At 42.3% G+C, this 56,851-nt stretch carries 66 protein-coding genes, 2 tRNA genes and 1 other annotated feature (2 of these 69 only partly in view); of the genes, 40 read left to right on the top strand and 28 right to left on the bottom strand.

Annotation, left to right across the window (positions count from 1 at the left end; genetic code table 11):
- Together LF817_RS12985 and acsA are read right to left on the bottom strand one after the other, a co-directional pair.
- On the bottom strand, positions 1-793 hold the 5' portion of the coding sequence (locus LF817_RS12985) for a lysine N(6)-hydroxylase/L-ornithine N(5)-oxygenase family protein (RefSeq protein WP_253936246.1). 524 nt of this gene lie to the left of the window's left edge; only the first 793 of its 1,317 coding nucleotides appear in the window; the start codon lies at positions 791-793; its stop codon lies beyond the left edge, outside the window.
- Positions 794-1,621: 828 nt separating this feature from the next.
- Positions 1,622-3,331, bottom strand: a complete 1,710-nt coding sequence (gene acsA, locus LF817_RS12980) for an acetate--CoA ligase (RefSeq protein WP_253936245.1) — start codon at positions 3,329-3,331, stop codon at positions 1,622-1,624.
- Between the two features lie 339 nt (positions 3,332-3,670).
- On the opposite strand from acsA, the gene queF reads away from it, so the two are divergent.
- Positions 3,671-4,168 (top strand): preQ(1) synthase, encoded by a 498-nt coding sequence (queF, locus tag LF817_RS12975; RefSeq protein ID WP_253936244.1) that lies wholly within the window; start codon positions 3,671-3,673, stop codon positions 4,166-4,168.
- 42 nt (positions 4,169-4,210) lie between these two features.
- Here queF and aldA read toward each other — a convergent pair whose 3' ends face one another.
- Complete coding sequence (gene aldA / locus LF817_RS12970; protein ID WP_253936243.1) at positions 4,211-5,662, bottom strand: aldehyde dehydrogenase; 1,452 nt, start codon at positions 5,660-5,662, stop codon at positions 4,211-4,213.
- 132 nt (positions 5,663-5,794) lie between these two features.
- Between aldA and LF817_RS12965 the strand changes: the two genes are divergently transcribed.
- Positions 5,795-5,986: a hypothetical protein gene (locus tag LF817_RS12965; protein ID WP_253936242.1), complete on the top strand. Its 192-nt coding sequence runs from the start codon at positions 5,795-5,797 to the stop codon at positions 5,984-5,986.
- 20 nt (positions 5,987-6,006) lie between these two features.
- On the opposite strand, the gene LF817_RS12960 is transcribed toward LF817_RS12965, so the two are convergent.
- From LF817_RS12960 to LF817_RS12950, 3 genes are all read right to left on the bottom strand, one after another.
- Positions 6,007-6,258, bottom strand: coding sequence for a hypothetical protein (locus LF817_RS12960; protein WP_253936241.1), 252 nt, complete (start codon positions 6,256-6,258; stop codon positions 6,007-6,009).
- Positions 6,259-6,589: 331 nt separating this feature from the next.
- Complete coding sequence (locus LF817_RS12955; RefSeq protein WP_253936240.1) at positions 6,590-6,691, bottom strand: YjcZ family sporulation protein; 102 nt, start codon at positions 6,689-6,691, stop codon at positions 6,590-6,592.
- Between the two features lie 126 nt (positions 6,692-6,817).
- Positions 6,818-7,477 carry a M50 family metallopeptidase gene (locus tag LF817_RS12950; protein ID WP_253936239.1) on the bottom strand — a complete coding sequence of 220 codons (660 nt, stop codon included), beginning with the start codon at positions 7,475-7,477 and terminating at the stop codon, positions 6,818-6,820.
- A gap of 103 nt (positions 7,478-7,580) precedes the next feature.
- Between LF817_RS12950 and modA the strand changes: the two genes are divergently transcribed.
- From modA to LF817_RS12930, 4 genes are all read left to right on the top strand, one after another.
- A complete protein-coding gene (gene modA / locus LF817_RS12945) occupies positions 7,581-8,345 on the top strand; it encodes a molybdate ABC transporter substrate-binding protein (RefSeq protein ID WP_253936238.1) in 765 nt (254 codons plus the stop codon).
- 18 nt (positions 8,346-8,363) lie between these two features.
- Entirely contained in the window at positions 8,364-9,041 is a 678-nt protein-coding gene (modB, locus tag LF817_RS12940) for a molybdate ABC transporter permease subunit (RefSeq protein ID WP_253936237.1), read from the top strand.
- An 11-nt stretch (positions 9,042-9,052) separates the two neighbouring features.
- Complete coding sequence (locus tag LF817_RS12935) at positions 9,053-9,688, top strand: ATP-binding cassette domain-containing protein (protein WP_253936236.1); 636 nt, start codon at positions 9,053-9,055, stop codon at positions 9,686-9,688.
- Between the two features lie 75 nt (positions 9,689-9,763).
- Complete coding sequence (locus LF817_RS12930; RefSeq protein WP_253936235.1) at positions 9,764-9,970, top strand: hypothetical protein; 207 nt, start codon at positions 9,764-9,766, stop codon at positions 9,968-9,970.
- A 33-nt stretch (positions 9,971-10,003) separates the two neighbouring features.
- On the opposite strand, the gene LF817_RS12925 is transcribed toward LF817_RS12930, so the two are convergent.
- A complete protein-coding gene (locus tag LF817_RS12925) occupies positions 10,004-10,840 on the bottom strand; it encodes an N-acetylmuramoyl-L-alanine amidase family protein (RefSeq protein ID WP_253936234.1) in 837 nt (278 codons plus the stop codon).
- A gap of 166 nt (positions 10,841-11,006) precedes the next feature.
- On the opposite strand from LF817_RS12925, the gene LF817_RS12920 reads away from it, so the two are divergent.
- Positions 11,007-11,354 (top strand): helix-turn-helix domain-containing protein, encoded by a 348-nt coding sequence (locus tag LF817_RS12920; protein ID WP_253936233.1) that lies wholly within the window; start codon positions 11,007-11,009, stop codon positions 11,352-11,354.
- Between the two features lie 84 nt (positions 11,355-11,438).
- Here the strand turns inward: LF817_RS12920 and LF817_RS12915 are convergent, their stop codons facing one another.
- The gene (locus LF817_RS12915; protein WP_253936232.1) at positions 11,439-11,747 is read right to left on the bottom strand and encodes a holin; all 309 of its coding nucleotides are present in this window, start codon (positions 11,745-11,747) and stop codon (positions 11,439-11,441) included.
- 168 nt (positions 11,748-11,915) lie between these two features.
- Here LF817_RS12915 and LF817_RS12910 point away from each other — a divergent pair, with 168 nt between their 5' ends.
- A complete protein-coding gene (locus LF817_RS12910) occupies positions 11,916-12,650 on the top strand; it encodes a potassium channel family protein (RefSeq protein WP_253936231.1) in 735 nt (244 codons plus the stop codon).
- A 127-nt stretch (positions 12,651-12,777) separates the two neighbouring features.
- Here LF817_RS12910 and LF817_RS12905 read toward each other — a convergent pair.
- Positions 12,778-12,850, bottom strand: a tRNA-Arg gene (locus LF817_RS12905).
- A 159-nt stretch (positions 12,851-13,009) separates the two neighbouring features.
- Here LF817_RS12905 and LF817_RS12900 point away from each other — a divergent pair.
- Both LF817_RS12900 and LF817_RS12895 read left to right on the top strand, forming a co-directional pair.
- Positions 13,010-13,660 (top strand): deoxynucleoside kinase, encoded by a 651-nt coding sequence (locus LF817_RS12900; RefSeq protein WP_253936230.1) that lies wholly within the window; start codon positions 13,010-13,012, stop codon positions 13,658-13,660.
- The gene (locus LF817_RS12895) at positions 13,647-14,330 is read left to right on the top strand and encodes a deoxynucleoside kinase (protein ID WP_253936229.1); all 684 of its coding nucleotides are present in this window, start codon (positions 13,647-13,649) and stop codon (positions 14,328-14,330) included. The genes LF817_RS12900 and LF817_RS12895 overlap by 14 nt, the downstream gene beginning before the upstream one ends.
- Before the next feature lie 162 nt (positions 14,331-14,492).
- On the opposite strand, the gene LF817_RS12890 is transcribed toward LF817_RS12895, so the two are convergent.
- The 6 genes from LF817_RS12890 to guaB form a co-directional block, all read right to left on the bottom strand.
- Positions 14,493-14,585 (bottom strand) — tRNA-Ser (locus tag LF817_RS12890).
- Between the two features lie 240 nt (positions 14,586-14,825).
- Complete coding sequence (gene serS / locus LF817_RS12885; protein WP_253936260.1) at positions 14,826-16,100, bottom strand: serine--tRNA ligase; 1,275 nt, start codon at positions 16,098-16,100, stop codon at positions 14,826-14,828.
- Positions 16,101-16,221: 121 nt separating this feature from the next.
- Positions 16,222-16,443: a binding site (T-box leader), on the bottom strand.
- 62 nt (positions 16,444-16,505) lie between these two features.
- The gene (gene pdxT / locus LF817_RS12880) at positions 16,506-17,096 is read right to left on the bottom strand and encodes a pyridoxal 5'-phosphate synthase glutaminase subunit PdxT (RefSeq protein WP_253936228.1); all 591 of its coding nucleotides are present in this window, start codon (positions 17,094-17,096) and stop codon (positions 16,506-16,508) included.
- A 64-nt stretch (positions 17,097-17,160) separates the two neighbouring features.
- Entirely contained in the window at positions 17,161-18,045 is an 885-nt protein-coding gene (gene pdxS, locus LF817_RS12875; protein ID WP_253936227.1) for a pyridoxal 5'-phosphate synthase lyase subunit PdxS, read from the bottom strand.
- Positions 18,046-18,167: 122 nt separating this feature from the next.
- Positions 18,168-19,505: a serine hydrolase gene (locus LF817_RS12870; protein WP_371925053.1), complete on the bottom strand. Its 1,338-nt coding sequence runs from the start codon at positions 19,503-19,505 to the stop codon at positions 18,168-18,170.
- Between the two features lie 105 nt (positions 19,506-19,610).
- The gene (gene guaB / locus LF817_RS12865; protein ID WP_253936226.1) at positions 19,611-21,080 is read right to left on the bottom strand and encodes an IMP dehydrogenase; all 1,470 of its coding nucleotides are present in this window, start codon (positions 21,078-21,080) and stop codon (positions 19,611-19,613) included.
- Between the two features lie 162 nt (positions 21,081-21,242).
- Here guaB and LF817_RS12860 point away from each other — a divergent pair, with 162 nt between their 5' ends.
- Positions 21,243-21,950: a YaaC family protein gene (locus LF817_RS12860; protein ID WP_253936225.1), complete on the top strand. Its 708-nt coding sequence runs from the start codon at positions 21,243-21,245 to the stop codon at positions 21,948-21,950.
- A 12-nt stretch (positions 21,951-21,962) separates the two neighbouring features.
- On the opposite strand, the gene LF817_RS12855 is transcribed toward LF817_RS12860, so the two are convergent.
- The 8 genes from LF817_RS12855 to dnaA form a co-directional block, all read right to left on the bottom strand.
- A complete protein-coding gene (locus LF817_RS12855; RefSeq protein WP_253936224.1) occupies positions 21,963-23,066 on the bottom strand; it encodes an HD-GYP domain-containing protein in 1,104 nt (367 codons plus the stop codon).
- Positions 23,067-23,153: 87 nt separating this feature from the next.
- A complete protein-coding gene (gene gyrA, locus LF817_RS12850) occupies positions 23,154-25,700 on the bottom strand; it encodes a DNA gyrase subunit A (protein WP_253936223.1) in 2,547 nt (848 codons plus the stop codon).
- Between the two features lie 55 nt (positions 25,701-25,755).
- A complete protein-coding gene (gyrB, locus tag LF817_RS12845; protein WP_253936222.1) occupies positions 25,756-27,678 on the bottom strand; it encodes a DNA topoisomerase (ATP-hydrolyzing) subunit B in 1,923 nt (640 codons plus the stop codon).
- Between the two features lie 34 nt (positions 27,679-27,712).
- Positions 27,713-27,997, bottom strand: a complete 285-nt coding sequence (gene remB, locus LF817_RS12840; protein WP_253936221.1) for an extracellular matrix regulator RemB — start codon at positions 27,995-27,997, stop codon at positions 27,713-27,715.
- 9 nt (positions 27,998-28,006) lie between these two features.
- On the bottom strand, positions 28,007-29,125 hold the full coding sequence (gene recF, locus LF817_RS12835; protein ID WP_253936220.1) for a DNA replication/repair protein RecF: 1,119 nt from the start codon (positions 29,123-29,125) through the stop codon (positions 28,007-28,009).
- Between the two features lie 21 nt (positions 29,126-29,146).
- A complete protein-coding gene (gene yaaA / locus LF817_RS12830; RefSeq protein WP_253936219.1) occupies positions 29,147-29,368 on the bottom strand; it encodes a S4 domain-containing protein YaaA in 222 nt (73 codons plus the stop codon).
- An 865-nt stretch (positions 29,369-30,233) separates the two neighbouring features.
- Positions 30,234-31,376 (bottom strand): DNA polymerase III subunit beta, encoded by a 1,143-nt coding sequence (dnaN, locus tag LF817_RS12825; RefSeq protein ID WP_253936218.1) that lies wholly within the window; start codon positions 31,374-31,376, stop codon positions 30,234-30,236.
- Positions 31,377-31,544: 168 nt separating this feature from the next.
- Entirely contained in the window at positions 31,545-32,897 is a 1,353-nt protein-coding gene (gene dnaA / locus LF817_RS12820) for a chromosomal replication initiator protein DnaA (RefSeq protein ID WP_253936217.1), read from the bottom strand.
- 660 nt (positions 32,898-33,557) lie between these two features.
- On the opposite strand from dnaA, the gene rpmH reads away from it, so the two are divergent.
- From rpmH to rsmG, 7 genes are all read left to right on the top strand, one after another.
- Positions 33,558-33,692 carry a 50S ribosomal protein L34 gene (gene rpmH / locus LF817_RS12815; protein WP_253936216.1) on the top strand — a complete coding sequence of 45 codons (135 nt, stop codon included), beginning with the start codon at positions 33,558-33,560 and terminating at the stop codon, positions 33,690-33,692.
- Between the two features lie 84 nt (positions 33,693-33,776).
- Positions 33,777-34,127, top strand: a complete 351-nt coding sequence (gene rnpA / locus LF817_RS12810) for a ribonuclease P protein component (protein ID WP_253936215.1) — start codon at positions 33,777-33,779, stop codon at positions 34,125-34,127.
- A 79-nt stretch (positions 34,128-34,206) separates the two neighbouring features.
- Positions 34,207-34,968, top strand: coding sequence for a YidC family membrane integrase SpoIIIJ (spoIIIJ, locus tag LF817_RS12805; RefSeq protein WP_253936214.1), 762 nt, complete (start codon positions 34,207-34,209; stop codon positions 34,966-34,968).
- Positions 34,965-35,582 carry an RNA-binding cell elongation regulator Jag/EloR gene (gene jag, locus LF817_RS12800; RefSeq protein ID WP_253936213.1) on the top strand — a complete coding sequence of 206 codons (618 nt, stop codon included), beginning with the start codon at positions 34,965-34,967 and terminating at the stop codon, positions 35,580-35,582. The genes spoIIIJ and jag overlap by 4 nt, the downstream gene beginning before the upstream one ends.
- A 763-nt stretch (positions 35,583-36,345) precedes the next feature.
- Positions 36,346-37,722, top strand: coding sequence for a tRNA uridine-5-carboxymethylaminomethyl(34) synthesis GTPase MnmE (gene mnmE / locus LF817_RS12795; RefSeq protein ID WP_253936212.1), 1,377 nt, complete (start codon positions 36,346-36,348; stop codon positions 37,720-37,722).
- A gap of 25 nt (positions 37,723-37,747) precedes the next feature.
- The gene (gene mnmG / locus LF817_RS12790) at positions 37,748-39,637 is read left to right on the top strand and encodes a tRNA uridine-5-carboxymethylaminomethyl(34) synthesis enzyme MnmG (RefSeq protein WP_253936211.1); all 1,890 of its coding nucleotides are present in this window, start codon (positions 37,748-37,750) and stop codon (positions 39,635-39,637) included.
- A 15-nt stretch (positions 39,638-39,652) separates the two neighbouring features.
- A complete protein-coding gene (gene rsmG / locus LF817_RS12785; protein ID WP_253936210.1) occupies positions 39,653-40,369 on the top strand; it encodes a 16S rRNA (guanine(527)-N(7))-methyltransferase RsmG in 717 nt (238 codons plus the stop codon).
- Positions 40,370-40,431: 62 nt separating this feature from the next.
- On the opposite strand, the gene LF817_RS12780 is transcribed toward rsmG, so the two are convergent.
- Positions 40,432-41,241, bottom strand: coding sequence for an alpha/beta fold hydrolase (locus LF817_RS12780; protein ID WP_253936209.1), 810 nt, complete (start codon positions 41,239-41,241; stop codon positions 40,432-40,434).
- A gap of 90 nt (positions 41,242-41,331) precedes the next feature.
- Between LF817_RS12780 and LF817_RS12775 the strand changes: the two genes are divergently transcribed.
- Positions 41,332-41,829 (top strand): metallophosphoesterase family protein, encoded by a 498-nt coding sequence (locus tag LF817_RS12775; RefSeq protein WP_253936208.1) that lies wholly within the window; start codon positions 41,332-41,334, stop codon positions 41,827-41,829.
- Here the strand turns inward: LF817_RS12775 and nei are convergent.
- Positions 41,811-42,638, bottom strand: coding sequence for an endonuclease VIII (gene nei, locus LF817_RS12770; protein ID WP_253936207.1), 828 nt, complete (start codon positions 42,636-42,638; stop codon positions 41,811-41,813). The genes LF817_RS12775 and nei overlap by 19 nt on opposite strands.
- 77 nt (positions 42,639-42,715) lie before the next feature.
- On the opposite strand from nei, the gene LF817_RS12765 reads away from it, so the two are divergent.
- Complete coding sequence (locus LF817_RS12765; protein WP_253936206.1) at positions 42,716-42,922, top strand: hypothetical protein; 207 nt, start codon at positions 42,716-42,718, stop codon at positions 42,920-42,922.
- A 223-nt stretch (positions 42,923-43,145) separates the two neighbouring features.
- Entirely contained in the window at positions 43,146-43,349 is a 204-nt protein-coding gene (locus LF817_RS12760; protein WP_253936205.1) for a hypothetical protein, read from the top strand.
- Between the two features lie 160 nt (positions 43,350-43,509).
- Here LF817_RS12760 and LF817_RS12755 read toward each other — a convergent pair whose 3' ends face one another.
- Positions 43,510-44,379, bottom strand: coding sequence for an SDR family oxidoreductase (locus LF817_RS12755; protein ID WP_253936204.1), 870 nt, complete (start codon positions 44,377-44,379; stop codon positions 43,510-43,512).
- A 324-nt stretch (positions 44,380-44,703) separates the two neighbouring features.
- Here LF817_RS12755 and gvpQ point away from each other — a divergent pair, with 324 nt between their 5' ends.
- The 17 genes from gvpQ (at position 44,704) to LF817_RS12670 (ending at position 53,937) form a co-directional block, all read left to right on the top strand.
- Entirely contained in the window at positions 44,704-45,300 is a 597-nt protein-coding gene (gene gvpQ / locus LF817_RS12750) for a gas vesicle protein GvpQ (protein ID WP_253936203.1), read from the top strand.
- 21 nt (positions 45,301-45,321) lie between these two features.
- Positions 45,322-45,615, top strand: coding sequence for a gas vesicle structural protein GvpA (gvpA, locus tag LF817_RS12745; protein ID WP_253936202.1), 294 nt, complete (start codon positions 45,322-45,324; stop codon positions 45,613-45,615).
- A gap of 70 nt (positions 45,616-45,685) precedes the next feature.
- The gene (gene gvpO / locus LF817_RS12740; RefSeq protein WP_253936201.1) at positions 45,686-45,949 is read left to right on the top strand and encodes a gas vesicle protein GvpO; all 264 of its coding nucleotides are present in this window, start codon (positions 45,686-45,688) and stop codon (positions 45,947-45,949) included.
- A 17-nt stretch (positions 45,950-45,966) separates the two neighbouring features.
- A complete protein-coding gene (gvpN, locus tag LF817_RS12735; protein ID WP_253936200.1) occupies positions 45,967-46,878 on the top strand; it encodes a gas vesicle protein GvpN in 912 nt (303 codons plus the stop codon).
- Positions 46,863-47,654 (top strand): GvpL/GvpF family gas vesicle protein, encoded by a 792-nt coding sequence (locus LF817_RS12730; protein WP_371925051.1) that lies wholly within the window; start codon positions 46,863-46,865, stop codon positions 47,652-47,654. The genes gvpN and LF817_RS12730 overlap by 16 nt, the downstream gene beginning before the upstream one ends.
- Positions 47,651-47,902: a gas vesicle protein GvpG gene (locus LF817_RS12725; RefSeq protein WP_253936198.1), complete on the top strand. Its 252-nt coding sequence runs from the start codon at positions 47,651-47,653 to the stop codon at positions 47,900-47,902. Before LF817_RS12730 ends, LF817_RS12725 begins: the two co-directional genes overlap by 4 nt.
- A gap of 18 nt (positions 47,903-47,920) precedes the next feature.
- Positions 47,921-48,724, top strand: coding sequence for a GvpL/GvpF family gas vesicle protein (locus LF817_RS12720; RefSeq protein ID WP_253936197.1), 804 nt, complete (start codon positions 47,921-47,923; stop codon positions 48,722-48,724).
- A 15-nt stretch (positions 48,725-48,739) separates the two neighbouring features.
- Complete coding sequence (locus tag LF817_RS12715; protein ID WP_253936196.1) at positions 48,740-48,997, top strand: gas vesicle protein; 258 nt, start codon at positions 48,740-48,742, stop codon at positions 48,995-48,997.
- On the top strand, positions 48,978-49,277 hold the full coding sequence (locus LF817_RS12710) for a gas vesicle protein K (protein ID WP_253936195.1): 300 nt from the start codon (positions 48,978-48,980) through the stop codon (positions 49,275-49,277). Before LF817_RS12715 ends, LF817_RS12710 begins: the two co-directional genes overlap by 20 nt.
- Positions 49,278-49,295: 18 nt before the next feature.
- A complete protein-coding gene (locus LF817_RS12705) occupies positions 49,296-49,619 on the top strand; it encodes a gas vesicle protein (RefSeq protein WP_253936194.1) in 324 nt (107 codons plus the stop codon).
- Positions 49,620-49,639: 20 nt separating this feature from the next.
- On the top strand, positions 49,640-50,632 hold the full coding sequence (locus LF817_RS12700) for a hypothetical protein (protein ID WP_253936193.1): 993 nt from the start codon (positions 49,640-49,642) through the stop codon (positions 50,630-50,632).
- A gap of 58 nt (positions 50,633-50,690) precedes the next feature.
- Complete coding sequence (gene gvpU, locus LF817_RS12695) at positions 50,691-51,059, top strand: gas vesicle accessory protein GvpU (protein ID WP_253936192.1); 369 nt, start codon at positions 50,691-50,693, stop codon at positions 51,057-51,059.
- A gap of 138 nt (positions 51,060-51,197) precedes the next feature.
- Complete coding sequence (locus LF817_RS12690) at positions 51,198-52,088, top strand: DMT family transporter (protein WP_256558303.1); 891 nt, start codon at positions 51,198-51,200, stop codon at positions 52,086-52,088.
- Between the two features lie 71 nt (positions 52,089-52,159).
- On the top strand, positions 52,160-52,606 hold the full coding sequence (locus LF817_RS12685; RefSeq protein WP_253936190.1) for a DUF948 domain-containing protein: 447 nt from the start codon (positions 52,160-52,162) through the stop codon (positions 52,604-52,606).
- A gap of 29 nt (positions 52,607-52,635) precedes the next feature.
- Complete coding sequence (locus LF817_RS12680) at positions 52,636-53,085, top strand: DUF948 domain-containing protein (RefSeq protein WP_253936189.1); 450 nt, start codon at positions 52,636-52,638, stop codon at positions 53,083-53,085.
- Entirely contained in the window at positions 53,082-53,354 is a 273-nt protein-coding gene (locus tag LF817_RS12675) for a hypothetical protein (RefSeq protein ID WP_253936188.1), read from the top strand. The genes LF817_RS12680 and LF817_RS12675 overlap by 4 nt, the downstream gene beginning before the upstream one ends.
- A 43-nt stretch (positions 53,355-53,397) precedes the next feature.
- Positions 53,398-53,937 (top strand): YtxH domain-containing protein, encoded by a 540-nt coding sequence (locus LF817_RS12670; RefSeq protein ID WP_253936187.1) that lies wholly within the window; start codon positions 53,398-53,400, stop codon positions 53,935-53,937.
- A 45-nt stretch (positions 53,938-53,982) separates the two neighbouring features.
- Here LF817_RS12670 and splB read toward each other — a convergent pair whose 3' ends face one another.
- Both splB and LF817_RS12660 read right to left on the bottom strand, forming a co-directional pair.
- Positions 53,983-55,011 (bottom strand): spore photoproduct lyase, encoded by a 1,029-nt coding sequence (gene splB, locus LF817_RS12665; RefSeq protein WP_253936186.1) that lies wholly within the window; start codon positions 55,009-55,011, stop codon positions 53,983-53,985.
- Entirely contained in the window at positions 55,005-55,265 is a 261-nt protein-coding gene (locus LF817_RS12660) for a transcriptional regulator SplA domain-containing protein (RefSeq protein WP_253936185.1), read from the bottom strand. Before LF817_RS12660 ends, splB begins: the two co-directional genes overlap by 7 nt.
- Before the next feature lie 144 nt (positions 55,266-55,409).
- Between LF817_RS12660 and LF817_RS12655 the strand changes: the two genes are divergently transcribed.
- Positions 55,410-56,438: an ArsR/SmtB family transcription factor gene (locus LF817_RS12655; RefSeq protein ID WP_253936184.1), complete on the top strand. Its 1,029-nt coding sequence runs from the start codon at positions 55,410-55,412 to the stop codon at positions 56,436-56,438.
- A protein-coding gene (locus LF817_RS12650; RefSeq protein ID WP_253936183.1) for an MFS transporter crosses the window boundary here: on the top strand, positions 56,435-56,851 show its 5' portion. 822 nt of this gene lie beyond the right edge of the window; 417 of the gene's 1,239 nt are visible here — the first part of the coding sequence; it begins with the start codon at positions 56,435-56,437; its stop codon lies beyond the right edge, outside the window. Before LF817_RS12655 ends, LF817_RS12650 begins: the two co-directional genes overlap by 4 nt.

The following is a 56,851-nucleotide window of genomic DNA, read 5'->3' as shown; positions in this document are numbered from 1 at the left end:
TTTGCAGGTTTTTCTGACGTTGGTCAAACGTAAGAGAATGGAAATAGTCTACATATTCTGGTGTAAAAAATTCTTGAGCGAATTTCGCTTGATCGAGTTGGAACAATCCGCCTGTTCGAGAAAGAAGCGTCAATTTCATATCACTTCGTCTCTGCTCTTCCATTAAGTCCAAAAAAATCTCCAGCGCACTTTGGCCGGAGCCGACCACGGTGACATGCTTGGAATCGAGAAGGTTATCTTTTTCATAAGTATACCGGCTTGTGTGCAAGACGTCTTCCGGTGGATGTCCATCCATTCCATCTAAGATAATCGGTTCACTGCCCGTTCCGAGCACGACATTTTTAGCAAAAAAGCTTTCCTTACGACCAGTTTTCTTTTTTAAAGCAATGATTTCATAATGAGGGTCGCCAGCCTCTTTATGATCGATCACGTCAATGATCTGCTGGTCAAAATAAAGGTTGTCAAGCTGACTGACTATCCATTGCAGATAATCATTATATTCCTGACGCGGCACTTTAAAAGACTGATGAAAGAAAAAAGGGAACATGCGATCATTTTCATATAAGTAATTCATAAACGTATAAGGGCTTTTAGGATCTGCAAATGTTGCTGCGTCTGCCAGAAACGGCACCTGCAAGTCCATTTTTTCAATTAACATTCCTGGATGCCATTCAAAATGAGAAGCCCCATCGAAAAAAGCACCGGAAAGTTCGGTTTGATCTAACAAAGCGGCTAACCCTAGATTATAGGGACCTATTCCAATACCTATTACATCATAAACTTGCTTTGACAATTCAACCACTTCCTTCACAATCCATCTATAAATTTTTCGTAACTACTGCATTTGAATCTATTGCGATCCGTATAAGCCATACTCTTTTAAATCTCCGTGTTGATTTATAATAAGTTCCCTTATATCTAAGGCTAAGATACCGAGATGTTTTGGCAGTTTCCGTTCCTACTGATTGGAGCTTGAAGGCCAGGGAAATCACTCGCTTTCCATGGGCGTACGGTGAGCTTCCTCGGGCTGAAGCCCTGTGCGGTCTCACCATGTACTGTATCCCATAGGAGTCTCGCAATTTCCCGGGCCTTCTTGCGAATGGGAGTTTAACGGAAACACCTGATGTGGTGGTTGTGAAAAAACTTCATTGGAATTCGAACCTTATTATAAGTCGCTTTCTTTTGCATAATGAAGGAGAACTTTCCCAATGATGAGGAACTCCTATTACCATGATAAGAGAAACGAAACCAACTTATCATATTAAAGGCTAGAGCTAGGTGAGGCTCAGCGTACTCCCGCTAAAAAGCGAGTCATACCCCAACGTCCCTTCTCACGCACAATGTCTCGCAATCGAATAATCCATTACTATCCAACAGCCTTATGTAAAAATAAAAAAACCCCTTCGCCAGTGGGGAAATACAATTTGTACATAAAGCTTGTAATGTAAGGACTCTCTTGTTAATTCCCCAATTGACCCTTGAATATGCCATAACCGAAAAAACACTTTCGCTTTATACCCATTATTTCACTTTCCCTAACTCCCTATATCCTAATGTTCCACGTGAAACATCTTTAGACAAAGAGAAGCACACAGCTACAAACTGTGCGCTCCAAAAAAGATTATTCTTCCAATGTGGATGTGTCTCCAGTCGGTAATCCCAGTTCCCAGGACTTTAACAGACGACGCATGATTTTACCACTTCGTGTTTTAGGAATCGTATCTTTAATTTCAATTTCACGAGGTGCGGCGTGAGCACTTAATCCTTTTTTCACGAACTGACGAATATCTTCAAGCAATTCATCGGACTCGCTATACCCATCTCTAAGCGTAATGAAAGCTTTAATGATTTCTCCTCTTTCAGGGTCCGGTTTTCCGATAACGCCGGCTTCCGCCACAGCTTCGTGTTCAATCAATTTACTTTCTACCTCAAAAGGACCGACTCTTTCTCCAGATGTGTTGATCACATCATCAAGACGCCCCTGGAACCAGAAATACCCATCTTCATCTTTATAGGCACTGTCACCTGAAACGTACCAGCCATTGATGAAATAACTTTCATATTTTCCTGGATTGTTCCAGACAGCACGCATCATGGAAGGCCATCCTTCTTTAATTGCCAGGTTCCCCATTTGATTAGCAGGGAGTTCATTCCCTTCATTATCCACGATCGCCGCTTCAATCCCCGGGAATGGTTTACCCATTGAACCAGGTCGCATATCGACCGATGGATAATTACAAATGAGCATCGCTCCTGTTTCCGTCATCCACCACGTATCGTGAATTCTTAAATCGAATGCTTTCAATCCCCACGTAATGACTTCAGGGTTCAGCGGCTCACCGACACTTAAAATATGTCGAAGCGAAGAAAGGTCATGTTTTTGAGCCGCTTCCTCGCCGGCGCTTAACAGCTTACGGAAAGCGGTAGGCGCAGAATACCAGACGCTCACATTTTTTTCAGCGATCGTCCCATACCAATCATCAGGACTGAAACGGCCTCCTCGAACGACATTCGTCACACCGTTCAGCCATGGAGCGAATATTCCATAGCTTGTACCGGTCACCCAGCCGGGGTCCGCCGTACACCAATACACATCGTCTTCTTTAAGATCGAGTACCCACTTCCCTGTCTGATAATGCTGGATCATAGCATTGTGAACATGATAAACCCCTTTTGGTTTACCAGTGGAACCTGATGTATAATGCAGAAGCATACCATCCTCCAATTCGACCCATTCTAAATCGAATTCTTCAGAAGCTTCTTCCATTTCTTTTTCAAAGCTGATGTATTCGTCCGAGCCTGAGTCTCCTACCAGAATGATTTTTTCCAAGTTTGGAAGTTCACTTTGGGGCACTCGCTCTAATAAATCAGGTGTCGTAATGAGCATTTTCGCTTCACTATCTTCCAAACGGTCTCTTACAGCCTGCTCCATAAACGCCTCAAACAAAGGTCCCGCAATGGCCCCGGTTTTTAAAATTCCAAGGAAGGCAGCGTAAAACTCTGGGCTGCGGTGCATAAATAAGAAAACACGGTCTCCTTTTTCTATATCATGCTTTTTCAGCACGTTAGCAAATTGATTACTCTTTCTCTTTAATTGATCGAAACTCAAGGTTTCTTCACGATCAGGGGAAGAATAAATTAAGGCCGCTTTATTTTTTGTGGCAGGGTCTTCAGCATGCTTATCTATCGTTTCATAAGCGATATTGATTTTGCCGGTTTCACTCCAACTGAAATTCTTCTTTGTTTCATCCCATTTAAAGTTGTTGTACGTTTGCTCGTAATTTTCTAAGTTGTGATTTCCTGATCTTGCTTTGATTGGTTGCATGTCCATAATATCACCTCATAGAATGAATTTTGTAAACGGTTTCTTTCTTCCCTTGAAAAAAGCTCTGTCTTTTTTGCATGTTTAAACAGAGCTGTCTTCATATGATTTGTCTAAAAATTTTGTGAATTACTTACTATTTTAGTGGAAAGTCATCCATTTTTAAAGGGAAACGGTCAAAATTTTACATAATTTGTTCTATACCCATCCCTGATTGACTTATAGAATAGGGATTCATATAATTAAAAGGATTGTGATCTGAAGATGATCATTCATTGTCCTCCTTTAAAGAGGGTGACAACAGCCTTAGAGGATGAGTGTATTTTATACAAAAAGAGGAGGATATTCTTGACAGGACGAAAAGATGAACAACTAACCGATTTGACACTGCTTGGAAATCAAAAAAATGAATATTCCTTTGAATATAATCCTGGTGTGTTGGAAACGTTTGATAATCAGCATCCGAACCGCGACTATTTCGTAAAATTCAATTGTCCCGAGTTTACGACCCTTTGCCCTAAAACAGGACAGCCGGATTTTGCAACGATTTATATTAGCTATATACCTGACGTGAAGATGGTAGAGAGCAAGTCTTTGAAGCTTTATTTATTCAGTTTCCGTAATCACGGAGACTTTCACGAAGACAGCGTCAATACGATCATGAACGACCTTATAGAACTGATGAATCCGCGCTACATCGAAGTATGGGGGAAATTCACTCCGAGAGGCGGTATATCGATAGACCCTTACTGCAACTACGGAAAACCGAATTCCAAATACGAAGATATGGCGTCCCACCGCTTAATGAACCACGACCTTTATCCTGAAAAAATCGATAACAGATAAACAAGCGATCCTCATTTGAAGAGGATCGCTTGTTTTGTCTCATTATTGCTTATCATTTTTATATTGCATGTATACAACTTGTGTTTCAAGGAAGTCTTCCATTCCATGCTTCCCATCTGTACCACCCAGTCCAGACTTGCGCATTCCGGCATGGTACCCTTGTACAGCTTCGAAGTTTTCACGGTTAACAAAAGTCTCACCGAATTTCAGTTCATTGACGACACGCATAGCTTCGTTAATATCTTCCGTATAAACGGACGAAGAAAGACCAAAGTCGGTATCGTTCCCTTTTTCAATCGCTTCATCAATAGTTTTGAAAGTAGTAATCGGGATGACAGGCCCAAAGATTTCTTCCTGCATAATGGTTGATTCATGATCGACATTGGTCAGAATGGTAGGCTTGTAAAAGAAACCTTTGTCGACATCGCCGCGTTCACCGCCGCAAACGACATTAGCTCCTGCTCCTACCGCTTCTTTCACCATTCCTTCGACACTTTCAAGACGATCTTCACTTACGAGCGGACCAACATCCGCCTCTTTATTTTCTCGTGGATCACCGAGCGTAAGGTTTTCAAACGATTGTTTAAGTTTCTCAATTAATTCTTCTGCCACACTCTCATGAACGTATACACGCTCGGCATTCGTACAAGCCTGTCCGTTGTTAGCGAGACGAGAAGTTTGGATACTTTCGGCAGCCACGTCTAAATCAGCATTAGCCGTAACGATAGCCGGCGCCTTACCTCCGAGTTCCAGGTTAACCTTCGTAATGTTCTGAGCGGCTGCTTCCATCACTTTTGTTCCTGCAGGTACACTTCCAGTCATCGTAATCATATGCACTTTCTCGTGCTTAGCCAGGGCATTTCCAATCTCAGAGCCTGTTCCTGTAATCAGATTGTAGACCCCTTTTGGCACCTCTTCCATACTATCTATGATTTTAGTAAATTCAACAGCGGTATTCGGTGTTTGCTGACTTGGTTTAAGGACGATCGTGCATCCTGTGACGAGAGCGGTCGCTACCTTACGCGCCAGAATGAATACCGGGAAGTTCCACGGCACAATACCCGCCACGACACCTATTGGTTTTTTATAAATGAAAATGTTCTCATTCGGGCGATCACTCGGAACAACTTCTCCTTCAATGCGACGAGCCCATTCCGACATATAACGGAAATAATCAATCGCTAAATCGACTTCACCACTTGCTAATTCGTAATCTTTTCCCTGTTCTTCTTGAAGAAGGTCAATAAAGGTCGCACGGTTTTCCTCGATTCGATCACCGAGCGCACGTACGATTTTCCCTCTTTCGATATTAGGCGTCAGCTCCCAGCCTTTCTGAGCTTGCGAGGCTGCTTCTACCGCACGGTCCACATCTTCTGTTGTCGCTTTCGGGGTTTTTGAAATGACCTCTTCCGTTGCGGGATTGATGATATCTATCCATTCGTTTCCGTTTGATTCTGTATATTCACCATTTATATAGAGTTTATGAGTTTGCATAAAATATCCTCCTCTAGTTAATCTATTGCCACTCATTCCACCATTTACCTTTTATTAAACAAGGGACCGTGCTCATTCCAATACGTGCCTCTTTTCGTTATAATGAAAGAAATAGATGTGAGGTGACCATTTTTGAATAAAGAAAATCAGATGTTTATAATATTAAGCTTTGTAGGCTTGGCTAATATAATCGCAGCTATCATTCTGTATTTTGTAGTGGAAAATGCAATGATCGCTGCTTTACTTATAACCTCAGGATCTTTGTTGATCATCGGGGGTTTTGCAGATCGAAAAGAACGTAAAAAAAGAAAAGGGGATACATGATCTCCTTTTCTTATGAGGGTTTACCATTCTAATATGAATCCTTTGATTTCCTTATAACCCCCATTTTCCGTTTTCTGATTAGCGGTGAAATACGGGTTCTCCTCGTCCAATTCATAGGCGATCGAATCGGGTTCCAAATAAAGCTTGTATTCCAAATCTGTCACTTTATGAAGAGTAATGTCAGCAATCGTTTCCTGGTTCTTTTCTTCATCAATCAAAAAAATATCAATACGATCGTATCCTTGACTGATTAACTTTTCTTTTAAATCCATTATAAATCCCCCATCAATCTCATCTTCAGTTATTATTCCTATACCCTATATGCATGCTACCAAACTGCTGCGGAGTATTTTAACAATAAGCTATGTTAAATGACGTTGTTGGATTGATTTCAAGATACTTATTAAGCAAGGGACGGAACGAATCGGTGAAGCTCCTGTGGGATTAGCGGGACAGGTTAGATCCCGATTGAGGAGGCTCATCTTCCGCCCCCGAATTTCTACTATGTCTCGAAATTGAGTCTTTAATAATAGGAAGCGTATTCAGGGAAGCCTAAAAAATAAAAAAGAAGCAGGGAATCTTCCCCGCTTCTTTGTTTAAGAATTAATAGCCGTAACCGCCGCCTGCGTATGCAGCGCCGATGATTACTAGAAGAATGAACAATACTACCAACAGGGCAAATCCGCCACCGTATCCTCCGCTCATTAGAATACCCCCTCTCCTTACTTCTTTACTAATTTATGTGTAAAGAATCATAAGGTAAGGGCTATAGCGGAGTTTTTAAAAAAGATTACCCAAACCCCGTCTCATAAATACAGACGGTCAAAAAAGTCATGACAATATAAACACCCTTTTTAAAGCCAGCCAGGCAAAGTATAACGATTGTCCAAAGAACAACAATCCCCATAATGGAGCCGGTATAAAAACTACTGCCCTTGCTAAATTGGCAGCATCCCCCGCCTGTCCAGGAGAGAAAATGCTTAACCACATGATTTCAAACGCACTTGTCACCGCTTCAATCATGACTAAGGAAGCTATAAATACAAGCACGTATTGGATGACGGTCTGGTTTCCTGTTTTCAAGAGCCAGATAAAACCAGCTCCGAATGTAATCAGCCAGAACACTCCATAGATGTTTCTCACCCAGAACAGTACGTTAATAATTAAAATTCCAAGCAAGATGTAAACCATCCATTTGTAATGGCCTTTTACGATCAAATAAAAAAATAAAAAACCAACGAACGAGGAGAAAATGTATCCCGATAAACTAGTAAGGAAATGACTCAGCCAAGAAGAATGACCGGTCATCGTCACACCCGAAGTGTTCGGAAATAGAGAGATGTTTCTCACTTCTCCGCCTGTCAACAAGGCTGTCAACGAGTGACCCGTTTCGTGGATCATCGTATTAATCATAGCAAAATATTTACCGATAACAGGAGACTGTGTTAACAGGAAGGCAAGGATAAGGCAGATAATGATTTGTAATTTCACTCGAATGTCCTCCCTTTCATTAAGCTTGCCTGTTCTTCTATTTTACTTAAAATAACGACATACGTATAATCTAAGTAAATAGAGAGATTAGGAGATTGTACATATGTATACGAAGATGATTGCTTTTTGTTTCAGCTTATTATTTATAACCGGCTGTTCAAACGAAGAGAGCCGCGACATAGAACTGACTATTTCCGTTGCTTCCAGCCTCACTGAAGCGATGGAAGAAATTGTCGATGAATTTGAAAGTGATCACGAGGATGTAACGGTTACCGTCAATACTGGAAGTTCCGGTAAGTTAGCCCAGCAAATCCAGCAGGGAGCCCCGGTAGATGTCTTTATGTCAGCCAACGAACACTGGGTGGAACGATTACGTAAAGAAGGACATTTACGAAAAGACACTATTAAAGACGTTACACATAATTCCCTGGTACTTATCGCCCCGAGCGATTCTTCCGCAGATATCACATCACTGGAACAGCTGCAGCTCGAAGAAAATGAAACGTTCGCTTTAGGGGATCCCAAAAGTGCACCAATCGGCATGTACTCGAAGCAATCCTTGCAAGCTGCTAATCAATGGGATAAATACTTAGAACAATTTGTTTACTCAAGTGACGTCAAACAAGTAGTGGCTTATGTTGCATCGCACAATGCTTCCTACGGCCTTGTATATGTAAGTGACGCCATGATATCAGATGACGTAAAAGTAATAGCCGAGATAGATGAAGAAACACATGACCCTGTAGTGTATCCTGCCGCAGTGACCAACCAAACTACCGAAACCAATACATCAAAAGAGTTCATTGAATTTATTGAAGCGGACAAAGCACAAAGCATTCTCGAAAAATACGGATTCAGCTCGAAATAAAACGATTGGAAGGTAATTATGAACTTTTCTCCCTTGACCCTGTCATTACAAACCGCTGGAATCGCTACATTGATTGTGTTCTTAACCGCCGTACCTTTAGCACGAGTCATTTCCAGGAAATTATTTCCCGGGAAAAGTATCGTGGAATCACTTGTTTTACTGCCGATGGTGCTCCCACCTACTGTCGTAGGTTTCCTTTTGCTCTATTTGTTCGGAAACAACGGGCCGATCGGAAAGTTATTGATTGAATGGTTTGGCATTCAAATCGTTTTTTCCTGGTTAGGTGCTGTTATTGCCGCCATTGCAGTCTCTTTCCCTCTTATGTATCAGAGCGCTTCAGCCTCGTTCTCAAATTACGACCCTCAAATTGAACAGGCTGCCCTGACGATGGGAGCTTCAAAATGGAAGGTTTTTTTCACCATCTCATTTCCTCTCGCATGGCCAGGGCTGCTAGCCGGTTTTGTTTTAACCTTCGCCCGGGCTTTAGGTGAATTCGGAGCGACATTAATGCTTGCCGGCTATATCCCCGGAAAGACAGACACCATCCCTTTAGCTATTTACTTTGCAGTCGAATCCGGAAATATGGAAGCGGCGAGGTTGTGGGTTTTCATTATTTTAGCGCTCGGATTCAGTTCTATCCTCTGGCTGAACTGGTGGAGTAAGAAGAATATATTACGATTCCAATCAGAAAAATAAGGGGGCTTTACATGCTTACCGTATCCATTCAAAAGAAATTACCTCATTTTCAGTTACAGGCTGCCTTTCAAATAAAAAGTGAGACCGTCATTTTGTTCGGACCGTCCGGCTCCGGGAAAACGACAATCCTTAATTGTATCGCCGGACTAACAGACCCAGACACAGGTGAGATCAGCCTGGCTGATACGATATTATTTAAAAGCAAAAAAAATAAATTACCGATCCAAAAAAGACAAGTAGGGTATGTATTTCAAGACTATGCCCTGTTCCCCCACATGACGGTTCGTAAAAATATCGAGTACGGAGCTTATGACTCGCTTGTCACGCAGCAATTGATGAATCTGCTGCGGGTCCATCATTTAGCTGATAAATACCCTCGACAAATTTCGGGTGGAGAAAAACAAAGGATTGCCTTAGCCCGGGCGCTTGCGACTAAGCCCGGTGTTTTGCTTTTAGATGAACCTTTTTCATCTCTTGATGAAGAAACGAAAGATGAATGTTACCACCATCTGAATCGACTGAAAAAAGAATGGAACATCCCCATCCTTCTAGTCACTCACGATAAACAGGAGGCTAAAAAGTTAGGGGATCGTATCCTATCCATTCGAGAAGGACAATTAAAAAGCCTCCCGCCTGAAGCCTTTTGAATGATTCTGTGAAAATTGAAGAAAATATCAAGTGGTTGACCAGAAAAAAATGATTCGAAGCTGGGAGTTTTTCAAATGAATAAACCGTTTATGAAAAAAGTCTTAAAATGGTTTCTGTTGGTATTCCTCATCTGTATAGCGATATTAGGCGGCCTCTTGGCTTACTTGTTCATAGCCGATCGTTTTTACAATGAAGAGAAAGATGAGTTTAATGAGAATAATGAATTGTCGATCTCTAATGAATCACCAGTTTTTTATATTACAACTGAATTCGACCAATAATCATTCAGGTAAGGAAAAGTATGCACACTCTGACTAATTGACGACCCTTACATATTTCTTACTAGCGGTCACATAATATCGCGCACCTTTTGAATTCTCTACTTCATATTGAAAGTAACCATCTACGGATAGTCTTGAAAGAATTACAGGAAATCCGTACCCTTTTTCTAAATAGCCGGCGAGCGACCGGTCCGACCAGGAAGGGTGATGATAGAACCGCAAACGCCCATCATAAATGGATTCTACTCTCCGTCCTACATATGATGGTTTACGTTTCGCGGAATCGCTGACATATGGAACTCGGAAGAAATCACAAATCCCTTGAGCATGCTCCCTCGCCACTTCTTTCTGAAATTCAGGCTTGATCATATAGAGCGCTTCATCCAGGTTATCCATAAATCCATTCTCAGTTAATACAGCCGGCATGGACGTTGTCCTCAAAACTTGAAAATCCGCTTCTTTGATTCCTCGATAATATTGACCTGTCCCCTTTTTCAGGCGTTTCCCAATACTTTCAGCCAGCCTTCCTGCTTCTCTGTTCAGATGACCCGGATAGACGAAGAGTTCGATTCCAGAAGGGGCGGGGCTGCTGAAACTGCCGTCATATGCATTATAATGAACAGAAATATAGGCATCGGCTTTCGCTTGATTCGCTCGGCTTACTCTAGTGGAGAGCGGAGTATCCTCGTCCCCAGGAGCGACAAGAACTGTCTTTAAACCACTTCGATTCAACTCTTCTTCTAAATTATTAACTACTTTCCTGTTAAATTCATTTTCTTTAATGAACCTGTTTAAACTCGGAATGTACGGCGTCCTTTTCCCCGCGGTACTCATTCCATGTCCATCATCCAATGCGATTAAATATCCCATCATTCATCCCCTAACTTTTTACGCGTATCGCGCAATTAATAGGTTGATTATAAAATTGAGAAAGTAGTAAGTCAATAAAAATTAAACATACCGCGTAATATATTTCGCATTTCGCGAAAAAATAATGTATACTTTTTATAAACAAGATAAACGAAAGGGGGATTCTATGGGGTCTTTAGGCGAGCGGCTCAAGCAAGCCAGGGAAAACAAAGGATGGTCTCAAACATACGTGTGCGGAGTATTGCAGATCTCAAACTCTCGTTTATCGGGGTATGAGAGAAATTACAGAGAGCCTGATACGAAGATGTTCACTGCCTTATCCAGTCTGTATGAGGTTTCGATTGATTGGTTAATGGGGAAAAACAACCAGCCCATACCGTCTTCCTCTGGATTAGAGTCAAATCATTTATTCCGTGATCCTGAATTACAGAAATGGTATGAAGAACTGCCGAACGCAAAAGAAGAAGATGTGCAGAAACTTATGAAAATATGGGAAATCATAAAAAATGAATAAATTTTACAGCTGTTATGTACAGAAAAAAGAGGCCAACACCCTCATCAGCTGTTGGTCCGAGCAAATGGGCTTAGATTCAATCTTTCATTGATCAAGGTCGTTCTTATCCGAACCACAATCTGAACCGTTCTTTGAACGCTTCGTGAATCCTTGACTGCGATTCATGACTTCAAATAACCCAGTACCCGACAACCCTGCACCAGCTCCAGCCCATAAACGCAGGGCCAAATCCATATCCGTCAGTGGATAAGCTAATGCTCCAATCACTAATCCCGTTCCTGCACTGATCAAGGGCAAGTAATTTTTCGGTAAGTTGATTGTACGCTTCATGACTTCTACACTTCCTGTAACAAAAGGACAGAGTATGGTGGCAAAGAGCAATACCTGTTGCATAATGTCATTCTCCACAGGTCTCACCTCTCTAAAAAATAAAGACAGCTTCTAAAAGACTAATCTCACTCGTCTGAAGAACCTGTCTTATCCTTTATAATATGTTCTTGAGTTGCGTGGTGTGTGTGCAGCAAACAACACTATTTTTCAAAATATGATAAGGAGATTTATATGCCTAACTTCTCAAAACGTCCTAAGCTGGCTGTTTTTTATGAGACATTCCTGATTCTCTTAGCTTTGGCTTCTGTATTATTTATATGGACGGACCATCCGGTTCTTCAGTTTATCGATCGTTTCATTTGGATCATTTTTTTACTGGACGTCCTCATACGAATCGCCAAAGCAGACCATAAACTGCACTACATAAAACATAATCCTTTCGACTTCATTGCAGCTATACCTTTAGATAGTACATTCCAGCTCGCGAGAATAGCTCGTTTAATAAAGATCATTAAATTTCTGCCTTTCTCGAAACGTTACCTGAGGTCCGCTTTTTCCATTTTACATACGAATGGTCTTGATCGCGTGCTTACGATATCCTTTCTGCTCATCTTCGGTTCTGCAATTGTTGTGAAAATGGTCGAACCCCGGATCGACACGTTCTCCGATGGGGTGTGGTGGTCAATTGTAACAACGACGACGGTAGGGTATGGTGACATTTCCCCTGAAACATCTCTCGGCCGGCTGATCGCAGTTATTTTGATGCTCGTAGGAATCGGGTTAATCGGGATGCTGACTGGTTCGATTACCACCTTTTTTGTAAAAGAAAATAAATCCAGTCACCCGGCGGCAGCCTTCATAAAAGGTCAGTTGAATCGTTATGAAGACCTGTCGTGGCAGGAACTGCAGCAGATTTCTGTACTTATCGAAGAAATGAAGGAAGAAAAAAAGAAAAATGAGGATTAGCTAGAGAATCACTGCATTAAAAAACACCCTCTTTGTGATCACAAGGAGGGTGTTTTCGTAACGTTTCCAACCGTTTAAACTTAGCCTGCTTTTGCTAAAGTTAAAGCAGTAGACATGTTGATATAAACGCCCCCGGCAGGATTCGAACCTGCGGCACACGGTTTAGGAAACCGATGCTCTATCCCCTGAGCTACGGGGGCACGTGAATCATATTATACAAAAATACGAGCTGATTGAAAAGGAATTTATTTTAAAATGGAGAGAAACGTATTACTTCCTCTATCTCACTATGGTAAAATGGTACTTGTCTGTCAGAACGTATCGAATTTTGTTTTCACCTGATATAAGGAGGAGAAAAGATGGGACAATTACCTTTCATAGCCGTTGAAGGCCCTATCGGGGTTGGTAAAACGTCTCTGTCTAAAAAGCTCGCCTCCCAGTTTGATTTTCATTTACTAAAGGAAATCGTTGAGGAGAATCCGTTTTTAGGCAAGTTTTATGAAAATATAGATGAATGGAGCTTCCAAACGGAAATGTTCTTCCTATGCAACCGTGTGAAGCAGCTGGAAGACATTGATAGGGATTACCTTAAGCTTGGGAAGCCTGTAGTTGCCGATTATCATATCTTTAAAAATATGATTTTTGCCCAGCGTACTTTACGAGAAGAAAAGTTCCTAAAATATACTCAGATCTTTGAAATATTATCACACGATATGCCAAAGCCAAATATGGTCATTTACCTGGATGCCAGCTTAGAAACTCTGCTGGAGAGGATCAGACTGAGGAATCGGGATGTCGAAGTGAACATCCAGCCATCCTATTTAAAGCAGCTTTCTCAGGATTATGAGGACTATATGAATCATTTTGAAGAAACACACCCCGACGTTCCGGTCATTCGATTGAACGGAGACAAGCTGGACTTTGTAAAGCATCAAGATGATCTCCTCTATATTGTCGAACAGGTAGAGAATCACTTGAGTAAAGGAGAAGTTTTAAATGAACGCACGTGAACGCTACGGAATTCCACATGATAGTGTCATTACTATTGCAGGGACGGTCGGAGTAGGGAAGTCTACAATGACTAATGCATTAGCTGATGCTCTCAAATTCAGGACTTCCTTCGAAAAAGTCGAAACCAATCCTTACCTCGATAAATTTTATAACGATTTTGAGCGCTGGAGCTTCCACTTACAAATATATTTCCTTGCTGAACGATTCAAGGAACAGAAGAAAATCTTCGAATACGGCGGCGGATTTATACAAGACCGTTCCATCTATGAGGATACGGGTATTTTTGCGCGTATGCATTACGAAAAAGGAACGATGTCTGAAATAGATTATAATACGTACACTAATTTATTCGATGCTATGGTCATGACTCCTTACTTCCCACATCCTGATCTACTCATTTATTTAGAAGGGTCTTTCGATGATATCTTAAGCCGTATTAAAGAACGAGGGCGTGAGATGGAACAGCAGACTCCTGTAGAGTACTGGGAAGAGATGTTCAAGCGGTATGAAAACTGGATCGATAATTTCAATGCTTGTCCTGTGCTTCGTCTGAATATTGCTGATTATGATGTGCTGAATGATCAAACAAGCATAGAACCAGTTTTAGAAAAAATCGGTCACTTTATCCAGCAATCCCGTAAATGGCGTTCAAGTCACTTACTGACGTAATGGCTGGTCTTTGAAGCTTTATTCCCCATAACGTTATAATGCCCGAGCCTGTAGCAGGCTCGGGCATTTTTGTATAGATCACAAATAAAAATCCGCTGCACGAGGCAGCGGTTTTTTTGTTCTATAATCTCCAATATTTATGCGCTATTGTTGATGTTAAAATGGAGGAGGAAGAGGGATTCGAACCCCCGCGGGCCGTGAAGCCCCTGTTGGTTTTCAAGACCAATCCCTTCAGCCAGACTTGGGTATTCCTCCGTTTGACGACAATTAATAATATATCACGGCTCGCAAAATCCGTCAATATTTTTGCCAACTTTTTTTCAAAAAAAGTTATTCAGTCCTTTGACTGCTTGATCATTATACTAATAACCTGCTTTTGAGTCAACAATATCTAAATTAATTTGGCTCAGAATTTATATTATTTCCTCGGAAATAATCACATGTCTATTTGAATAAAAAACTGGCTCATTGGATGAGCCAGTTCACTATCCGTCTTTATTTAATAACTTCTTTTCCACCCATATATGGTTGAAGTACTTCTGGAACAGCAACAGATCCATCAGCCTGCTGGTAGTTCTCTAATATCGCGGCAACGGTACGTCCGATAGCCAGTCCAGAACCATTTAAGGTATGGACGTATTCCGGCTTGCCTTTTTCTTCGCGGCGGAAACGGATGCCCGCTCGTCGCGCCTGGAAATCTTCAAAGTTTGAGCAAGAGCTGATTTCACGGTATGTGTCGTTGCTTGGAATCCAAACTTCGATATCGTACTTCTTAGCGGCTGTGAAGCCTAAATCTCCTGTACACATGCTCATGACACGGTAAGGAAGATTTAATAACTGCAGCACTTTTTCAGCATGACCGGTCAGTTCCTCTAATACATCATAAGAATCTTCCGGCTTTGCAAATTGAACGAGCTCGACTTTGTTGAACTGGTGCTGGCGGATAAGCCCGCGTGTATCACGACCGGCAGAGCCTGCTTCCGAACGGAAATTCGTGCTGAATGCGACAAATTTCTGCGGAAGTTCGTCTATTTTTAAGATTTCGTCCCGATGATAATTGGTCACTGGAACCTCTGCTGTCGGTACGAGGAAGTAATCCCAGTCTTCCACTTTAAAAGCGTCCTCTTCGAATTTAGGCAGCTGTCCAGTCCCTGTCATAGATGTACGGTTTACCATTTGAGGAGGAAGCATTTCCTGGTAGCCATGATCATCAGAATGCAAGTCCATCATGAAGTTCAATAATGCACGCTCCAGACGGGCGCCTAAGCCTTTGTAAAAGACGAAACGGCTTCCTGTAACTTTAGCAGCTCGCTCAAAATCAACGATGTTCAAATCGGTAGCTACATCCCAGTGCGGCTTAGCTTCAAAATCAAATTTCGGCAGATCGCCCCACGCTCTAGCCTCTACATTATCTTCTTCGTCTTCACCTACAGGTACGCTTTCGTGCGGGATATTCGGAATAGATAAGAGAAGAGTGTCCAAACGTTCCTCGACCGTCTTCAGCTCGGTATCTAATTCTTTAATACGATCGCCTACTTCACGCATTTCTGTAATTTTAGCATCAGCATCTTTCTTTTCTTTCTTCAAGAGAGAAATTTCTTTAGATACGTCATTTCGACGTGCTTTCAAATCTTCAGTTTCTTGAATCAGCTCACGGCGGCGGCTGTCTAAATCGCCGAACGTATCAAGCTCAGATAAATCTTCCCCTCTTTTTTGGAGCTTTTGTTTCACTTCTTCAAAATTCTGACGCAAATACTTCATGTCTAACATCGTGCATTCCTCCTTCGTAAATTGGCCCGTCAAATATGTTTTGATCAAATCAGCCATATAGCGTCTCGCCAGGCCCCTGACCATCGATAAAAATAAAAAAACTCCCGCCCCTTTAATTGAATAAAGGGACGAGAGTTTGTTATACATTCCCGCGATACCACCCTGATTGAAGATACAAAGATCTTCCGGCTTAGCTCATAACGGTGAGAACCGGTTCACCTTACTTTAATTTCAGGCAAACAACTCAAGGATGGATTCACAGCACTCTTTTATCAGTTTTCACCAGCCACTGACTCTCTTCAAAAAAGAGTAAACTGTTACTAGTTCCTATCATCGCGTTTAACGTTTTAATTTTACAAAACGAAGATCAGCTTCGTCTTTCACATAAGAATAGCGGAATGTCTCTTAAGATGCAAGAGATTTTTTCGCTTCTTCCACCATTTTCACAAAATGCTCGGTGATTCTATGATCGTCTGTCAGCTCTGGATGGAAAGAACAGGCTAAGAAATTGTCTTGTTGAGCGGCCACGATATTGCCTTTATACGTAGCTAACACGGAAGCTTCTTTTCCAACCCCTTCAATATAGGGTGCTCGAATAAAGACAGCATTATACTGGTCGGCTACGCCTTTGATATCGAGATCCGCTTCAAAACTTTCTCGCTGACGCCCAAAAGCGTTTCGGCGTACGCGGATATCCATCAGACCTAAATGCACATCGTAGGAGCCATCAATTTCGGATGCTAACAAGATTAATCCAGCACAAGTCCCGAAAATCGGTTTTCCCTGCTTTCCAAACTGACGAATGGGCTCTAAGAAATTATATTTATCGATCAGGCGGCGGATTGTGGTGCTCTCTCCGCCTGGAATAATCAATCCATCAATTTCATCCAGTTGTTCAATTCTTTTCACAAGTATTCCTTTGGCTCCGGATGCTTCTACGGAACGGATATGTTCACGAAAAGCTCCCTGGAGCGCTAATACACCAATCGTCGTCATGATGCATGTCTCCTTTTTGTTTATGCTTCTCGTAGCTGCCAGGATCTCTCCGTTTTATGAAAACTTACTGACTTCTATCCTGCATGCGCTGATCTTGAGTAAGAGTGTTCATTTCAAGACCTTTCATCGCCGTACCGAGGCCTTTAGAAATTTCAGCGATCAGTTTGTAATCATCATAATGTGTGGTCGCTTCAACAATGGCACGAGCAAATTTAGCAGGATTATCTGATTTAAAGATTCCTGAACCGACGAATACGCCGTCTGCTCCTAACTGCATCATAAGAGACGCATCTGAAGGTGTAGCGATACCGCCAGCCGCAAAGTTTACGACAGGAAGACGTCCTTCTTCACGAATCTCAAGCAGAAGATCGAATGGAGCGCCATGTTCTTTAGCGTACACCATCACTTCATCATCAGACATGCTCTGCAGCTGACGGATTTGAGATTGAATCTGACGCATGTGGCTTACAGCTTCTACAATGTTTCCTGTACCTGGCTCACCTTTTGTACGAAGCATGGAAGCTCCTTCACGAATACGACGAGTCGCTTCGCCGATATTACGGCATCCACATACGAATGGCACAGTATAATCATCTTTTTTAATGTGATAAATTTCATCAGCAGGAGTTAATACTTCACTCTCATCGATGTAATCCACACCCATAGATTCCAGTACACGAGCTTCAGTAATATGGCCGATACGTGCTTTTGCCATAACAGGGATGGATACAGCGTTCATAACTTCTTCTACGATTGTAGGATCAGCCATACGAGCTACTCCGCCTGCTGCACGGATATCAGATGGAACACGTTCCAGTGCCATAACCGCAACTGCACCCGCTTCTTCAGCGATTTTTGCTTGTTCTGCGTTTACTACGTCCATGATGACGCCGCCTTTTTGCATTTCTGCCATTCCGCGTTTCACGCGATCTGTACCTGTTTGAGCCATGATAATTCCTCCCAATGTGATCTATAATAGTCGATCATTTTTTAATAAAACAAAAAATTCCCTTACGTTCTATTGTAACGCATACGCAACCTAAATCCTACTAAATAAATTGGTTATTTGGCCTAGAACCAGCCTTTTACCATACTGACTGCACTGGAAAAGATATCACTGAAGAAATCCCCGATTCCTCCAACAGTAAGCATGAACCAATTGGCTTTTTCCACACTTGAAACCGTGACAACATCCACTTCTGTTCTTAAGGGTTCCCCTGTTTGCAGATCTTTATAAGATTCTTCCCCATTATAAACGAGTTCAGCGGTTCCCACTTTTTCTCCCTGATCAAAAGGGGCTTCTAGTTTGCCGTTTTTATCTAAGGCTTCTTCTGAAAGGTTCACATTGACTGCGTATTGTTCTTCTTCTCCTTCTTTAACTGGAGCCGTGATACCCTCTGCGATTTCCAATTCTACGGAATCTTCTTTTCCTTTAGATACTTCAACCGTGGAATTGTCATCCACTTGGTGACCGGCCTGGAACAATTCCTGTTGACTGAATTCGTTGAAACCATATTCAAAAAGTTTCTTTGTTTCTTCAAACCTAGCCTCTTCACTATCTGTTTTCATGACGACAGAGATCAGACGACGGTCGTCACGCTCGGCAGTTCCAGTGAAGCTGAATCCGGCAAGATCCGTAAACCCTGTTTTTAATCCATCCACACCTTCATAACTGCCAGCTGCCAATTGTCCCGGCATGCCTGGGAGCATCCGGTTCCAGTTGATGATTTCCTGTCCATCGAATTCTGTCGTTGGAATAGACGAGATTTCAAGAGATTCAGGGTAATCATTCACTAGGTGATAGGCTAAAATAGCTGAAGAACGAGCGGATAGTAGATTCGTATCTTCTCTTTCTGTACCTTCAGGATAATTTTCACCTAAATCTTCATTTTCAAGACCGGTTGAGTTTACAAATTGGTAATCTGTCATCCCTAATTCTTCTGCTTTTTCGTTCATCATATTTACAAATTCGCCTTCTGAACCTGCCACTAATTCTGCTAAAGCGATTGATGTTCCGTTATCAGAATTTATGGCCATAGCTTCGTATAGCTCACGAACGGTGTAATCTTGACTTTGTCTTAAGCCAACTCCAGAAAACGTAGAATTAGCTGAAATACTATATGGATAATCACTTATTTGAGTCGTTGTTTCCCACTCTATGTCGCCTTCTTCAATAGCCTCTAATACGAGGTATTCTGTCATCATTTTCGTCATACTGGCTGGAGGTAATGTTAGATCAGCTTCTCTTTCGAATAAAATTTTACCGGACTGTGCGTCTACTAATATGGCTGATTCTGCTTCCACTTCTACCGAGTCTGCATATGTAGCCTCAGGATTTCCAAAAACCGCAAGAACGCTTAAAACCAGGACCATGACTATGGCCGCTGATGCTTGTAAACTTTGTTTCAAATTTTTCAACCTCCACGGAATAATAATATGCATCCTTATTATTCTACCATAGGCGTTTATAAAAAAATAGACAGGGAATAGTCCCTGTCTATAGTATTTTTTGGATCAAATGGAGTAGTTAGGCGCCTCTTTCGTGATTTGCACATCATGAGGATGACTCTCGCGGAGACCTGCCCCGGTAATTCTAATAAATTTGGCATCCTTACGTAGCTCTTCAATTCCTCTCGCTCCGCAATATCCCATGCCTGAACGCAATCCTCCTAATAATTGATGGATAGAATCGCTCAGCGGTCCTTTATAAGGCATGCGGCCTTCAATTCCTTCAGGCACAAGTTTTTTCGATTCGGAATCGCTTTGGAAATAACGATCCTTGGATCCGGATTCCATTGCACTGACTGAACCCATGCCACGGTAAACTTTAAAGCGGCGGCCCTGAAAAATCTCCGTTTCGCCAGGACTTTCTGAAACACCGGCAAGTAGGCTTCCAAGCATAACAGCATGTCCGCCAGCGGCAATGGCTTTCGCGATGTCGCCGGAATATTTGATTCCGCCGTCAGCAATCACAGGGATACCGTACTTTTCCGCTTCCATAGCACAGTCGTTGACTGCTGTAATTTGAGGAACTCCGACACCGGCAACTACACGCGTCGTACAAATCGATCCCGGACCAATGCCTACTTTTACAACATCGACACCCGCTTCAATCAGTTCACGAGTCGCTTCAGGTGTCCCTACATTACCTGCGATGATGTTGATATCCGGATACTTAGCCCGAATCCGCTTCACCTGTTCGATTACCCCCTGCGAATGTCCGTGAGCTGTATCGACCACTAAGGCATCGACATTTGCTTCGACAAGCTTATCAATTCGTGTCATCGCATCTGCCGTAACGCCGACAGCTGCACCGACCAGCAGACGCCCTTGTTCATCTTTAGCTGATAAAGGGAACTCAATAACTTTTTCGATATCTTTAATAGTGATTAATCCTTTAAGGATGCCATTATTATCGACCATCGGCAGTTTTTCGATTTTATGCTGCTGCAGGATTTTCTCTGCTTCATCAAGCGTTGTTCCTACAGGGGCAGTGACGAGGTTGTCCCGTGTCATCACTTCGCTGATCGAACGTGAGTAATCATCCATGAATCGAAGATCACGATTGGTAAGAATACCTACGAGCTTCTGGTTCTCTTCGTTATCGACGATCGGTACTCCAGAAATCCGGAATTTCCCCATCAAATGCTCTGCATCATACACTTGATGCTCTGGTGTCAGGAAGAATGGATTCGTGATGACTCCGCTCTCTGATCGCTTCACGCGATCCACATGTTCTGCTTGCTCTTCTATCGACATGTTTTTATGAATGATGCCAAGACCTCCTTGACGAGCCATTCCAATTGCCATAGGCGCTTCTGTCACCGTATCCATGCCGGCACTTAAAATCGGCATATTAAGCTTTAACGTAGGTGATAATTCTGTTGCTAAGGAAACGTCCCTTGGGAGCACATCCGATTTAGCCGGAAGCAGCAGAACATCATCAAACGTTAATCCTTCTTTCGTAAACTTGTCCTCGCGCATGCTTGATCCTCTCCTTAAATAGTTTGGGTAATTATGGGGAAAGTAAGTGGGTAATGGTTTTATTCACTTTCTTATTGTTATTTACAATACGACAACAGCAGTGCTTTTTCAAGGATAAAAAATCAGCGGAATACGCTGAAATCATAAGAAAGGAGAACAATATTGACGAATGAAACGACAACCTACCTCAATTACTTAAAATCGACTTCCCATACTAGGGAATATTTACTAATGAGATACCAGGCAGCAGGTGTGGATCAAGCAAAACTCCACGCCTATCAGAATGCTGAACGTTTCTCTTATGGTTTGCAATTAGGAGAAGAATATTTATCAGCTGCAAAGAACACCACTTTCAGCGTACAGCCGCTCCTTTATTATTATAGCCTCACCCACTATTTGAAAAGCTGTATCATTACCGTCGATCCCGAATATCCTGCTTCCGCACGGGTCCTCGCTCATGGGCTTTCTACGAGGAAAAGGAAAAAGCAGCATTACCGTTTTTTAGAAGATGAGATTCGAATTCAACCGGATGGCCTTTTTCCTTACGCAGCGAAAACGATGTTCAACATTTCTGAATTTCCAGCCAAAGTCATGATGAACGACCTTTTAAAACCTCTCTCCTGTATGAAAAAAATGTATGAATTTAAACAAGACACAACCGAACAAGCACCGCTATTTCCAGAATTGGCCGCAGAATTCGCCGTACTCTACAATTTAAGTATGCTCGTCCGTTATGAAGGAGAATGGTGGGGGGAAATGAATCAATTACGCGACCGTGAAGATTATGTGTTCATTTTTCATTTTTTAGAATCGATGGCCGACCGAATTTCCCTTTCTATTTCTTCATGGTTAAAAGACCGGTCTTCATGAGACCGGTCTTTTTTATGACTCTACTACTTCGTCTATATGCACATGCGACTGCTGGCTAAGAGCGATGATTTCACCGTTTTCCTCAAGCTGAACCATGGGGCGTGTAGGGTGAGCGGGATCAATGAAGATGATCTCCCCTATTTGACTGGATGTCAATCTCACTTTCGTTCCTGTAGAAAAGTTCGTCATCTCTTTGACGAAAAGCTGAATGACGGTATGATCATATCGTCCGAACTGTGCTTTTATAATTTCTTCTAACACTTTATAGGGAGACTGTTTTTTTCGGTAGACTCTTTCTGATGTCATTGCGTGATACATGTCGCTTACCGCAATGATCTGAGCGAATTGATGGATTTTATTCTGCCGTAACCCAAGCGGATAGCCGCTTCCATCCAGCCGCTCATGATGCTGAAGGATGCCCAGCTTCGCCTGGCTGCTTAAGGAAGGAATGTTTTCTACTAGGCGATAAGAGTAGGCTGCATGTTTTTTTACTTCTTCGTACTCCTCTTCATCGAGGGAGTTTGATTTATGTAAAACCCTCGTATCAATCCGTGCCATGCCGCAATCACTTAACAATCCGGCCAGCCCCGCCTGCAGCCAATCGCCGCGGGAATAGCCGAGCTTAGCCGCCAAATAGGCGGAAATCAAGCCCGTGGCTACGCTGTGATGGGCTAAGTAATTGGCTTCTGTTGAATAGTGATGAAGTAAGAAAACATCTCTAGTAGAGTGAACCGCTTGTTCGATCAAAGGGACCATAAAAGTTCGGATTTCCTTCATATCAATGGAGGAACCACCCTGCCAATGCTCAAACCATTGTTCATAAGATTTTACTGCTTCCAGGTAGTATTCGTGAAAGGAGAGATCTTTGGGTATTTCAGGTTTTTTCGTGTAGGCGTCTTGTCGTGGCGGAGACTTCTCTTTTTTGTCAGGAACAAATGGCTGGCCGTTTGAAAGCTTCGGTCCAACTTCTACAGCAGCGATAAGAAATTCATGTAAAACGTGGATATGTATAGGATCCAGTACCGTATGCTTAGGAATAATGGGAGAGTTTGTTTTTCCCTTCACGTCTTTCGTAAGGATGCACCCTGATATTAATTGGGAAGGATGGACTTCCATGGATTTCACCTCTTTTTTACTAAGTAAATATGTAAAAAAGAAGCCGCACTGCCTCATAACTGGCAGGCGGCTTCTTATAATAATGAATTACTCTTCTTCAGGCTTATCTTCTGGTAATACCGGATCGTTTGCATCTTCTTGAGAAGTTTCCTGGGCTTCTTGCGCCTCAAGAGCTTCTTCAATCAGCTCTTCTTCCTCTTTTTCAGACTCAATACGAGCAACGGTCGCGACTTCTTCTTCGTTCTGAAGACGAATGAGCCTGACCCCTTGTGTATTTCGCCCTGTCTCAGATATGCTTTCCACCGGCATACGGATGAGCACACCTTGCGCGGTAATGATCATGACATCTTCTTCACCCGTCACTGCTTTCGTAGCGACGACACGACCGTTTTTCTCGGTTAGATTACAAGTGATAATCCCTTTACCGCCACGGTTCGTAATTCGATAATCTTCAGCTGGCGTACGTTTACCGAACCCTTTGTTCGTGACCGTAAGAACTTGAAGATCGTCATGAATGATTTCCATGGACACGACTTTATCGTCTTCTCTTAGTGAGATTCCTTTAACTCCAGCAGCTGAACGGCCCATGGTACGGATTTGATCTTCATTAAAACGGATCACATAACCGTTTTGCGTTCCGATCATAATATCCTGCTCACCGTTCGTCAGCTTCACAGAAATCAATTCATCATCTTCGCGAAGGCCGAGTGCGATCAGTCCGCCTCTACGGATGTTAGCGAATTGAGAAATGCTTGTCCGTTTTGTGATTCCATTTTTCGTTGTGAAAATGAAATACCAGTCATCGACGAAATCTTCGACCGCGATTACGGCGTTGATCCATTCATCTCGTTCGATGTTCAGCATGTTGATGATTGGAATCCCCTTAGCTGTACGGCTGAACTCTGGAACTTCATATCCTTTAGCTTTATATACTTTTCCTTTATTGGAGAAGAACAGCAGCGTATTGTGCGTCGAGGTCGATAACAAGTGCTCGACGAAGTCTTCCTGGTGAGTTCCCATTCCTTGAACGCCGCGGCCGCCTCTGCGCTGAGAACGATACGTACTGGCAGGCAGACGTTTCACGTAACCCTGGTGGGTTAGTGATACGATGACGGTTTCTTCCGGGATCAAGTCTTCATCTTCAATAAAGTCTGTCCCGCCAAGCATGATTTCTGTACGACGCTCGTCATTGAAACGCTCTTTAATCTCAAGAAGCTCTTCCCGAATGATTTCGAGAACTTTTTCTTCATCTGCTAAAATAGCTTTCAATTCATCAATCAGCTTCTTAAGTTCTTGATATTCTTCTTCGATTTTTTCACGTTCTAAACCTGTAAGACGCTGCAGACGCATATCTAAAATCGCTTGAGCTTGTTTTTCAGAAAGTCCGAAGCGCTCAATCAAACCGTTTCGAGCGATTTCAGTCGTTTGGGAACCACGGATCAGTTTGATCACTTCATCCAAATGATCAAGAGCGATACGCAGCCCTTCTAAAATATGAGCTCTCGCTTCAGCCTTACGCAGTTCGTAAGCGGTACGGCGTTTGATGACGACTTTCTGGTGTTCTAAATAATATTCCAGGCACTGTTTTAAATTCAGAACCTTCGGCTGGCCATCTACAAGTGCGAGAATATTAATTCCAAATGACGTCTGCAAGGCCGTCATTTTATATAAGTTGTTCAGGAGTACGTTTGGATTCGCATCACGGCGAAGTTCTATGACGACACGCATACCGTTACGGTCGGATTCGTCACGAAGATCGGTAATCCCGTCGATTTTCTTATCGCGGGCCAGATCAGCGATTTTCTCTACGAGGCGGGCCTTGTTCACCTGGTAAGGAAGCTCTGTCACAATAAGGCGAGATTTCCCATTCGCCTGCTCCTCAATATCCACTTTTGCACGGATAGTAATCGAGCCTTTCCCAGTTTCATAGGCTTTCCTTATCCCGCTGATTCCAAGGATTTGGCCATGAGTAGGGAAATCAGGACCATAAATATATTCTTCCATCAGTTCCTGTACCGTAATATCAGGATCTTTACTTACAGCCAGCACGCCATCAATCACTTCACCGAGCTGATGGGGCGGAATGTTCGTAGCCATCCCGACGGCAATACCCGCTCCACCATTTACAAGGAGGTTAGGGAACCTGGCCGGCAATACGACAGGCTCTCTTTCTGTGCCGTCATAGTTATCTGCATAATCAATCGTATCTTTATTGATATCACGCAAAATCTCCATGGAAATCTTGGACATGCGCGCTTCCGTATAACGCATCGCAGCTGCCGCATCTCCATCGACAGAACCGAAGTTCCCATGTCCATCCACGAGCATGTTCCGATAAGCAAAATCCTGGGCCATACGCACCATCGTGTCGTATACCGCAGAGTCCCCGTGGGGGTGGTACTTACCGATAACCTCTCCTACGATACGAGCTGATTTCTTATAAGCTTTGTCCGAATGCATACCTAAGTCATGCATGGCGTACAAAATCCGCCGGTGAACCGGTTTTAAACCATCGCGCACATCAGGAAGGGCACGAGCAACGATTACACTCATAGCGTAATCCAGAAATGAAGTTCTCATTTCATTGCTTATATTCACTTCCTCGACGCGCTTGCGTTCGGGTTGATCGACCATTTCATTACCTCCTAGTTAACCTGCAGGGTCCACGTTAAAGCCGCCCTTATATTTCTTATATATCTAAGTTCTTCACGTACTGTGCGTTTTCTTCGATAAAGTTACGACGAGGCTCTACTTTATCGCCCATCAAAATATCAAAGGTTTCATCAGCACTGATCGCATCCTCAAGGTTTACTTGAAGAAGCGTCCGCGTTTCAGGGTCCATTGTCGTTTCCCACAGTTGTTCAGGGTTCATTTCACCAAGACCCTTATAGCGCTGGACACTTGGTTTTGGTGAGCTTGGCAGCTCTTTATAGATATCATCCAGCTGTTTATCACTGTACGTGTAATAGATCGATTTACCTTGCTGAATTTTATACAACGGCGGCTGGGCGATATAAATATAGCCATACTCGATCAATGGACGCATATAGCGATAGAAGAATGTAAGCAGCAAAGTCCGAATGTGAGCACCATCAACATCGGCATCCGTCATGATGACGATTTTATGATATCGGGCTTTTGCAATATCGAATTCTTCACCGATGCCTGTACCTAAAGCCGTTATGATCGTGCGTACTTCGTTATTCGATAAGATTTTGTCGAGACGGGCTTTCTCTACGTTGATGATTTTTCCACGTAACGGAAGAATCGCCTGGAAATGACGGTCTCGCCCTTGCTTAGCGGATCCTCCGGCGGAGTCACCCTCAACGACGTAAAGCTCAGATATATTCGCATCTTTAGAAGAGCAGTCCGCCAGTTTCCCTGGAAGGTTGGACACTTCAAGAGCGTTTTTCCGGCGTGTAAGCTCACGAGCTTTTTTAGCAGCCATACGTGCTCTGGAAGCCATCAATCCTTTTTCTACAACTTTCTTGGCGACATCAGGGTTTTCGAATAAGAATTTTGATAAACCTTCTGAAAACAAGCCGTCCGTAATGGTACGTGCTTCACTGTTCCCTAATTTCGTCTTCGTCTGACCTTCGAACTGGGGATCCGGATGTTTGATAGAAACAATAGCCGTTAACCCTTCGCGTACATCATCTCCGGTCAAATTAGGATCCGTCTCTTTGAACATATTATTTTTACGGGCATAGTCATTGATCACTCGAGTCAATCCCGTTTTAAAGCCAGATTCATGAGTTCCGCCTTCGTACGTATGAATGTTATTAGCATACGAATAAAGATTGCTCGCAAATCCATCGTTGTACTGCATCGCGATTTCAATTGAAATACCGTCCTGTTCATCTTCAATGAAAAATGCATCATGAAGAGGTTCACGTGTACGGTTCATATGTTCAACGTATGAAACGATCCCGCCTTCGTAATAATAAGCTTGTGGCTCCTGATCGCTCCGCTTATCGTCGATCGTAATCGTAAGTCCTTTGTTCAGGAAAGCGAGTTCGCGAATACGGTTAGCTAACGTCTCATAATTGTATTCCTTAGTCTCAGAGAAAATCTCTTCGTCCGGTACAAAGTGGATACGCGTCCCCGTAATCTCTGTATCACCGATTACTTTCAAATCTTCTTGAGGCACGCCTCGGTGGTATTCCTGGTAATGGATTTTTCCGTCTCTATGAACAAAGATTTCAAGCTTAGAAGAGAGCGCGTTTACGACAGAAGCCCCTACGCCATGCAGTCCTCCGGAGACCTTATAACCGCCGCCTCCGAACTTACCGCCTGCGTGAAGTACGGTCATAATAACTTCCACTGCCGGGCGGCCAGCTTTTTCGTGCATTCCTACAGGTACACCGCGCCCGTTATCCGTGACGGTAATACTGTTATCCTCTTCAATGATGACTTGAATTTGATCACAGTGACCGGCCATTGCTTCATCGATACTGTTATCGACGATTTCCCAAACAAGGTGATGGAGACCTTTCTCGTTCGTTGAACCGATATACATACCCGGGCGTTTTCGTACGGCTTCCAGCCCTTCTAGTACCTGTATCTGATTCTCATCATAAGCCTGGTTTCCCTCTAAAATATCTTCTTTCACGGTACGTCACCTACATTTCTCAATTGGTATATGCTCAAGCTTCAAATTCATCAGAAAAATCTTCTAATCTATTTAGAGTCGTCATCATATTTGCGCGTTTTTTCAACGTGTAAACAGATAACGGACTGAAATATATATAATCTTTTGTAATAACGATGGCTTTAGGGTCCGATTCTTTGGACTCTATCACTCGTTTTTCCTTCCTCTGGTTAAACACCATCTCTTCGATGATTGAGGAGGAACTCAACAAACTATGATCTACTATACTTACGACATCCTTCGACTGGATCACGTGATCATCCCCAATGTGAATGAACAACTTGTCACCTCATTTCTGAACTTCGATCGTTCCTTCTTTCACATGAAAAATCTCCGCCTCTTTCAAGGCTTCATGCTCTATACCATCGATGCTCGTTGTCGACACAAACGTTTGTACTTTTCCCTGGATGGTATGCAGTAAGTGGGACTGACGATAGTCATCAAGTTCACTTAACACATCGTCCAGCAATAGAATCGGATATTCTCCCACTTCGCTGTGAATCAATTCTATCTCAGCAAGTTTTAAAGAAAGGGCAGTCGTGCGCTGCTGGCCCTGGGATCCGAAAGTCTGTACATCTTTTCCATTTACATAAAAAACTAAATCGTCCCGATGTGGTCCAGCTAATGTTGTCCCGCGGTCGACCTCTTTATCTTCTATCTCTTTGAACTTTTCTTCAAAGCTTGCTTTTATTGTTTCCAAATTCATATCCTCTGATACTTTCACACTAGCAGAATAGGCGATTTCCAACGTTTCTAAGTCCCTGCTGATACCTTTATGGATGGGGGCAGCCCACGTTCTTAGAAGATGGAGGAATTTAAAACGGCGCTCGACAATCGTTGTGGCATGCTCAATGAGCTGATCTGTCAGTACACGCAGCATCGTCCGGTCAGCTCCCGATTTTCTTTGCAGCTCTTTCAAGGAGTGATTCCGCTGTCTGAGAATTTTCTGGAATTGACCGAGATGGTAAATATACCTCGGCTGGATTTGGCCGATTTCCATGTCAATAAACCGACGACGCACCTGAGGGCTCCCTTTGACAAGGTTCAAATCCTCAGGTGCAAACATGACCACATTGAGTGCGCCTATATAATCACTCAACCTTTTCTGTTCAATATGATTAAGCTTCGCTTTTTTCCCTTTTTTTGAATAAATGATCTCAAGAGGAAAGCGTCGATTCCGTTTATAGATACTACCTTTTATTTTAGCATACTCAGCGTCCCAGTGTATGAGTTCTTTATCACGAGGCGTTCGATGTGAACGAGTGAAAGCTAATGCATAAATGGCTTCCATCAAATTGGTTTTCCCCTGGGCGTTTTCACCAATGATGACATTGATCGTGTGGTTAAAGGTCAATGAGAGCTGATCATAATTTCTGAATGATCGCATCGACAATTCATTTAAGTACATCAGAAAAGGAAGCTGCCGGGACTATTCCTCCCGGACAACCTCATATGCTCCAAATGCAGGAATATTCACAACATCTCCCAGGTAAAGTTTTCGTCCGCGGCGCTGCTCTCGTTCACCATTGACGTAGACTTCAAATTCGTCTAGAAAAATTTTGACCATTCCTCCTGATTCCACTACGTTGCTCAATTTCAGAAACTTCCCGAGTGGAATGTATTCCGTAGATATTTCAATTCGTTCGCTCATATGTTCACCCTATTTTTCATGGTTTGTCTTATCTCTATTTTACTAAAGATATTGCTTTAAGAAAAGCAAACCGAAGAATATAACAGAAAATAGCTAAAATATCCGGTATTTTTTGGTTAAAACTAAAAAACCGCTATGATTTTTTAGTTCATAACGGATTTTTATATAACCATATTAAAAGTCGTTGTAGATTTTCATAAAAAGTTTTTCAAGGATATGGCAGGGGTGTTGAAGATTTAATTTCAGGATAACTGAGGTTCATTGCCGTATTAAGAGTCAGGAGTGGTTGGGAAGCTACTCGCTTTCCTGTGGGGGACCTGGCGAGCTTCCTCGGGCTAAAGCCCTGTGGGATCTCGCCTACTTCCTTCTCCCACGGGAGTCTCGCAGCTTCCCAACCACCCCATTCATAATCAAATGAACGAACCCCTGGCTAGGAGTATGAAGTTTACCTTTATCTCTTTAAAAAAGAATTTGCCCATTTATTTTCGGCAGCTTAGTTCTGAAACTATAAAGCTTGCCAACTAATGCATTTGAAAAAATTGTGGTACGGCCATTTAAACAGGGATGCTCCGATATTTATCATGGCTATTTTATGGAGCTGCTATTTTACATTGGAAATTTTCGTTCTACTAATTATCGCAAAGAGCTTCGGGAAATTGCGAGACTCCTGTGGGAAAAGAGTGCTTAGTGAGACCCCGCAGAGCGTCAGCTCGAGGAGGCTCACCGCGCTCCCACGGAAAGCGAGTGATTTCCCGAAGCTCTAAACTCTGTCAATCGTAACGAAAACATCCCGAAACTAAGTCTTCAAGCTAAGGAAGCTTATATACATAATAAAACTGAAATTTATCAGAACCTTATATAAAAATTAGTAAGTTCTCACTGGGAGAATCAATTGTAAGATTTGTTCATCATCGATCGGACGAATGAGGAATGGACGCATTGCCCCAGTGAACTCTATTTTCACTTGATCGTAATTGATGGCTTTTAAAGCATCCATCATATACTTCGCACTGAAAGATATTTTCAACTCTTCTCCATCAATTGAATCAGCGACAACTTCTTCTACTACGTTACCTACTTCAGGAGAATTTCCGTTGATTTCGATTTGATTCCCTTCCTGAGTAATCAAGCGAACAACATTATTCCGGTTTTCTTTAGCAAGTAAAGAAGCACGGTCAATCGACTGCAATAGTTCCTTCGTGTCGATTTTTACGGTCGTTTTACTCTCTTCTGGAATTAAACGTGACGTCTCAGGATAATTGCCGTCCAGTAAACGAGATAAGAAATAGAGATGTTTGGTTCTAAATAAGACCTGATTCTCCGTCACACTGATTTCAATAATATCTTCAGAGTCGGCAAGAATTTTATTCAATTCATTCAAGCTTTTACCTGGGATGACCACTGCAGGAATTTCTCCCTGCCCTTCCCTCTTCTCTAAGGGAATATTACGCGCTGCCAGACGGTGACTGTCCGTCGCTGTGAAATGAAGGTGATCATTTTCAAGTTTCACGTGTACTCCCGTCAAAATAGGACGAGTTTCTGAGGAGGAAACGGCGAATACGGTTTGGCGAATCAAACTCTTTAATAGATCGATAGGTAATTCAAAACTGTCCTCCGTATGTAATTGAGGCAGTTGTGGATACTCTTCTGCGTCCTGGCCATTTAAGTGAAACTCAGCTTTACCAGAGCGAATCGTTACATTCCGTTTATCATCACTTTCAATATCTATATCTTTTTGAGGTAGTTTACGTACGATATCCGGGAAATACTTAGCCTGAAGTACAATGCTTCCTGGTTCAATATTTTCTACATATACAATTCCATCTTCTTCTGCAGGAATAAAAGATTCAATCGAAATATCTGAATCACTACCTGTTAATTTCACTCCATCTTGAGTGGCTTCTAATTTTATGCCTGTAAGAATTGGAATCGTCGTTCTCGACGATATGGCTTTCATTACATTTTGTACGCTCTCCATTAATTGTTCTCTTTGAATTGAAAATTTCATGGAAGAAACTCCTCCTGTATATATATTAATTATTATTAAAAAAGTAGTAATAGAAGTAATAGGCGCTGTGGATTTGTGGATAACCTTTATTTTAACATGTCACCCGCGTCTATCCACATGTGGATAGACTGTTGATGGGTGTGTTCTACTTATACACATTATCCAGAACTAGTGAGCTTTCAATTGTTCTGTGATTTCATCCAGCTCTTTTTGCAGTTTTTGGTCCGTCGCCATCAATTTTGAAATTTTTTCATGAGCATGGATGACTGTCGTATGGTCTCTGCCTCCGAATTCTTCACCGATCTTCGGCAGAGAAAAATCTGTTAACTCTCTTGATAGATACATAGCTATTTGACGTGGAAAGGCTATAGATTTTGTACGTTTCTTAGCTGGGAAATCCTCTAAACGAATATTATATTTTTCCCCGACCATCTCCTGGATCGCCTCAATAGTAATGACTCTAGGCTTAGAGCTTGGAATAATATCTTTCAACGCTTCCGCAGCAAGTGACGCATTAATATCGCTATTGATCAGTGAAGAATAAGCAACAACGCGGATAAGCGCACCTTCTAATTCGCGAATGTTCGTATCAATCTGGTTGGCGATATAGAGCATCACTTCATTAGGAATATCAAGACCTTCTGCCTTCGCTTTTTTCCGAAGGATAGCGATTCTCGTTTCTAAATCAGGAGGTGTGATATCCGTAATCAATCCCCATTCAAAACGAGAACGCAGGCGGTCTTCTAATGTTGGTATTTCTTTTGGCGGACGATCACTGGAAATGACGATCTGTTTACTTTCTTCATGGAGTGTATTGAACGTATGGAAAAATTCTTCCTGTGTTTGTTCTTTTCCTGCCAGGAACTGAATATCATCAATGAGAAGAACGTCGACACTACGGTATTTATTCCGAAAATTGACCGCTCTGTTGTCTCGGATCGAGTTGATGAACTCATTTGTGAATTTTTCCGACGATAAATAGACAACCTTCGCATTCGGATTGTGATCGAGCACATAATGACCGATCGCATGCATCAAGTGGGTTTTACCCAGCCCGACTCCCCCGTAAATAAACAAAGGGTTATAAGCTTTTGCCGGAGCTTCTGCAACTGCAAGGGATGCGGCATGCGCAAAACGGTTGCCTGAACCAATGACAAAGGTATCGAAAGTATACTTGGAATTCAGCATACTTTGAGTAGATTCTTCATTACCGTTTCTAACATTAGGCACCTTTTTATCAGCAAGCTTCACATCTTCCAGCTGATCGTCCTTTGATTCCGGGATGATGAATTTAGTCGATAATTCTGCTCCCGTCACTTCTTGAAGAGTCTCCGTAATCAATCCTTCATATTGATTTTCCAGCCAATCCCGTGCGAATTCATTTGGAGCTACAATGGTCAAAGTATTCTCATTGAGAGAATCGGCTTTGGTCGCTTTTAACCACGTTTCAAAACTGGGTTTACTTATTTTTTCTTTCATTTGCTCTAAGGTGTTATCCCATAGTTCATGTATATTCTCCAAGTTTTCACCCCTTCCGCCTATCTTTTTAAAAAATAAAAAAACCTTTCGTTCTCTTTTTCGAACGTAATCAAAAGATCGAAAGGACGTTGTATAATATTTGTACAATGCTGGATACCCTGAAACTAGAGAGGATCTGTGGACGTTTGCACACTTTTATAAAAAGGTTTTTTAATGTTGTTATCATTATCCACATAACTGTTGATAAGTTTTTAAACAAGGATGTTAGTAAATGTCCACACGTTATCCACAACCTGTGAATAGTTTTACTTGCCGTTTCTTGTCATTCACAGTTAAACACAAATATAATACCAGATAAAGACACTTCTTGCAATGGTTCACGGTAACTTATCCACAACCTCAACAACTTGTAGATAATATCTTTCCACAGTACTAGATTTTGTGATTAACTTGTCGATATTTGTTGTGGATACTCTGAAAAGGTCTGAAAAACTATACACACCCCCTGTGAATGTTCTTTAAAAAAGTTCAAATATCGACACAAAATCTGTTGTGTAACAGGATCTGTTATATAACGCCTTTGACTTTTGAGAGATTAATAGAAGGAATATAGTGATTGACATAAAGTAGAGGATTGATTATAATTGTCGGGACTGCCTTTTAAATGTATGTAGTGGAATTTTTTCAGGAGGTGTATATATAATGAAACGCACATTTCAACCAAATACTCGTAAGCGCAAGAAAGTACACGGTTTCCGCAGCCGCATGAGCTCAAAGAATGGTCGCAACGTTCTTGCTCGTCGTCGTCGTAAAGGAAGAAAAGTATTATCAGCCTAGGCCACTGAAGCAATCAGTGGTCTTTTTTCTAGTTTAAGTTCAAATTGAGCGTGAGCGCTTTTCTTTTCGGAGGTTCAGGAGTCCATGAAGAAAACTTATCGAATCAAAAAAAATAAAGAATTCCAGAAAGTATTTCAACATGGTCAGTCATTCGCCAATAGACAGCTTGTCCTCTATTATTTAAAGAAGGATCAGAGCCATTTTCGTATCGGATTATCGGTCAGTAAAAAGATCGGACATGCCGTGATGAGAAATCAGATCAAAAGGTACTTAAGGCAGGCTTTTCATGAATTGGAAGAGAACATAAAGCCTGAATATGATTTAGTAGTCATTGCCAGAAAACCGACCCATCAAATGGACTTTCATGAAATTAAGAGTAGCTTGACCCATGTTTTGTATAAGTCAAAGCTTTTAGATAAGAAGTCGCGAAACTGACAAATTGTTATAGTCATTCCCTATGGAAAAGTGCTACACTATTCTATAGTGAAATGTGAATGTGTAAGGAGGAAGGACGTTGCGTAACAAATGGATAGCATTACTTGCGATGACAGGTGTGCTTACGTTCTTATCCGGGTGTACCGAGGTCAATCAGGAAATCACCGAGGATAGTACAGGTTTTTGGAATGAATATATAGTTTTTCCGTTATCTCAAACGCTTCAATTTTTTGCCGATTCTACGAATGGAAGCTATGGCTTATCGATTATTATCGTGACCATCATCATTCGTCTGGTATTGCTGCCTTTGAACGTCAAACAGTTGAAAAGTTCAAAAGCTATGCAGGAGATTCAGCCTCAATTGCAGGAGCTTCGTTCTAAGTACAGCTCAAAAGATGCTCAGTCTCAGCAGAAACTGCAGCAGGAAACGATGCAGCTCTTCCAGAAAAATGGGGTCAACCCACTGGCTGGTTGTTTGCCAATTATTGTACAAATGCCGGTATTGATCGGGTTTTACCACGCGATCATGCGAACAGAAACCATTCAAACACACGATTTTCTATGGCTGCAGCTAGGTACAGCTGATCCGTTCTTAGCGATTTTGACAGCAGCTACAACATTCTTACAGCAAAAATTAATGATGGCCGGAGGGGCCGCCATGCAGAACCCGCAAATGCAGATGATGCTTTATATTATGCCGCTTATGATCGGGACATTTGCATTCTTCTTCCCTTCAGCCCTAGCTTTATACTGGATCGTCGGTAACATCGTTATGATCTTACAAACCCTGTTCATTCGTAAGCCAATGATGAAAGATACGACAGGAGGCGCAGCTAAGTGAAGCAATTGACTGCTACTGGAACTACAGTGGAAGAAGCGGTCCAATCAGCACTAGACCAGTTACAAACATCAAAGGACCAGGTAAACGTAGACGTCATTGATGAAGGTAAAAAAGGATTTTTTGGAGTTTTTGGAACGAAACCTGCTATCGTGAAAGTTTCAATTGCGAAGGATCCCGTGCAGGAGGCCGAATCATTCATCTTAGAAGTAGCAGAGCAGATGGGGGCACCTGTCCAGGTCAAAACCGAATCGAACGGCCGTGAAATTTCCATCGAAATGATCGGTGAAAAAATCGCTATGTTGATCGGAAAACGTGGACAAACATTGAACTCATTGCAATCTCTTGCCCAGCTAGCTGTTAACCGGGATACCGATCAGTTTTATACGGTCATCCTGGACGCTGAGAATTACCGCGCCAGGCGTAAAGAAACATTGGAAACCTTAGCCCGGCGTCTCGCTGATAAAGCGGTACGAATCGGGGAACCGGTTAACTTAGAACCAATGCCATCGTATGAAAGAAAAATTATTCATGCGGCCCTGCAAAATAATCAAAACGTCGAGACGGATTCTGCTGGGAGAGATCCTAAGCGCCATATAGTCATCCGTCCGTTATAGTTTAAAATACTTCTGTCAAACCCTTTGGCAGGAGTATTTTTTTGTTTTCTATTTTAGATACGAATTTCTGTGTTGATGATGTTCGTACTGTTTCCGTTATGTTTGACAGCGTTTGGAGATCCGGGAAATCACTCGCTTTCCTTGGGAGCGCGGTGGGCCTTCTCTAGCTAAAACGTATTTAAAACTATAAAGCTATAACCAAATCACTGGACTAGGATAATCCGTAAATTATTAAGAAGGTTGTTATTCAAGCGATTTCGATAACCAAATATATTTTAAGGATATTACTTCTTTTGAAAGCGAAGGATTTTCATTCAACGGCGTCCAATATAACGATTTTTATAGAGACTCTCCCAATTGAAGCTAAAGTTGTTTCCGTTTCTCTCAACTATCGCAAAAAGGGTCGGGAAATTGCGAGACTCCTATGGGAAAATAGTACATGGTGAGATCCCGGAGGGCGTTAGCCCGAGGAAGCTCACCGTACCCCCATGGAAAGCGAGTGATTTCCCGACCCTTCAGACTTCATTCTTGTTAACGGAAACTGATTATTTAGTGAAGCTTATAAAATTTCAACACGGAAATTTTAAAGCCTATATAAAAGAAATAGGGAATAAAAGAAAAAAGTTATACACATGTGGATAAAATGAATAATAGACTTCCCAAAACACCCTGACATGTGTTAATCTAATTTGTTAGTGAGTTTAATTTTACCCCCGTGTGGATAACTATAAATAAAAAAGTTCAGAAAAGGAGGTGACCGCCTGTGGAAATGGATACGATTACTGCGATATCGACTCCAATGGGAGAAGGTGCGATTGCAATCGTCCGATTAAGCGGTCCAGAAGCTGTTTCGATTGCAGCATCCCTTTTTCAAGGGAAAGATTTAAAAGAAGTGGAATCTCATACGATGCACTACGGAAAGCTGATCGATAGAAAAACGGAAGAAGTCGCGGAAGAAGTTATGGTTTCTGTTATGAAAGCCCCAAAAACATTTACTCGTGAAGACGTAGTTGAAATCAACTGCCATGGCGGACTAGTCTCCGTTAATCGTGTACTCGAAATCGTACTCGAAAGCGGCGCGCGCTTAGCCGAGCCGGGAGAATTTACGAAGCGTGCATTCATGAATGGACGAATCGACCTTTCCCAGGCGGAAGCCGTCATGGACTTGATCCGGGCCAAAACCGATCGTGCGATGAGTGTAGCTTTAAAACAGATGGACGGACGTTTATCGAATCTCATTCAAGAACTCCGTCAAAAACTGCTGGAAACTCTCGCTCACGTTGAAGTGAACATCGACTATCCCGAGTACGATGATGTCGAAGAAATGTCGAACGAGATGATGCGTGAGAAAACAAAAGAAGTCCTTGAAGAAGTAGAAAAATTACTTGCAACCGCACGCCAGGGAAAAATCTTGCGAGAAGGACTGGGAACAGCGATCATCGGCCGTCCAAATGTCGGAAAATCATCTCTTATGAACGCCCTCGTCCATGAAAATAAAGCAATTGTCACCGAAGTGCCAGGCACGACCAGGGACGTCATCGAAGAATACGTCAACGTTCGCGGAGTACCGCTCCGCCTTATCGACACAGCCGGCATAAGAGAAACAGAAGACATCGTCGAACGCATCGGTGTTGAACGCTCAAGACAAGTATTAAAAGAAGCGGACCTCATCCTCCTCGTGTTAAACTATGGAGATGAGCTCACCGAAGAAGATAAGAAACTTTTCGAAGCCGTAGAAGACCTGAATATCATCGTGATCGTCAACAAGATGGACTTAGAACCAAAGCTTGACCTTGATGAAGTAAAAGGGTTGGCAGCTGATCATCCGGTTATTTCAACAGCACTCATACGTGAGGAAGGCATCGATCAGCTCGAAAACGCTATCGCTGATACGTTCTTTGAAGGTGATCTGGATACCGGCGACATGACCTACGTCTCGAACGTCCGTCACGTGCAATTATTAAAACAGGCGAAACAATCCCTTGAAGATGCCCAGGAAGGCATGGAGATGGGCGTGCCGATCGATGTTGTGCAAATAGACGTGACGAGAACGTGGGAACTGCTTGGAGAAATCATCGGTGATGCGGTACATGAAAGTTTAATTGACCAACTGTTTTCACAGTTTTGCTTAGGGAAATAAATTATTTAAAGGAGAGACGACCAAAATGACTTACGATGCAGGGCATTATGATGTAATTGTTATTGGTGCCGGTCATGCTGGAGTGGAAGCTGGGATTGCCGCTGCAAAACGCGGAGCAAAAACCCTTATGCTTACACTGAACTTAGATTTGGTTGCGTTTATGCCGTGTAACCCGTCTATCGGCGGGCCGGCCAAAGGTGTAGTAGTCCGGGAAATTGATGCTCTTGGCGGTGCGATGGGTAAAGTGATTGATAAAACACATATCCAAATGCGCCTGTTGAATACGAGAAAAGGACCTGCCGTTCGTGCGCTCCGCGCGCAGGCAGACAAGCCTCTTTATATAAAAGAAATGAAACGTGTACTTGAGACGCAGGAGAACTTGACCTTGCGTCAAGCAATGGTTGAGAAACTGCTTGTGGAAGATGATCAAATCAAAGGGGTTGTCACGGAAACGAAAGCCGTGTATTACGCTCCGACCGTCATTGTGACGACAGGAACGTTCATGCGAGGCCGTGTCATCATCGGAGATCTTTCTTATGAAAGTGGACCGAATAACCAGCGTACTTCTGTTTCTCTTTCTGAGCAGTTAGAAGAGCTTGGAATCGAAATGGTCCGTTTTAAAACAGGCACGCCGATGCGTGTGAACAGCCGTACGATCGACTATTCAAAGACCGAAATACAGCCTGGTGAACAAGAACCGCGTTTCTTTTCTTATGAAACGACAGAATTCATCACTGATCAGATTCCATGCTGGTTGACGTATACAAACGAGCATACACACAAAGTGATTAATGATAACCTCGGACTGTCGGCGATGTATTCAGGAATGATTAAAGGGACTGGACCGCGATATTGTCCATCCATTGAAGATAAAATCGTCCGTTTCAACGATAAGCCGCGTCACCAGATTTTCTTAGAGCCTGAAGGAAGAGACACGGAAGAAGTTTACGTGCAAGGTCTTTCTACGTCATTGCCTGAGTATATCCAAAAGGAAATGATGGAGACCGTTCCTGGTTTAGAGAATGCGGAAATTATGCGAGCGGGCTATGCGATTGAATATGATTCTGTCGTACCGACGACTCTATGGCCGACGCTTGAAACGAAAAAAATCAGCGGCCTGTTTACTGCAGGTCAACTTAATGGCACGTCTGGCTATGAGGAAGCGGCAGGTCAAGGCTTGATGGCAGGAATTAATGCAGCGGCAAAAGCATTGGATCTTGAATCATTAATTCTCGACCGTTCCCAAGGATATATCGGCGTCATGATCGATGACCTTGTCACAAAAGGAACGGATGAACCTTATCGACTTCTGACTTCTCGTGCAGAATTCCGTCTGATGCTTCGTCATGACAATGCCGATATGCGCTTAACAGAAATCGGCCATCAAGTAGGGACGATCTCAGACGAGCGTTACGAGCGCTTCTTAGAGAAAAAACGCTTGATTGAAGAAGAAAAAAACCGCTTAGATCAAGTGATGCTGAAACCGACCGAAGACGTTCAGGCGGCGATTGAGTCATCAGGGGGCAGCCCATTAAAAGAAGCGGTCCGAGCTCTCGATTTACTCCGCCGTCCGGAAATGAAATATGATGTCATTGCAAGTGTGACGCCTAGTGAGCGTCCTTTAGCCGAGGATGTTACCGAGCAAGTGGAAATTCAGGTGAAGTACGCTGGATATATTAAAAAAGCGCTGGAGCAAATAGAACGCATGCGTAAAATGGAATCGAAAACGATCCCTGAAGACATCGATTACGATGATATCAATGGATTGGCTACAGAAGCACGCGACCGTCTGAAGAAAGTCCGTCCGCTTTCTGTCGGCCAAGCCTCAAGGGTATCAGGCGTGAATCCAGCTGACGTTTCTATTCTCCTCGTTTATATCGAACAAGGGAAAATCGCCCGCGTTTCTGGCGAGTAGTGAAAGGATGACTCCATGGATATCAACACCTTTCTATCTGCCTTGCAAAAGCAAGGCATTGAACTAGACGAACATCAGCAAAAACAGTTCGAGCAATATTTTGAGATTTTAGTAGAGTGGAACGAAAAAATGAATTTAACAGCGATCACGGATCAGGAAGGTGTTTATTTGAAACATTTTTATGATTCGCTGACAGCCGCGTTTTATCATGATTTCACAAAGCCGCTGCGTATTTGCGATGTAGGTGCGGGGGCCGGATTTCCGAGTCTCCCATTAAAAATCGCTTTTCCTCAATTGAAAGTGACAATTGTCGACTCCCTCAAGAAGCGGATCACCTTTTTGAATCACTTAGCCCATGAGCTTGGGCTGAAAGATGTCGCTTTTTATCATGACCGTGCTGAAAATTTCGGAAAAAATCCTAAGTTTCGTGAAGGCTATGATCTCGTCATGGCCAGAGCCGTGGCACGCATGTCCGTGCTAAGCGAGCTTTGCCTGCCGCTTACTGCCAAAGGCGGTCATTTTCTAGCCATGAAAGGCCCGAACCTGGCGGAAGAGATGGAAGATGCGAACGTTGCGATTCAGACGGTCGGAGGAGAAGTAGTCAGTGTGAATACGTTCAAGCTGCCTGAAGAAGACAGCGAACGCAACATCGCGCTGATTGAAAAACGCCGTAAAACGCCGAAGAAATATCCAAGAAAAGCTGGTACGCCTAATAAAGAACCGATCGAATAATGAAAACCCCTCTATTTCCCAGGAAATAGAGGGGTTTTTTGTGGAAGATTATTGGAGCACTCTTATCGTTCTTCAATTAATTTCAACAGCTCTTCATTGAATTTATCGCGTTCATCATAAATCAGCCCGTGTCCGCTATCTTCAAATGAAATCAATGTTGAACTAGGAATTCTCTTCTCAAGTTCCAGAGCGAAGTTATATTCACAGATTTCATCTAGCTTACCGTGCATGATCACAGTCGGAACTTTGATTTGATCTAGTTCACCACGTAAATCTTCGTCCCTTAAGGAAGCAGCACAGGCGATTGTGCCGTGGGCGGAGGCTTGTAACCCTAACCCGAGAAACCATTCTTTTAATGGTTCTGAAACACGAGTATTGTAGAAATTTGTACCGAAATCCGCCAAAGCGGCCGGGCGATCCTGTGTAATTCCATAAATCAGACCATCTACTTCTTCCTTATGCAAACCGTAAGCGTACCCATCACGCTGTGTAAAGCTTGGGGCAGCTGCTCCGATCAAAATTAGTTTAGCTAACTGATCATTTGCATATTTTGTCGCATAGCGAATGGAAATAGGGCCTCCCATTGAAAAACCTGCTAAATAGAAATTCTCCAGCTGTAAGTATTCTACGATGATTTTAATGTCATGAGCGAGTGTGTCGTAATCATATCCATAGGAAGGCTTGTCGGATTTTCCGAAACCCCGTAAGTCAATACCTATAAAACGGTATCCATTTTGAGGAAGTACGTTCATTTGATATTCGAACATTTCGTGATTGAGCGGCCAGCCATGGATGAATACGATCGGCTGTCCTTCTCCTATATCTTGTACAAATAATTCGACATGATGATCAACTTCAATATAATGGGACATAGATACAATCTCCTTTATTGAATAATATTCCATATTCTTGTTCCCTTTTAATCCCAAAATAAACGTCTTGAATCAAAGGAGGTCATGTAAATGAACATCATCGTCGTGTCGGATACCCATATGCCGAAAAAAGGAAAAAAGCTCCCTTTTCTTTTGCAGGAAGAAATGAAAAAGGCGGACTTAGTCATCCATGCGGGGGATTGGCAGACTCCTGATATATATGAGGAATTCCAGAAATTTGGTAATCTTTACGGTGTGTATGGGAATGTAGATGGGGAAGAGATGAAGCGGCTAGTCCCGAGGAGACAATTGCTGAATGTAGAAGGATATAAAATAGGTGTCGTTCATGGACATGGAGAAAAGAAAACGACGGAAAAACGTGCAGTAGCTGAATTTGAAGAGGATGAGGTGGATCTGATCATCTTTGGGCATTCCCACCTTCCTCTTCTAAAATTTTCGAAAAAAACAATGCTGTTCAATCCTGGTTCAGCTGCTGATAAACGCAGACTCCCTCATTATTCTTTTGGGAAAATCACGTTGAATCAAGGAATCACAGCTCAGCATATATTTTACGATTCATTAGACTGACAGTTTGGACAGTAATAGCAGCGACGCGATCCTGCTTTGAACTTCACGATTTCCGTTCCACATAATCGGCAGGGCAGTCCTTCCCGGTTGAACACCCAATGTCTGTATTGATATCGCTTGGCTCCTTCAGCTTTTAAGCGTTCAGCTAATGTAAGATCATTCGTAATGCCGTTATTTTCATAAGATCTCCACATAAGATCGATACAAGCATGTGCGGCTTTGGCGAGTTGTTCCTTTGTACAATCGATCGGACGCAGATCAGGATGAATTCCAGCGGAAAATAAAATTTCACTGCGCAGATAATTCCCGATCCCTGCGATTAACGTTTGATCGAGCAGCAAGGCTGTCCACTTTCTTCTGCGGAATTTGTCACTTTGGAAGCGGGAAATCAGATCCTCGGCAGTCACAGGTTCACTTAATAAATCAGGTCCCGCTTTTGCGATGAACGAATGGAAAGGGACTTCTTCATCGCGAAGCACTTCGATATCAGAAGCACTGTATAATAAGGCCGACTTTTTTTCATTATGAAGAGCTAATCTCAGCTGCCGATTCGTCTTAGGATAGTTATAGGCGTTTCGAATGTACCATTTTCCGTACAGCTGGTTGTGCGAATAAATGGTGTAGCCGTTCGTAAAATGGATGAGCATCGCTTTCCCTTTAGTTTTTACTTTTTCTATGGATGTGCCTTTTAATATACTTTCATAGTCTTTTAAGTGATCGAAAGCGAAGTAAAGGTCGTTCACAGGTCTTCCCGCTAGGGCTTTTTCGACTTGATCGGCGGCTCGTTTAATCTCTGGACCTTCTGGCATAATTGCTGAACTCCTTCTCAAGTAGTACTTTTCCAGGTACCCTGTATATAAGAAGTTAAATCCTTGGAGGGATTCATTTGTTTACATACGCTTTTTTAATCGTATCGTGGCTGACTCATATATTAGCCATTCTCATATGGAAGGATTATATCGCCTTCACTTTCGGGGCAGGGAATTCCATTACCCCGTTATTGTGGTTGTTAATTATAATCGAGACGATCGGTTTAACTTATTTCCTTTTATATCGTTTCCTGCAACATCGAATGGAAGGTGACGTGGAATAGTTACTGGGGCGAAAAATCAGCGATCTGCCATATGAATTCGGCGGATTGTTTTTTGATTGAGACTTTTAATGAATGACCAGGAGATTTATTTCCTAGAACAGGGAATCAGGAGTTTGTATTCAGAAAATCTATATATAGGATTGAAACCTTTTTCTTAGAAGATCGTTTAAATGAAGCTGTTAATAAATTTCTTTTAAATGTTTATCGGAAAGGGGGAGAGGTAATGGAAATTTTCTTGTTCAGTATCTTTTCGGCATTAATCATATACACCACGGTTCGTTCACTCATCAAGGTTTTTAATACAGCCTTAAAAAGAGATGAGATTACAAAACGAAAACATAGATTTTTGATTGCTATTTCTACTGTAACAGGATTTCTTATCGCAACACTATTACCTTTAGGATATCTTTCACTATTTGGATCCTAAGTTATTTTAGGAATAGAGACGGTGTGTTTAGTTTCCCGCAGCCCTGATTCACTCACCCAATCCTAATAAAAAGAAAGGCGCTCTCGCAATTAAGCGGGAGCGCCATATTTTTCAGGTATGAACCCTTTAATCAATATATCGGGTTCTTTTTTTATTCAAACTAGCTGTTCATAATCATTCCGCCATTAATGTGAATGAATTGGCCAGTAATATACGTGGAATCGTCAGAAGCTAACAGAACATAGCTGCCTACGTGTTCCACAGGCTGACCCGGACGGTTCATCGGCGTATCGGAACCGAACTGTTCCACTTTATCTTCAGAGAAAGTGGACGGAATCAACGGTGTCCATATCGGACCGGGTGCTACTCCATTGACGCGGATCCCTTTATCGACAAGCTGCTTCGCCATCGATCTTGTGAAAGCGACGACTGCCCCTTTCGTTGCCGTGTAATCGACAAGCTGTTCATTTCCCGTATACGGGTTAACGGAAGCTGTATTGATGATGGCACTTCCTTTTTTCAAATGTGGAAGAGCGGCTTTCGTTAAGTGGAACATAGAGTAGATATTCGTTTTAAACGTGCTTTCCAGCTGCTCCGTAGAGATGTTCATAATGTCATCCGTAGGGTGCTGTTCAGCTGCATTATTAACGAGAATATCCAATTTCCCTAGCTCATTCACGGTTTTTTCTACAGCATCACGACAAACAGATTCTTCCCCGACATCTCCAGGAATCAAAATCGCTCGTCGTCCTTCTGCTTCGATTTTCTCTTTCGTATATTCGGCATCTTCATGCTCATCAAGATAGGATATCGCAACGTCTGCTCCTTCTTTTGCATATCCAATGGCAACGGAGCGGCCGATGCCACTATCGCCGCCTGTAATAAGTGCTACTTTTCCTTTTAACTTGTTTCCACTGCGGTAATCCTCATCTGCCTGAAGCGGCAGCGGATCCATTTTATCTTCAAAACCAGGCTGTCTTTCCTGTTCCTGACCGGGCTGTCCTTGTGTTTGTCGATCCATTCGACTCATTTTAATTCCTCCTTACATTCTGTGCTGCTGATAAAATGATTTATTCCACCCTAGTAAAAATTTCAAACACTTTCACGTAAAAGAAAATTATTATACTAGAAAAAATATAAAAGAAATATTTGTAATAATAATTATAGGACTCATGAATATTCCCTTTGTTTATAAGGTGCTTTAGAACTAATGAAAACTCGGCTTCTGTAATAATAAGAGAAAATATTACCATTTTAAAAAGAAACCTTTCTAATATAGGTTTCAAGATCTCTCACATGGGAAGGAAGAATAAAAATAGCTTCTAAAAAAAGGTATTTTTTAAAGGGTGATGGAATGAGCGAAGAAGAAAAGGAAAACTCTCAATCCGAAGGTATGTTAGAGAAAATCGAAGGTGGTGTTAAGAAGACAGCCAGAGCCGTAAAGAATCAATGGCCCCGAGTTTCTCGTGTAGTGAAGAAAGCAGACGATCCCGTTGAAGCAAAAGAACATGCGGAAGAAGAAGTAAAAGATGAAATGGGCGATCAGATTCGTGAGCAGTTTAAGAAACAATTGCAATCGGAAGCTAATCAATTAACTGAGAACCTGCAAGAGAAGAAAGAAGAAAATGCTGAAAAAGTCCATGCAAAAGCTGAAGAGGCTCAGGAAAAAATGCAGGATGGCATGCTGGAGCTTAGAAAAAACCTCGCTTCTTTTAAAGAGTCAGGAAAAGAGCTGCAGGAAAAGATAGACGAAAACAAACCCTCAACCATGCGTACAAGCCATAATACGCTTAGAGGCGCACAGGATATAAAGGGTGTGTCGAATATTAAGAGTTACAATCATGTGAAAGGTCCTAAAGATGTCAAAGGGACAGCGGACATCAGAAGTTACAGTGATATGAAGGGTCCCAAAGATGTCAAAGGGATTGAAAATATTAAAACCTATTTTTAAAAATATGAGAGGAGAATCATTATGGCTATTCAAAAATCGACAGACAGTTCAAGCTTGGCTGAAGTAATTGACCGTATTCTGGATAAAGGGATTGTAATAGATGCGTTTGTTCGAATTAACGTTGTAGGAATTGAACTTATTACCGTAGAAGCGAGAGTCGTAGTAGCAAGTGTAGACACATGGCTTCGTTACGCGGAAGCAGTGGGGCTGCTTCGTGACGAAGTGGAAGAAGAAGGTCTGGGCGGACGTCTAGGAGAGCAGGAATCCTCTCCATCCAATTCCCAGGAAAACGAACGTGCCCAATTTAACATCTAGTAGTTAAGGGAGGGCTGGAGAAAAAGTCCAGCCCTCTTCAATATGCCGTTAGGAAGGTGAGGAAAAAGTCATGAAGATTATGGATAACGTTACGCAGTTTTTTAAAGAACATATCGCTCCGCCACATAAGATCATTTCTGTGAAAAAAAAGGAAGAGAATGAAGGCTGGAGAGTTCTTGTAGAAGTAATCGAAGAACGAGAATATATGCGCAGATACGCGCATGATGAAATGGTCGGCTTGTATGAAGTGACCGTCGATAATGATAAAGAAGTAACAGAATTCCACCGTATCAGTCTCAGGTTCAGAAGTGATCTTGAAGAGCAAGCCGAATAAAGTAGGGAGGGCAGAGAATGACGACTTTAAAGGACAGTACTAATAACCAGATCCAGCAGGATGTTTACAACGATCCCTATTTTAAAAGTTTGATTCAGCGGTCCTTACGATATTTAAAGACCGGATATCCTGTCCATTTCACCGGTCCCTCAGGAATAGGAAAAACCACACTTGCCCTCCACATTGCCAAACAGCGACAGCGGCCCGTATTGCTGATCAATGGAAACAAAGAGTTATCGAACGAAGATCTGATCGGGGCATATACAGGTTATAGGAGAAAGAAACTAAACGATAACTTCGTGCGCACCGTCCATAAAATCGAAGAAAATATCTCCGAGGAGTGGGTGCAAGGTCGTTTGTATGAAGCTGTAAAAGAAGGTTATACGGTGGTTTATGATGAGTTTACTCGTTCGCAGCCAGAAACGAATAACCTGTTTCTTTCCATTCTTGAGGAAAAAATTCTTCCTTTATATGGAACGAAGCGAACAGCCTCTTATATCGATGTTCATCCCGATTTCTCTATCATGTTTACAAGCAACCCGGCAGAATATGCGGGTGTCTATCAATCTCAGGATGCGTTACTGGATCGTATGGTGACTCTTCCGGTGGAGTATATGGACGAAGAAGCGGAAATCGCTATCGTTATACAAAAAACGAAAATCAGTAAATATAAAGCAAGAGCAATTGTTCAATTCGTCAATCGTGTCAGGGAGCTATGTGATAACGACATAGCAAGTCTGAGTTTACGCTCATCCCTTATGATTGCTCAGGTTGTGGAGAAGTACGACATCAAGGTCGACGGCAATGACGAAGAATTTCAGGATTTATGTATGGATATCACGTTATTTCCATTACGGTCATGTTCTGATGATTCCGAGTCGATCGATGATTTAAGAGATAAAATTTTAGCGGAATGCAGAGAAGTATAGGGGGAAACAAAGTGGAACAAGAAACAGGAATATACATTTTTTGCAGTATCCAGACACAGGAGAAAAAGGAATTCGGCACTATCCATTTTGAAGGAGAAGATCGTGAAACGTTTACGGTTCATTATGAGGATGCAGCTATGGTCGCTGCAGAAGTTCCTATGAAAATTTATCACCCGAATAAAGAGAACCTCATGCTTCATCAGCAGGTCATCTCAAACGTTATGGATAGAGAGGATACGGTAGTTCCTATCAGCTTCGGAAACGTATTTCATTCAACAGAAGATATTGAGGTTTTATTGAAGAACTTATATCCCCAATTATCTAAACTGTTCCCGCAGATTAAGAATAAAATCGAAGTCGGGTTAAAGGTCGTCGGGAAGAAGGATTGGCTGGAGAGCCAGATTTCAAAGGATTCCAAAGTTATGCAGAAGAAAAGCGAAGTATCGAAGAAATCTGAGGATGCCGGATATTTCGACCGTATGAAACTCGGGGAAATGGCCCAGAAGTTTTTCAAGTCGCTGCAGCAGGAGATCGAACAAGATATACACGCGCCTTTAGTGAAGTATTCAGATTCGGCCAAAGCGAATGATCCAATCGGTGAAAAAATGCTTCTCAATGGATCTTATCTTATCGATCGCAGTAAAGAAGAGCAATTTGACGTGAAAGTGAACGAACTGCACGAGAAATGGAAAGAAAAAGTCGACTTCAAATATACCGGGCCTTGGCCGGCATACAATTTCATTAATATTAAATTGAAAGTGGAGGAGAGCACATGATTCATAAATTATTCACTTTTCCCATCGACATGATTATAAATATTGGCGAGCACGTAAAGGAAGAAGTGGATAAAGAATTTTATGATCTCGAAACGATTCAAAAGAAGCTCATTCATTTACAAATGATGTATGAATTGGATGAAGTCTCAGAAGAAGTTTACAAGAAGCAAGAAGAAGAACTGCTGGCCAGATATGAAACAGCTAAGAAGCTGGAGATGGAGCAGTGGGAAGAATTAACCAAGCGGTAAAAATAGGGGAGTCTTACGATGAGTCAATTATTTTATTTATACGGAATGATTCAGACACGGGAAAATCAAACGAATCCTTTCTCCGAGTTAAAAGGAATAGACGGTGAGCATCGTCTGGACCTTTTGGAATACGGGGAATTATCAGCAGTATTCTGCCATGTTGATGAAGAAGAATTTGGTGAAGAGGTACTGGAAGAGAAAACGAATCAAATGGAGTGGGTGAAAGATAAAGCCTTTCATCACCATGAAATGCTTATGAAAATCCATGAGCAGGCGACGATCATTCCCATGAAGTTTTGCACGATTTATAAAACGGAGCAGAATCTTCGCACCATGATTGATTCCCACCAGCAGCAGATGGTGGACTTACTCAAACAATTAGATGGAAAAGAAGAGTGGAATTTGAAAATATATTGTGACCGCGACAAACTTTCTGAACAAGTCAGCGAGCACAATTTAAATATAAAGAAGAAAAAAGAAGAAATCGCTCAAATGTCAAAAGGGCGGCAGTATTTAGAATCCAGGAAAATCGATCAATATATCGATCAGGAAGTCGAAAAGGAACAAGAAGAATTCTCTTCTGAGTTCCATGACAAGCTTGATGAATTCAGCGTCAACAGCACGGTGAAGAAGAATTGGAACCGTGATGTGACGGGGAAAGATGAAGAAATGTGCTGGAACAGTGCCTACCTTGTCCCTTTAGATAAGGTGGAGAATTTCCTTGAGTTGGTGACAGAGGCAGAAAAAGCTCACGGGCAATCCGGCTGGATATTTGAAGCGACAGGACCTTGGCCGGCTTACCATTTTGCAAATTTATCATAAAGCGAGGCGTCAGCGATGTCCCATAGAGAAACCTATCAAAACAAAGAAATAGGATTGATCGATATTCTCGATACGGTTCTTGATAAAGGGGTCGCCATTAAAGGGGATCTGATTATCTCGATTGCCGGAATCGATTTAGTCTATCTTGATTTGCGTGTGCTCATCTCGGCCGTTGAAACGCTCGTTCAGTCGAATATGGATTCGGACAGCCTGACATCCAAACGTTTCGATCAAGAAAAGGAGGATTTGACCCATGTCACAGAGCAATCTTAAACACCAGCCCCCGCAAAGCGGAAGGATCAATCTTGATCCTGAAGGCGCTGAACAAGGATTGGCCCAGCTCGTTTTGACAGTTATTGAGCTGCTGCGCCAGCTGGTAGAACGCCATGCGATCCGCCGGGTAGACGGAGGGACTCTTACAGAAGAAGAAATCGAGAATCTTGGAGTGGCACTCATGAACCTGGAAGTGAAAATGGACGAGCTTAAGGATATTTTCGACTTGAAAGACGAAGATCTCAATATAGATTTAGGACCTCTTGGGAATCTACTATAAGAAAGGGGAATGACGACCATGACCATTGAACATTCTACGCGTGGAAATAGTATCGTAGACGTTTTGGAAACTGTACTGGATAAAGGTGTTGTCATCGCCGGAGATATCCGAGTAGGAATTGCCGATGTAGAGTTATTGACGATAAAAATCCGGCTGATTGTGGCTTCCGTTGATAAAGCTAAAGAAATCGGCATGGACTGGTGGGAAACAGATCCTTACCTAAACTCCAAAGCAGCGGAACAAAATACCGAGCAGTTAGAGAAAGAAAACAAAGAATTGCAAAAGCGTATCGAACAATTAGAAAAAAATATGAATCCATCTAATAACAATAGATTCGTATAAAATAAAAAGGAGTGTTGACTATGGGAGATGAAAACAAAAGAAGTACACTGAACCGTGCAATAATTGGAGGACTTTTAGGGACGGCTGCAGGGATGATGATCCGTTCCAAAGATTCAGATTCAAGTAACGAAAAGAAAACGACGTTGAATTCAGATTCAGACACCACTCAGGAAACAGAAGGCTCCAGCTTAAAAGAAAGAGGGAAAGCGATTGGCAGTAAAGCGAGTGCTGGTGTGGCAAGTGTAAAAGATAAAACAAGAAGTGCTGCCAGCAAAACGAAGGAAACGACTTCAAATGCTGCTGGCAAGCTGAAAAGAAATAAAAACCAGGATGAAGAAGAATACGACTACGAGGAAGAAGAAGAACAAGAAGAAAAGCCAAAAAGCAAAAGAGCCAGATTAAAAAATGCAGCCGGCAAACTGAAAAGAAATAAGAATCAAGACGAAGAAGAAGAAGAGTACGACGATGAGGAAGAAGAGCAGGAAGAAAAACCGAAAAGCAAAAGAACAAAAGTAAAAAACGCAGCCGGCAAGCTGAGAAGAAATAAGAATCAAGACGAAGAAGAAGAGTACGATGATGAGTCCGAAGAAGAAGATGATGAAGCACAGCAGGAAGCGGCGGCAACCGCTGAAGCTGAATCAGCAGTAGCAGAAGAAGATGTAGAACTAAAAGATCCTAAGGAACAAGAAGAAGCTGCTGATGACAGCGAAGATGAAGAAAAAGAGGAAGAGCAAGAAGAAGAACAACAACCACAGAAAAAAGCAGAGCAGCCAAAAGAAGAAAAGAAAGCTTCAAAAGCATCAGCTTCTAAGTCGACAACAACGAAGAAAAAATCTGGTTCTAAACCTAAAAAAAATAATGCCGATATTGTCCCAATGGACAATCAGGGAAGTGAGTCGGAACAAGAAGACAATGAGCCTTCTGCCGGTTCATCTCAGTCTGATCAATCCGAGGAAAAAGGTTCATCTAAAGGTAAAACGACAATTGTTAATGATGATGATACTTCAAAATAATAAGCCGGCACTCTAGAAAAATATAATTTTGTAAATTAAAGAATAGGGAGGATCGACTATGGATGATTTATTGATTTCTTTTATTAAAGCAGCAAATAACCATGATTTTTCGTTGGATATCACTTTGAATGTCAATGGAGCACTGGTTACAGGCACGACAATATCAGCAGAAGAGTATTTGGATTCTCTATCCCAAAAGTTTGGAGACGGAAATGAGGTGTCTAAGGCCCTCGGCGAAAACCTTTCAGAAGCCAGCAAGTCGGCTAAAGACGCTTCTAACGGAGATGTGTCCTATATTCATTTGAAGAACGCTCAAGTCTACAATGGAGACGAGCAGCCTACTCCATCGGATGGGAAATTCTATTGGCGAGGCAGCCTGGACAAAGTGGATGGCTTCTTCTTAGGAAAGATATCTGCAGAAGGATAAGACGCAGTTCTAAAGTGGCGGGACAACCCGCTTCTTTTTTTGTGTTCTTTACCCTTGAAAAGTGGTAGGTTATAAGGAGTTGATTACTTATGAATCTCCTATTAAGAAGGGGGTGGCTCTATTTATCCTTATCTGCTTATGATTTGTGTCGTCTTTATGTATGCGGGAAACATCCTGGTCGGAAAGGCGCTGAACGACCTGCCGCCAATGACGATCACCTTTGTTCGTCTAGCTGTGGCGTTCATTGTTCTCTTTCCGATCGGCTATCGAAGTGTTTGGAGAAACAAAACGGTATTCTTAGCTAACAAAATGCCGGTCTTCGTATTGGCCTTATCAGGCATCACTTTATTCAATACATCAATCTACGGGGCTCTGCAGTTTACGACCTCTGCGAACGTCGCCATTCTCGAGTCTGCTATCCCCGCTGTCACAGTAATCTTAAGCGTACTTATCTTAAAAGAAAAAGTCATGAAGGTGCAATGGATCGGAGTCGTCCTGTCACTTTTTGGAGCCGTATGGGTCATCATAGAAGGCAAACTTCTTCAGCTCGCTGCTTTAGAATGGAACATCGGTGATTTTATAATGATCAGTGCTATTCTATCGTGGGCAGTATATTCACTGTTCGTGAAGCTTCATATGTTCAAATTCCCTCCGTATGCCGTTGTACTCGTCATCACCGGGATAGGGTTAGTCCTGCTTTTTCCTGCCGTGGTAGTGGAATGGTGGATGACAGGTGTTCCTTCCATCGATAAGCCCGGTCATTTCATTGGATTATTGTATTTAGGTATTTTTCCTTCATTTATCGCTCTGATCTTATATAATAGGGCTGTAGGCCTGCTCGGCGCATCGAAAGCCTCAATTTTCCTCAACTTTCTCCCTGTAGTAACTATGGCAGGGGCAGCATTGTGGCTTGGAGAGCGTATCACCTGGATGCATATCTTTGGTACAATTATTGTGATATCAGGCGTTTTATTAACGACTCAGGGGGGTAAATCTATCGTAAGAAAAGAAAAAGTTATACCAGAATAATTCATTTTAAATTTGACGTTTGGCCGTACTGTATTAGGGTATCTTTTACATAACAAGGAGGAATGATGGGAATGTCCTTAACATCGATTAGTTTATTAATTATCGCCGTTTCTTTTGCACTCATAGCTATATTTGTAGTGAAAGTATTAGTGGCGGCTTCCAGCACAATGAAAAATGTAGCTGGCACATTAGAAAGTGTAGAAAGCAAGATGGACGGAATTACAAAAGAATCGGAATTATTATTACAAAAATCGAACTCTTTAGCGGACGATGTTCAGCATAAGAGTGAATCATTAAATAGTCTCTTTAATTCTTTAAATAACGTTGGAGCGTCAGTAGGCAACATGAGTGAGTCTATGAACCAATTGTCGGCCAGTGTCTCCAGGACTTCAGAAAAGCATTCCGATGACTTGGCGAAGTTCATGAAGTGGGGAGATACGGCAATCAATATGTATACGAAATACAAATTAAGAAAACAGACTTTCGAGGGTCGCGCACCCAACCACGATACGAAGTAATCAATCTAAAATGAAAAGAGGTTAAAACTATGGATTATTTAGGAATTGGTGTATTAATCATTGGCATCGTATTTGCCATTGTTTCAATTTTTCTTATAAAGACGCTTAACAATTTGGCTAATGTATTAAAAGGTGTGGATCGTACAGTTGAGAAGCTTCCAGATCAGCTGGACGGGGTCATGTCGCAAACCACAGATGTTCTTCATACGAGTAACGACACTTTAGCCGATGTGAATGAAAAGATCAAAGCGCTCAGTCCTCTATTTTACATGGTAGGAGATATCGGAGAGTCTTCACGTAAGCTGACGTCTTCTCTCGTTGATGTAACGAAATCAATGAAACAGAACACGTCAACAGGCGAAACGAAAGTGAAAGAAAGAGATGTTAGTGGTCTATACGGCGCAGTTGCTTTAGGATACTACCTCACGCAAAAACGTAAAGCCCTTAAAGAAGCGGCTGCTGCGGGCAAAACATCATGAGTGAAACGGTGAAAGAACGTAAACAGTCCCAGCCTCTCAGTACGGGAGCCGCTCTATTTTTGGGGTTTATAGGAGGTGCCCTGCTTCGTTCTAAAGCAGCACCGGACGATCCTTCCATACGTAAAACCTCTAAAGAGTATGTGAAGAATAAGTACCAGCAGAAGATGGATCATTTGAATGAAACGGGAAGACAAAGGTATGAAAAGATCCAAGTGAAAAAACAGGCGTTGAAATCAGAAGCCAGGAAAGATGCAGTCACACGAAATTAAAATCTAATGATTCTTTACTAAAAGAATCGAAAGGGGAACCATCATGCCAAACGAACAACTGAACCAACGAAGTCAACAAACGGAATCACAAAAAGGAAAGCTTTCTCTTGCCATTACAGTAGGAGCTCTAGTCGGAGGAATCCTTGTCCTGGCGAGAAATGATAATGCTCGTACTCGTTTAAAAGAAACTTCAGCTACTACTAAAAACTCTGTAAGTCAATATGTTTCAGACGTGAAAGCTGATCCGTCAGGTGCAAAAAATGACCTTGTGGATCGTATTCAAAAAACAGCTTCCATTACGAAAGAAGCTCTTAATAAGATTCAGGAAATTTTGGATACTCAAGGAAAAGATATTGCAGAAAAAGCACAAGAGGTCAAAGACGAATCTCAAGATATCGTCTCTACGGCTAAAGACGCAGGAGAAGAATTGAAGGAGGTTGGCGATAAGGTTAAAGAAGCGAAAGATGAGCTGACGGATTCTGCAGAGGATGAAGCAGCAGCCACTACTAGCCCGTCCACAACAAGTAAAGATGACGATGATGACATCAATGATCCTACCGTAGCTAAAGGCCCGGTAAACTAAATAATACAAGCATAAAGCAGCCAGAGGATCCCTTCTGGCTGCTTTTTATGTGAAATATTCTAATGTCGCTTCAGGAAAATGCTTTTCAATGTACCCGCCGAGAGTATCTTTCATATCCTGCTGCTCATCTTTTTTGTACACATATTTCCCGATCCCGTAACGTCCCCACTTGTACTGACGTTTCTCTTCATCCATTTCAAGCTTTGTCATAGGGTAGTTTTTTTGGATGGTACGCTTGGCCGGCTGTGTAAATCGATGCTGAATGAGTTCGAACGTCAAGTCTTTCGTCGCGTACGCAGGCAGTTTATCTTCCAGCTTTTCAAACAGGATTCTATATCCTTCCTTCCAATCTTCGTACAGATAAATCGGAGCGATGATGAAGCCAAGCGGGTACCCGGCTTCTGCTACTTTAGCGGCTGCTTCGATTCTTTCATCAAGACGAGAAGTGCCTGGCTCCAGGTATTTAATAACATAATCCGCATTTAAACTGAAGCGGAACCTTGTCCTTCCCTTATGTTCAGCATCCAGTAAATGATCGACATGTGCGAATTTGGTAACGAAACGAAGGCGTCCGTGATCAGATTTGCCGAAGTATTCAATCGCATGTTTCAGCGTATGAGTTAAATGATCGACACCCACAATATCAGATGTACAAGAAGCTTCAAAACGGGTTTCCTCTGGTGCTCTCTCCTTCATGTACTGTTCAGCCGAATCAAAGATTTCATCGACATTAACGTACGTGCGGATATACGGTTTGCTCCCCATCGTCGTCTGCAAGTAACAGTAATGGCAGTGCCCCATACATCCAGTAGCAAAAGGAATCGCATATTCGGCAGAAGGCTTGGAAGTATCGAATTTCAGCGTTTTTCGAATACCTACGACTAATGTCGATTTCGCCACACGATATTTTTGAAAGTCATTGTCTCCTGGTAAATTTCTTACTTGGTTATGGGACGTCGTTTCCCGTATTTCAATATTCATTTTTTCGAACTTGTTTTTTAATTCTTTTCCTAGAGGATATTCAAGTGCGCGTGGTTCAATATATACGAGTTGCGGTACGAAGGGTTTTACCACTCCAGTCCCTCCTCATGAGTGGAACCGAAACTTTGCTCATAAGCCATTTCAGCTTCTGCTTGCGAAGTGTACACAGCAATATCGGAATCCAGTGGGAAATAAGTTTCGTATAAAAATAAAGCGAGTTGTCCTTCGTGTTCGGGATGGTGAACGACTGCCGCTTCTTGTATGTTCGCAACGTTGTAAGTGTGGGGATTTCGGTAGATGACGTATACGATATCCCCGGCTTGATAGCCTGAATAATTAGCTTCCATATGCTCCCGCCTCTTCTTTTGATTAGTGCTCTCATTGTTCCACTAGTCGCAAAAAATATGTATGGTTTAATTTGTTCTAATAATATTGAATTACATATTCTAATATTATAGAATATAAAGAAATACATGTGGAGGAGTGGTTCTATGAACGTTATTCAGTCAAATTTTAAAAGACGAGAAACGTATCACGTCACGATCAAGCATTCCATATTATTCGAATGTGCGCTTGGCATCGCCGCCATAACGAATAAGCCCCTGCTTGACACACTTGAGAAAAAGGACTGGCCAACAGCCAGCTTCAGCCCGGCATTAATGCAGGAGCTCGGCACGGTAGAAAAAAATAATACGTGGAAATCCCTTCTTCAGCTCTTACATCAGGAATCCTTCCAAACCCTTCAGCAATTTACAGATTTTATTGACCATTTACCAGAGGAACAGCTTAAATTCATCTGTCTTCCTTACTTAGGAGAATCTCTTCAAGAGAAGCGTGCGGAGGCTTCTAAAGGACAGGACCAGTCCATCCACTATTTGAAAAAAGAAGTCGAGGATCATCCATTTTTTGCTGAATATATCAGCTATATCTCAAGTATTGACCCGTTAAAGCTTAAAACCCATCTTCAGACTGTCATGAATGAATGGTATAAAGCGGTCATTCAGCCTGAGGAACAGACCGCTGTTTTAGAACGGGATCATCGTGCAAAAGAAAAGATGCTCGCAGAAATGGAGCCGGAAGCTTTTATCGAATGGGCGACAGGCGGTATCCAGTATCCGGCGGAACCTAGTGTCTATCGAGTTCTATTAATCCCTCACATGACGTACAGACCGTGGAACGTAGAAGCTGACTTAGAAGGAACGAAAGTATTTTATTATCCCGTCTCAAACGACAGCTTACATTCAAATGACCCTTATACCCCGGATCAATTTGTCGTACAGAAATACAAGGCACTGGGTGATGAAGTAAGGTTGAAGATCATCAAATACTTATTTGAGCAGGAGAGGACGCTTCAAGAGCTTACCGGTCTTCTGGAAATGGGGAAATCGACGATCCATCACCACTTGAAAATGCTGAAGGCAGCGAGGATTGTAGAGTCGAGGCACTCAACGTATCGACTGAAAAAGCAGACGATCGACATGATGGGGGCAGAACTGGAACAGTTCTTAGGCCGGAAATGATAACAAACGCCCGGCCACAGGATGTTCAGCGCCCACCGGAATGGAAAAAGAATTACCCTGCTTTCCGCTTTATTGGAGGAAATGTGATTTCCTTTTTCGGAGACCAGATTTATTTACTTGCTTTACCTCTCATCGTTTTCGCATTAACCGGATCTCCCCTGGCCATGGGGGTTATCGCTTTTTTAGAGCGGCTTCCTATTCTTTTGCAGCCTTTCCTTGGAGCAGCCGTAGACCGATTGGACCGTAAACGAATTCTTCTCTATTGTGATGCTGGGCGAGGAATTACCGCCGGACTGATCGGAGGACTGTTTATCATCGATCAATTGATGCTCTGGCAATTGTACGGGGCGGCATTAGTGATGGGGTTTTTCACACAGCTGTATAATACGTCGCAGTTCGCTTCGATTCCGTCC

This window comes from Halobacillus sp. A1, from assembly GCF_024189295.1.
GTDB lineage: Bacteria > Bacillota > Bacilli > Bacillales > Halobacillaceae > Halobacillus_A.
Note: the sequence above shows the minus strand (reverse complement) of the source record. Positions and strands in the feature narration are given on the sequence as shown.

Excerpts from the sequence above, each read along its gene's own strand:
- acsA (WP_253936245.1), bottom strand. The coding sequence starts at position 3,331 with ATGGACATGCAACCAATCAAAGCAAGATCAGGAAATCACAACTTAGAA.
- aldA (WP_253936243.1), bottom strand. The coding sequence starts at position 5,662 with ATGCAAACTCATAAACTCTATATAAATGGTGAATATACAGAATCAAAC.
- LF817_RS12960 (WP_253936241.1), bottom strand. The coding sequence starts at position 6,258 with ATGGATTTAAAAGAAAAGTTAATCAGTCAAGGATACGATCGTATTGAT.
- LF817_RS12955 (WP_253936240.1), bottom strand. The coding sequence starts at position 6,691 with ATGAGCGGAGGATACGGTGGCGGATTTGCCCTGTTGGTAGTATTGTTC.
- modA (WP_253936238.1), top strand. The coding sequence starts at position 7,581 with ATGTATACGAAGATGATTGCTTTTTGTTTCAGCTTATTATTTATAACC.
- modB (WP_253936237.1), top strand. The coding sequence starts at position 8,364 with ATGAACTTTTCTCCCTTGACCCTGTCATTACAAACCGCTGGAATCGCT.
- LF817_RS12935 (WP_253936236.1), top strand. The coding sequence starts at position 9,053 with ATGCTTACCGTATCCATTCAAAAGAAATTACCTCATTTTCAGTTACAG.
- LF817_RS12930 (WP_253936235.1), top strand. The coding sequence starts at position 9,764 with ATGAATAAACCGTTTATGAAAAAAGTCTTAAAATGGTTTCTGTTGGTA.
- LF817_RS12925 (WP_253936234.1), bottom strand. The coding sequence starts at position 10,840 with ATGGGATATTTAATCGCATTGGATGATGGACATGGAATGAGTACCGCG.
- LF817_RS12920 (WP_253936233.1), top strand. The coding sequence starts at position 11,007 with ATGGGGTCTTTAGGCGAGCGGCTCAAGCAAGCCAGGGAAAACAAAGGA.
- LF817_RS12915 (WP_253936232.1), bottom strand. The coding sequence starts at position 11,747 with ATGCAACAGGTATTGCTCTTTGCCACCATACTCTGTCCTTTTGTTACA.
- LF817_RS12910 (WP_253936231.1), top strand. The coding sequence starts at position 11,916 with ATGCCTAACTTCTCAAAACGTCCTAAGCTGGCTGTTTTTTATGAGACA.
- LF817_RS12900 (WP_253936230.1), top strand. The coding sequence starts at position 13,010 with ATGGGACAATTACCTTTCATAGCCGTTGAAGGCCCTATCGGGGTTGGT.
- LF817_RS12895 (WP_253936229.1), top strand. The coding sequence starts at position 13,647 with ATGAACGCACGTGAACGCTACGGAATTCCACATGATAGTGTCATTACT.
- serS (WP_253936260.1), bottom strand. The coding sequence starts at position 16,100 with ATGTTAGACATGAAGTATTTGCGTCAGAATTTTGAAGAAGTGAAACAA.
- pdxT (WP_253936228.1), bottom strand. The coding sequence starts at position 17,096 with ATGACGACGATTGGTGTATTAGCGCTCCAGGGAGCTTTTCGTGAACAT.
- pdxS (WP_253936227.1), bottom strand. The coding sequence starts at position 18,045 with ATGGCTCAAACAGGTACAGATCGCGTGAAACGCGGAATGGCAGAAATG.
- guaB (WP_253936226.1), bottom strand. The coding sequence starts at position 21,080 with ATGCGCGAGGACAAGTTTACGAAAGAAGGATTAACGTTTGATGATGTT.
- LF817_RS12855 (WP_253936224.1), bottom strand. The coding sequence starts at position 23,066 with ATGGAAGTCCATCCTTCCCAATTAATATCAGGGTGCATCCTTACGAAA.
- gyrA (WP_253936223.1), bottom strand. The coding sequence starts at position 25,700 with ATGGTCGATCAACCCGAACGCAAGCGCGTCGAGGAAGTGAATATAAGC.
- recF (WP_253936220.1), bottom strand. The coding sequence starts at position 29,125 with ATGTACTTAAATGAATTGTCGATGCGATCATTCAGAAATTATGATCAG.
- yaaA (WP_253936219.1), bottom strand. The coding sequence starts at position 29,368 with ATGAGCGAACGAATTGAAATATCTACGGAATACATTCCACTCGGGAAG.
- dnaN (WP_253936218.1), bottom strand. The coding sequence starts at position 31,376 with ATGAAATTTTCAATTCAAAGAGAACAATTAATGGAGAGCGTACAAAAT.
- rpmH (WP_253936216.1), top strand. The coding sequence starts at position 33,558 with ATGAAACGCACATTTCAACCAAATACTCGTAAGCGCAAGAAAGTACAC.
- rnpA (WP_253936215.1), top strand. The coding sequence starts at position 33,777 with ATGAAGAAAACTTATCGAATCAAAAAAAATAAAGAATTCCAGAAAGTA.
- mnmG (WP_253936211.1), top strand. The coding sequence starts at position 37,748 with ATGACTTACGATGCAGGGCATTATGATGTAATTGTTATTGGTGCCGGT.
- rsmG (WP_253936210.1), top strand. The coding sequence starts at position 39,653 with ATGGATATCAACACCTTTCTATCTGCCTTGCAAAAGCAAGGCATTGAA.
- LF817_RS12780 (WP_253936209.1), bottom strand. The coding sequence starts at position 41,241 with ATGTCCCATTATATTGAAGTTGATCATCATGTCGAATTATTTGTACAA.
- LF817_RS12775 (WP_253936208.1), top strand. The coding sequence starts at position 41,332 with ATGAACATCATCGTCGTGTCGGATACCCATATGCCGAAAAAAGGAAAA.
- nei (WP_253936207.1), bottom strand. The coding sequence starts at position 42,638 with ATGCCAGAAGGTCCAGAGATTAAACGAGCCGCCGATCAAGTCGAAAAA.
- LF817_RS12760 (WP_253936205.1), top strand. The coding sequence starts at position 43,146 with ATGGAAATTTTCTTGTTCAGTATCTTTTCGGCATTAATCATATACACC.
- LF817_RS12755 (WP_253936204.1), bottom strand. The coding sequence starts at position 44,379 with ATGAGTCGAATGGATCGACAAACACAAGGACAGCCCGGTCAGGAACAG.
- gvpQ (WP_253936203.1), top strand. The coding sequence starts at position 44,704 with ATGAGCGAAGAAGAAAAGGAAAACTCTCAATCCGAAGGTATGTTAGAG.
- gvpA (WP_253936202.1), top strand. The coding sequence starts at position 45,322 with ATGGCTATTCAAAAATCGACAGACAGTTCAAGCTTGGCTGAAGTAATT.
- gvpO (WP_253936201.1), top strand. The coding sequence starts at position 45,686 with ATGAAGATTATGGATAACGTTACGCAGTTTTTTAAAGAACATATCGCT.
- gvpN (WP_253936200.1), top strand. The coding sequence starts at position 45,967 with ATGACGACTTTAAAGGACAGTACTAATAACCAGATCCAGCAGGATGTT.
- LF817_RS12730 (WP_371925051.1), top strand. The coding sequence starts at position 46,863 with ATGCAGAGAAGTATAGGGGGAAACAAAGTGGAACAAGAAACAGGAATA.
- LF817_RS12725 (WP_253936198.1), top strand. The coding sequence starts at position 47,651 with ATGATTCATAAATTATTCACTTTTCCCATCGACATGATTATAAATATT.
- LF817_RS12720 (WP_253936197.1), top strand. The coding sequence starts at position 47,921 with ATGAGTCAATTATTTTATTTATACGGAATGATTCAGACACGGGAAAAT.
- LF817_RS12715 (WP_253936196.1), top strand. The coding sequence starts at position 48,740 with ATGTCCCATAGAGAAACCTATCAAAACAAAGAAATAGGATTGATCGAT.
- LF817_RS12710 (WP_253936195.1), top strand. The coding sequence starts at position 48,978 with ATGTCACAGAGCAATCTTAAACACCAGCCCCCGCAAAGCGGAAGGATC.
- LF817_RS12705 (WP_253936194.1), top strand. The coding sequence starts at position 49,296 with ATGACCATTGAACATTCTACGCGTGGAAATAGTATCGTAGACGTTTTG.
- LF817_RS12700 (WP_253936193.1), top strand. The coding sequence starts at position 49,640 with ATGGGAGATGAAAACAAAAGAAGTACACTGAACCGTGCAATAATTGGA.
- gvpU (WP_253936192.1), top strand. The coding sequence starts at position 50,691 with ATGGATGATTTATTGATTTCTTTTATTAAAGCAGCAAATAACCATGAT.
- LF817_RS12690 (WP_256558303.1), top strand. The coding sequence starts at position 51,198 with ATGATTTGTGTCGTCTTTATGTATGCGGGAAACATCCTGGTCGGAAAG.
- LF817_RS12685 (WP_253936190.1), top strand. The coding sequence starts at position 52,160 with ATGTCCTTAACATCGATTAGTTTATTAATTATCGCCGTTTCTTTTGCA.
- LF817_RS12680 (WP_253936189.1), top strand. The coding sequence starts at position 52,636 with ATGGATTATTTAGGAATTGGTGTATTAATCATTGGCATCGTATTTGCC.
- LF817_RS12675 (WP_253936188.1), top strand. The coding sequence starts at position 53,082 with ATGAGTGAAACGGTGAAAGAACGTAAACAGTCCCAGCCTCTCAGTACG.
- LF817_RS12670 (WP_253936187.1), top strand. The coding sequence starts at position 53,398 with ATGCCAAACGAACAACTGAACCAACGAAGTCAACAAACGGAATCACAA.
- LF817_RS12660 (WP_253936185.1), bottom strand. The coding sequence starts at position 55,265 with ATGGAAGCTAATTATTCAGGCTATCAAGCCGGGGATATCGTATACGTC.
- LF817_RS12655 (WP_253936184.1), top strand. The coding sequence starts at position 55,410 with ATGAACGTTATTCAGTCAAATTTTAAAAGACGAGAAACGTATCACGTC.